The sequence below is a fragment of the Klebsiella sp. A-Nf5 genome (assembly GCF_002810545.1).
Taxonomy (GTDB): domain Bacteria; phylum Pseudomonadota; class Gammaproteobacteria; order Enterobacterales; family Enterobacteriaceae; genus Klebsiella; species Klebsiella variicola.
On record NZ_PIOG01000131.1, the window covers coordinates 115344 to 173014 of the forward strand.

Sequence of the window (57671 nt, forward strand, 5' to 3'; positions counted from 1 at the left end):
CGATGGAGATGAAAACGCCAGCGGTGATCGCCAGATAAAAGGTCTTCATCGGATGCTTCGTTGCTTTATAGACACCTGCTTCTTCGGCGACTTTCGCCATCGCGGCAGGGAGCAAAAGATCAAAAGGGTTGTCAGCTTTCACACTAACTCTCTCTTTATATAAGTTGGCGGTGAGATACTAACAAAGCATTATAGAAGGGAAATTGATATAGATCATATCTCACCGGAACTATATGCCTTTTTAGTGTGTGGTTTTTGTCTATTTGATGTTTAACTATTTGAATTTTTTATGGAAAATAAATTTTAAAATTTATAACTTATGTTGAATTTTTTCGTTTTCGCCCCAGTTTTTGAGTTAATTAAAATGGAGTATTTTATTTAAAATTAACAATTGGTAAATGATATAAGTTCGATATTTACTATTAATTAACTTTGCAACTACAAACTATAGTGGATACCTCGCCAGGTTTAAATAACGGAGCCGCATCGGGCTCCGTTGTTGGCAAGCATGTTGGCGCAATGAGGGCTTATTTTGCCCAGAATGCCGCTTTCGCCCGCTGCAGCTTTTCATACGCTTTCAGCAGCGACTGATGAGCCGGGAAGGCTTGCAGATCGCTGTCGACAGCCTGAAGGCCATAGAACGGGGCTTCCCCGCTCAGCGCAGCGCTGGCGGCCTCGACCGCATCAGTGCCGTACATACGGAGGAAGGCGTTCAGATACTGTAGCGGCTGACGATCCTCTTCCTGGCTCAGCAGCAGCAGGGTCTGCAGGCAACGATAGTAGTTTGCGCGCTCAGGGCTGAAGATAGAGGCATTGAATTCCATGGTCCATTCGGTCCAGATCAGCGCCTGTTCCAGATCGCCGCCAGCCAGGGCCAGCATCGCTTTCAGCTCGCCGATGCGCAGGGTATACCAGCCGTTGTCTTTCCCGGTGGCAAGGCCCAGCAGTTCGCGAACGCGGGTGAAATCATCCAGGCCTTCGTCATCCATTTGTTCGATGAGCGCCAGATAATCTTCTTTTTCCCACTCGCTGCCCGGCAGAGACAGAATGGTGTCCCGCAGATGGGCGCCCATGCTGTTGTTTGCCAGCCACAGGTCTTCTGCCGGATAAATATCCGACATTCCCGGAACGATGATACGGCAGGCGTAAACGCCCAGATGCTCGTAGTCGGCAATGTACACTTCTTTATCTTCGGCCTTGAAGATGGCCATCAGGGTGGCGAACTCTTCTTCGGTGGTACCGGAGAAACTCCAGTCAACGAACGGATAGTCGGCATCCTGCTTGAACATATCCCAGGAGATCAGACCGCTGGAGTCGATGAAGTGGGTTTCGAGGTTAGCGTGCTCGGCGACTTCTTCGTCATCAAAGGTCGGCGGTGTAAAGACGTCGAGGTCTTTCAGGCTGCGGCCCTGCAGCAGTTCTGTGACGGTACGCTCCAGCGCCACGCCGAAGTCCGGGTGGGCGCCAAAGGAGGCGAAGCAGGTGCCGTTAGCCGGGTTAAACAGCACGACGCAGATAACCGGGTATTTGCCGCCCAGTGATCCATCGTAGGCAAAAATCGGGAAACCTTCGGCTTCAAGTTTAGCGATCGACTCCACGACGCCAGGATAGCGCGCCATGACTTCCGCCGGGATCTCCGGCAGGCTGATGCTCTCTGCGATGATGCGGTTTTTGATGTGACGCTCAAAGACTTCGGACAAACCCTGCACGCGCGCTTCATTCGGGGTGTTACCCGCTGACATACCGTTGGATACGTACAAGTTACCAACGATATTCATCGGAATATAGACGGTTTCGCCGTCGGACTGGCGGGTAAAGGGCAGGCCGCACACGCCGCGCTCATCGTTCCCCGACTGCAGATCCACCAGCATACCGGCGGTCAGTTGATCGTCAGGATCGTAGAACGCGCGCAGGCGGGCATCCAGCAGACCTTCCGGTACTTCATCGTCTTCGGTCAGTGGGAACCATTTTTCGTTCGGGTAATGAACAAATGGGCCGTTAGCGATGGTGTCGCCTAACCAGAAGTCGGCGAAGAAATAGTTGGTGGACAGACGTTCGAAATATTCGCCCAGCGCGGAGGCCAGGGCTGCCTTTTTGGTGGCGCCTTTACCATTGGTAAAGCACAGCGCGCATTCTTTATCGCGAATGTGAACGGACCACACGTGCGGCACCGGGTTCAGCCACGAGGCCTCTTCGATATCAAATCCGAGGTCGAGCAATTTCTGCTGGAAGCGAGCGATGGAATCTTCCAGGGCGGCATCTTTGCCGGGAATAAACGTTTGGGTCATGGCGATCACTTTTGTCGTACGGAAAGCGCGCAATGATACGGCTTTTATCTGACAGGTGCTATCTCCATCATCTGGCTATGCTTAGAGGCAACTTATGACCCACAGGGAGATGATAGATGAAAGCCTTTGACTGGCAGCGGATGGCGCTCGATAAAGTGCCGGTGGAGTTTCTTGCCGAGGTGGCGCTGCGTTGCCTCTACACCTTCGTTCTGGTCTTTATTTTCCTCAAAATCACCGGACGGCGCGGCGTGCGGCAGATGTCACTATTTGAGGTGTTGATAATTCTGACCCTCGGCTCGGCGGCAGGGGACGTGGCGTTTTATGACGATGTACCGCTACTGCCGGTGTTGGTGGTCTTCATCACCCTGGCGCTGTTGTATCGCGGTATCATGTGGCTGATGGGGCACAGCGAAAAGCTGGAGGATCTGCTGGAAGGCAAACCTATTGTGGTGGTCGAGGAGGGGCAGCTGGCATGGGAGAAGCTGCATGCGGAAAACATGACCGAATTCGAATTTTTCATGGAGCTGCGGGTCAACAGCGTCGAGCAGCTTGGCCAGGTCCGGCTGGCGATCCTCGAAACCAACGGGCAGATCAGCGTGTTTTATTATCCCGATGAAGAGGTCAGAGCGGGGTTGTCTATCCTGCCAACACACTGTACCGCGCGTTACACCACCATTCCGCAGGAGGGGATCTATGCCTGCGTACGCTGCAGCATCGTAATGGCGATGCAGGCGGGAGAAAAGCGAATATGTCCGCGCTGCGCAAATGCAGAATGGTCGAAGGCCAGCCGGGCGAAACGGCTCACCTGACAGCAAATATGTCGGTTTTATTACGTCAAGCCGATAGATTCTGTTGTGTGACGGAGGCCGCGTTTTACCGTTGGCGAGTTTTAGCCATTGCGGACCGTGTCACTGAATGATAAAACCGATAGCCACAGGAATAACTTATGCCCGCGGCGGTTCGCTGGCAAAACAACATAGCAACGTGGTGAGGGGAAATGGCTCAGGTCTATAACTTTAGTTCGGGCCCGGCAATGCTGCCGGCGGAAGTACTCAAACTGGCTCAGCAAGAACTGTGCGACTGGCACGGTCTGGGTACGTCGGTCATGGAGATCAGTCACCGTGGTAAGGAGTTTATCCAGGTGGCAGAAGAGGCAGAACAGGACTTCCGCTCCCTGCTGAATATCCCTTCCAACTATAAAGTTTTGTTCTGCCACGGCGGCGGCCGCGGCCAGTTCGCGGGGATCCCGCTGAACATCCTCGGCGATAAAAACGTCGCTGACTATGTGGACGCCGGCTACTGGGCAGCCAGCGCGGTCAAAGAGGCGAAGAAATACTGCAAGCCGAACGTTATCGACGCGAAAATCACCGTCGATGGCAAGCGGGCTGTTACGCCGATGAGCGAGTGGCAGCTGACGCCGGGCGCGGCCTATCTGCATTACTGCCCAAACGAAACCATTGACGGTATCGCGATTGATGATACGCCGAACTTTGGCGACGACGTCATCGTCGCGGCCGATTTCTCCTCCACCATTCTGTCCCGTGAAATTGACGTCAACCGCTACGGTGTGATTTATGCCGGCGCGCAGAAAAATATTGGCCCGGCAGGGCTGACGCTGGTCATCGTGCGTGAAGACCTGCTGGGCAAAGCCAGCGTGGCCTGTCCGTCGATCCTCGACTACACCGTGTTAAGCGAGAACGACTCAATGTTTAACACGCCGCCGACGTTCGCCTGGTATCTGGCTGGTCTGGTGTTTAAGTGGCTGAAACAGCAGGGCGGCGTCGCTGCGATGGATAAAATCAACCAGCAGAAAGCCGAACTGCTGTATGGCGTGATCGATAACAGCGGGTTCTACCGTAACGATGTGGCGCAAGCCAACCGTTCACGCATGAACGTGCCGTTCCAGCTGGCGGACAGCGCGCTGGACAAACTGTTCCTCGAAGAGTCGTTTGCCGCCGGGTTGCACGCGCTGAAGGGCCACCGCGTGGTGGGCGGCATGCGTGCCTCCATCTACAACGCGATGCCGCTGGACGGCGTGAAGGCGTTAACCGACTTTATGCTGGACTTCGAACGCCGCCACGGTTAATCGCCTGTTTCTTTCTTCCTCCCCGCGGCCAGTCTGCGGGGTTTTTATTCTGTTTGTTTGAGAGTGAAGTTTGATGGAATCCCTGACGTTACAACCCATCGCTCGCGTAGAGGGCACCGTGAACCTGCCAGGTTCGAAAAGCGTCTCCAACCGCGCGCTGCTGCTGGCCGCCCTGGCCCGCGGCACGACGGTGCTGACCAACCTGCTGGACAGCGACGATGTGCGCCATATGCTGAATGCCCTGAGTGCGCTGGGAGTTCATTACACCCTGTCTGCTGACCGCACCCGCTGCGAAGTGACTGGCAACGGTGGTCCGCTGCGCTCTACTGCGGCGCTGGAACTGTTCCTCGGCAACGCCGGTACCGCGATGCGCCCACTGGCTGCGGCCCTGTGCCTTGGCAGCAACGATATTGTGCTGACCGGCGAGCCGCGGATGAAAGAGCGCCCGATCGGCCATCTGGTGGATGCCCTGCGTCAGGGCGGAGCTCAGATCGACTATCTTGAGCAGGAAAATTATCCACCGCTGCGCCTGCGCGGCGGTTTTCAGGGGGGCAATGTCGAGGTTGACGGCAGCGTCTCCAGTCAGTTCCTGACCGCGCTGCTGATGACCGCGCCGCTGGCACCGCAGGATACCGTGATCGCCATTAAGGGCGATCTGGTGTCGAAACCCTACATCGACATTACACTGCACCTGATGAAAACCTTCGGCGTTGAGGTGGACAATCAGTCTTATCAGCGTTTTGTGGTGCGCGGCAAGCAACAGTATCAGTCACCAGGGGATTACCTGGTGGAAGGCGATGCTTCCTCGGCCTCGTATTTCCTCGCCGCTGGCGCCATTAAGGGCGGCACGGTAAAAGTCACCGGTATCGGCCGCGGCAGCGTACAGGGCGATATTCGTTTCGCCGACGTACTGGAAAAAATGGGCGCCACCGTGACCTGGGGCGACGATTTCATCGCCTGCACCCACGGCGAGCTCAAGGCTATCGATATGGATATGAACCATATCCCGGACGCGGCGATGACCATCGCCACCGCCGCGCTGTTCGCGCAAGGGACCACTACGCTGCGTAATATCTACAACTGGCGTGTCAAAGAGACGGACCGTCTGTTCGCCATGGCGACCGAGTTGCGTAAAGTGGGCGCCGAGGTGGAAGAGGGGGAAGATTATATTCGCATCACCCCGCCGGCGAAGTTGAAGTATGCTGAAATCGGCACCTATAACGACCACCGGATGGCGATGTGCTTCTCGCTGGTGGCGCTGTCTGATACGCCGGTGACCATCCTTGATCCCAAATGTACGGCCAAAACGTTCCCGGACTATTTTGAGCAATTGGCGCGGATCAGTACCCTCGCCTGAGTAAAACTTTGTCATCCCGCGGGCTGATGTCCTGTCAGCCCGCTATAATTGCGCAAAACTTCTGCTTTTCATTTCCTGTAGTCCGTAATTTACAAGCAATGCTCACTTTCCGGCGTATTGATGCGTATAATGCGCGGCGTTTATATTCCATGCGCCTTGCTGAAGGAGAAAAAGATGACGGCGAATATTCCGGTAATCACCATTGATGGGCCTGGCGGTGCGGGTAAAGGTACGTTGTGCAAGGCAATGGCGGAAGCGCTGGGCTGGCATCTGTTAGATTCAGGCGCGATCTACCGCGTTCTGGCGCTGGCGGCGCTGCATCATCATGTTGACGTAGAGTCCGAAGAGGCGCTGGTGCCCCTGGCGGCCCATCTTGACGTGCGCTTTATTTCTACTGACGGCACCCTGGAAGTGGTGCTGGAAGGGGAAGATGTCAGCGGCGAAATTCGCACTCAGGAGGTCGCCAATGCCGCCTCGAAAGTGGCCGCTTTCCCACGCGTTCGCGAAGCGCTGCTGCGCCGCCAGCGTGCTTTCCGTGAACTGCCCGGGCTCATCGCCGACGGGCGCGATATGGGCACGGTGGTTTTCCCGGACGCACCGGTCAAAATTTTCCTTGATGCCTCTGCCGATGAACGGGCGCATCGCCGTATGCGGCAGTTGCAGGAAAAGGGCTTTGATGTTAACTTTGAACGTCTTTTGTCCGAGATAAAAGAGCGTGACGATCGCGACCGAAATCGTGCCGTGGCGCCGCTTGTCCCGGCTGCCGATGCATTAGTTCTCGATTCAACAGAACTAAACATTGAGCAAGTGATTGAAAAAGCGCTACAATATGCGCGCGAAAAATTGGCCGTTGCGTAAGCCTTAGTCGGTAACGCGCCGAAGCCTCCGAATTATAGCAGTACCCCGCGGCAATGGATGGTCAGCGGGTATGTGAAACAACCCCATCCGGCACGGAGCCAGGTGGACGTTAATATTAACCTGAAGATTAAACATGACTGAATCTTTTGCTCAACTGTTTGAAGAATCCTTAAAAGAAATCGAAACCCGCCCGGGTTCCATCGTTCGTGGTGTTGTTGTTGCTATCGACAAAGACGTAGTACTGGTTGACGCCGGTCTGAAATCTGAGTCCGCCATCCCGGCTGAGCAGTTCAAAAACGCCCAGGGCGAGCTGGAAATCCAGGTTGGTGACGAAGTTGACGTTGCTCTGGATGCAGTAGAAGACGGCTTCGGTGAAACTCTGCTGTCCCGTGAGAAAGCTAAACGTCACGAAGCTTGGATCACGCTGGAAAAAGCTTACGAAGACGCTGAAACTGTTACCGGTGTTATCAACGGCAAAGTTAAAGGTGGCTTCACTGTTGAGCTGAACGGTATTCGTGCGTTCCTGCCGGGTTCCCTGGTAGACGTTCGTCCGGTGCGCGACACGCTGCACCTGGAAGGCAAAGAGCTTGAGTTCAAAGTCATCAAGCTGGACCAGAAGCGTAACAACGTTGTTGTTTCTCGTCGTGCCGTTATCGAATCCGAAAACAGCGCAGAGCGCGATCAGCTGCTGGAAAACCTGCAGGAAGGCATGGAAGTCAAAGGTATCGTTAAGAACCTCACTGACTACGGTGCATTCGTTGATCTGGGCGGCGTTGACGGCCTGCTGCACATCACCGATATGGCCTGGAAACGCGTTAAGCATCCGAGCGAAATCGTAAACGTTGGCGACGAAATCACTGTTAAAGTGCTGAAGTTCGACCGCGAGCGTACCCGTGTATCCCTGGGCCTGAAACAGCTGGGCGAAGATCCGTGGGTAGCTATCGCTAAACGTTATCCGGAAGGTACCAAACTGACCGGTCGCGTGACCAACCTGACCGACTACGGCTGCTTCGTTGAAATCGAAGAAGGCGTTGAAGGCCTGGTTCACGTTTCCGAAATGGATTGGACCAACAAAAACATCCACCCGTCCAAAGTTGTTAACGTTGGCGACGTAGTGGAAGTGATGGTTCTGGATATCGACGAAGAGCGTCGTCGTATCTCCCTGGGTCTGAAGCAGTGCAAATCTAACCCATGGCAGCAGTTCGCGGAAACCCACAACAAGGGCGACCGTGTTGAAGGTAAAATCAAGTCTATCACTGACTTCGGTATCTTCATCGGCCTGGACGGCGGCATCGACGGCCTGGTTCACCTGTCTGACATCTCCTGGAACGTTGCAGGCGAAGAAGCAGTTCGTGAATACAAGAAAGGCGACGAAATCGCAGCAGTTGTTCTGCAGGTTGACGCAGAGCGTGAGCGTATCTCCCTGGGCGTGAAACAGCTCGCGGAAGATCCGTTCAACAACTACGTTGCTCTGAACAAGAAAGGCGCTATCGTTGTTGGTAAAGTGACTGCAGTTGACGCTAAAGGCGCAACCGTAGAACTGGCTGACGGCGTAGAAGGTTACCTGCGTGCTTCTGAAGCATCCCGTGACCGCGTTGAAGACGCAACTCTGGTTCTGAGCGTTGGCGACGAAGTTGAAGCGAAATTCACCGGCGTGGATCGTAAGAACCGCGTAGTGAGCCTGTCTGTACGTGCGAAAGACGAAGCGGATGAAAAAGACGCTATCGCTACCGTGAACAAGCAGGAAGACGCGAACTTCTCCAACAACGCCATGGCTGAAGCGTTCAAAGCAGCGAAAGGCGAGTAATCTTTGTCATTCAGGTAATAACAACCTGAATAGTGACGAGTTTACTTGACAGATTGCAGGATTCGTCCTGTAATCAAGCACAAAGGGCGGCTACGGCCGCCCTTGTTTAAGCTGTTAGCTAATTTTTGCCTTGAAGGAAACCGGAGGAATAATGACCAAGTCAGAATTGATTGAAAGACTTGCCAGCCAGCAATCTCACATTCCGGCGAAAGCGGTGGAAGATGCTGTTAAAGAAATGCTGGAACATATGGCCTCAACGCTTGCTCAAGGTGAGCGCATTGAAATCCGCGGTTTCGGCAGCTTCTCTCTGCACTATCGAGCACCTCGCACCGGACGTAACCCGAAAACTGGTGATAAAGTCGAACTGGAAGGTAAGTACGTTCCGCACTTTAAGCCCGGGAAAGAATTACGTGACCGCGCCAATATTTATGAAGAGTAAGTTGCACGACGTGCAACCTGCCTGACGATAAAAAAAGCACCTTCGGGTGCTTTTTTTGTGCCCGCGATTTACCTCCTCCTTCGCAAAAAAACTGTGCCTGACTGCAACAGATGTGAATGTCTGGAACGCGCTGCGCAAGCCTGAATTCGGCGGCAGGACGCCCCCGTTGCTTTGCGTAACACTGCCTGCTCACAGGGAGGTGTTTATGCGTCTACCATGGCTTGCCGGATGCGCCATCATCGGTATGCTGCCGCTACTCTGGTTACCCGCCTTGCCGGGTCCGCGTATTTTGGCAGGCGCGTGCTTCATGGCGTTGCTGTTGACCCGCCTGCATGGAACGGCCATGGCCTGTGTGGCGATGACGCTTCTGCTGATGGTCTGGGGAGTATTGAGCGGACATCAGGCGCTGTGGCCTGCGCAGCACCTATCCGGCGCCACCCGGCAGGCGGAAGTGATCCTCAGCGAGACGGATGGCCAGGCCCTGCATCGTGGTCAGATTGTGCGGCTGGCGGGTCACTACCTGTTTCCTCCGGTCGGCGTGACGCTGTACGGGGAACTTGCACCTGCACCCGCCTGTGCGGGTCAGCACTGGCTGATGACGCTGCGCCTGCGCCCGGTACACGGGCAGCTCAATGATGGGGGCTTCGACAGCCAGCGTTATGCGCTGGCGCAGCACCGGCCGCTGAGCGGGGGAATTGTCGCAGCTTCCGCGCTGGATCCCCGCTGCAGCCTGCGCGCCCGCTATCTGGCGTCGCTGACCCGACGGCTGCAGACTTATCCCTGGCATCCGGTGATGCTGGGACTGGGGATGGGGGAGCGGCTGGCCCTGCCGACGGCGATTAAAGTCCTGATGCAGAACACGGGCACCTCTCATCTGATGGCCATCTCCGGTCTCCATATTGCCCTCGCAGCTTCCCTTATCGTGCTCATGCTGCGCGGCGTGCAGTATATTCTCCCGGGCCGCTGGATCGGCTGGCGGTTGCCGCTGCTGGCCGGGCTGGCCGGCGCCGTCGGTTACGGCTGGCTGACCGGCATGCAGCCGCCGGCGCTGCGGACTTGCGTAGGGTTGGGCGTGTGCTGCGCCTTACGCTTGTCGGGGCAGCGCTGGACGGCGTGGCAGGTGTGGCTCTGCTGTCTGGGGGCGATACTCGTTGCCGACCCGCTGGCGGTGCTGTCGCAAAGCTTGTGGCTATCCGCCTTCGCCGTGGCGGGGCTGATCTTCTGGTTTCAGTGGGTACCGCTTCCTGTCGGCCGCTGGCGCTGGCCGTGGAAAGCACTGTTCGCCCTCGTTCATTTGCAGGCTGGCGTGACGCTGCTGCTGGCGCCGCTCCAGCTCCTGCTTTTCCATGGAGTTAGCCTGACGTCCATGGCCGCCAATTTGCTGGCGGTACCCCTGGTGACCCTGCTGGCGGTGCCGCTTATTCTCGGCGCGATGCTGCTGCATCTCACGGGTCCGGGGATGGTGGAGTCGCTGCTCTGGCTGGCGGCCGATCGCGTGCTGGCGCTGCTGTTCTGGGGATTACGACATTTACCGGACGGCTGGCTGCCTCTTGACGCCCGCTGGCTCTGGTTCAGTAGCCTGCCGTGGCTGCTGGTGATGGGCTGGCGTTTTCAGAGCTGGCGGCATTTCCCGGCCCTGTGTCTGAGTGTACTGCTTTTGCTGATGCGGCCCTTCTGGAGGCAAATTCCCGCAGACGAATGGCGGGTGACGATGCTGGATGTCGGGCAGGGGCTGGCGATGGTGATCGAGCGTCACGGCAAGGCGCTCCTGTATGATACCGGGCCTGCATGGCCGCAGGGCGACAGCGGTCAGCAGGTGATTATCCCGTGGCTGCGCTGGCATCATCTGCAGCTGCAGGGCATTGTGCTAAGCCACGAACATCTCGATCATCGCGGCGGCCTTGATTCAGTGCTGCAGGCATGGCCGCAGGCGTGGGTGCGCAGCCCTTTACGCTGGGCGCGTCATCTGCCGTGTCATCGCGGCGAGCGCTGGCAATGGCAGGGACTCAATTTCCAGGCCCTGTGGCCGCTGCCGGGCAGCACGGCAAAGGGTAATAATCACTCCTGCGTGGTGAAGGTGGATGATGGTCGCTCCAGCATCCTGCTCACCGGCGATATAGAACGTCAGGCAGAGCAGGCGATGATCAGCCGTTACTGGCAGCATCTGACGTCTACACTTATCCAGGTTCCGCACCACGGTAGCAACACCTCGTCCAGCGAGCTGCTGGTCCGCCGGGTAGATGGCGCGGCCGCGCTGGCTTCTGCTTCGCGCTACAATGCATGGCGGATGCCTTCGCACAAGGTGGTTCAGCGCTACCGCCAGCAGGGGTATCGCTGGTTAGCCACGCCGCAGCAGGGACAGATAACGGTGGTTTTTTCCGCAGAAGGGTGGCAAATCCACAGCTTACGGGATCAAGTTTTACCTCGTTGGTATCATCAGTGGTTTGGCGCGCCCGCCGATAACGGGTAGAATATGCGGCTATTTCAACACAAGCTGGTTTATTGAATGCAGAACGATAAAGATCTCTCCACGTGGCAGACCTTCCGCCGACTTTGGCCGATTATCGCGCCGTTTAAAACCGGGCTAATCGTCGCGGCGGTGGCGTTAGTGCTTAACGCGGGCAGTGACACCTTCATGTTATCGCTTCTTAAACCGTTATTGGATGATGGTTTTGGTAAAACGGATCGCTCAGTGCTGCTATGGATGCCGCTGGTGGTTATCGGGCTGATGGTGCTGCGTGGGATCACCAGCTACATCTCGAGCTATTGTATCTCCTGGGTTTCCGGCAAAGTCGTGATGACCATGCGTCGTCGCCTGTTCGGCCACATGATGGGCATGCCGGTGTCCTTCTTTGACAAACAGTCTACCGGGACGCTGCTGTCGCGCATTACCTATGATTCTGAGCAGGTCGCCTCATCTTCCTCCAGCGCGCTGATCACCGTTGTCCGCGAAGGGGCATCGATTATCGGCCTGTTCGTGATGATGTTCTATTACAGCTGGCAGCTGTCGCTTATCCTGATCGTACTGGCGCCGATTGTGTCGGTAGCAATCCGCGTGGTCTCCAAGCGTTTTCGCAATATCAGTAAGAATATGCAGAACACAATGGGGCAGGTCACCACCAGCGCTGAGCAGATGCTGAAAGGGCACAAAGAGGTGCTGATGTTTGGTGGCCAGGAAGTGGAAACCAAACGTTTTGATAAGGTCAGCAATAAAATGCGCCTGCAGGGGATGAAGATGGTGTCAGCCTCGTCTATCTCTGACCCGATCATTCAGCTTATCGCATCGCTGGCGCTGGCCTTTGTCCTGTATGCCGCCAGCTTCCCGAGCGTGATGGACACCCTGACCGCCGGGACCATTACCGTGGTCTTCTCCTCGATGATTGCGCTGATGCGCCCGCTGAAGTCGCTGACCAACGTCAATGCCCAGTTCCAGCGTGGGATGGCCGCGTGCCAGACGCTGTTTGCGATCCTCGATTCCGAGCAGGAGAAAGACGAAGGTACGCGGGTCATTGAGCGGGCGAAAGGCAATCTCAAGTTTGAAAACGTCACATTCACCTATCCGGGGCGCGAAGTGGCCGCGCTGCGCAATATCAATCTCGATATCCCGGAAGGGAAAACGGTCGCGCTGGTGGGGCGCTCCGGGTCGGGTAAATCGACCATCGCCAGCCTGATCACCCGCTTCTACGATGTTGACGACGGCCAGATCCTGCTGGATGGTCACGACCTGCGCGAGTACAAGCTGAGCTCGCTGCGCGACCAGGTGGCGCTGGTGTCACAGAACGTGCATCTGTTCAACGATACCGTCGCCAACAACATTGCCTATGCGCGTACCGAAGAGTACAGCCGCGAGCAGATTGAAGAGGCCGCGCGAATGGCCTACGCCATGGATTTCATCAACAAGATGGACAATGGTCTGGATACTATCATCGGCGAGAATGGCGTAATGCTGTCCGGTGGTCAGCGCCAGCGTATTGCTATCGCCCGTGCGCTGCTGCGTAACAGCCCGATTCTGATCCTTGATGAAGCTACCTCGGCGCTGGATACCGAGTCCGAGCGTGCCATTCAGGCGGCGCTGGATGAGCTGCAAAAGAACCGCACCTCGCTGGTTATCGCCCACCGTCTGTCGACCATTGAACAGGCTGATGAAATCGTGGTGGTTGAAGACGGGCGGATTGTGGAGCGCGGAACTCACCACGATCTGCTGGAGCATAAAGGCGTGTACGCCCAGCTGCATAAGATGCAATTCGGCGAATGATCGCGCGCATCTGGTCCGGGGAATCGCCGCTGTGGCGCCTGCTGCTGCCGCTCTCCTGGCTGTATGGCCTGGTGAGCGCGGTGATTCGCCTCAGCTATCAGCTGGGGTGGCAAAAAGCCTGGCGCGCGCCGGTGCCGGTGGTGGTGGTCGGTAATCTCACGGCCGGCGGCAATGGTAAAACCCCGGTGGTGATCTGGCTGGTGGAGCAACTGCAGCAGCGCGGTATTCGCGTGGGGGTGGTCTCTCGCGGCTACGGCGGTAAAGCCGACCGCTACCCGCTGGTATTAACTGACCGGACCAGTACGGCGCAGGCGGGTGATGAGCCGGTGTTAATTCATCAGCGCACTGGCGCGCCGGTGGCGGTTTCTCCGCTGCGCAGCGACGCGGTGAAAGCGCTGCTCAGCGCGCACGATCTGCAGATTATCGTGACCGACGACGGGTTGCAGCACTATAAGCTCGCGCGGGACAGAGAAATTGTCGTCATCGACGGTGTGCGTCGCTTTGGCAACGGCTGGTGGTTGCCTGCCGGGCCGATGCGCGAGCGGGCCTCGCGCTTGCAAAGCGTTGGCGCGGTTATCGTTAACGGCGGTGTGGCGCGTCCGGGGGAGATCCCGATGCAACTGCGTCCCGGAAGGGCGGTTAACCTGCTCACCGGCGAACGTCGCGATGTCTCCACCTTCACGAACGTGGTGGCGATGGCCGGCATCGGCCATCCGCCGCGCTTTTTCGCCACCCTCGAAAGCTGCGGTATCCAGCCGGTCAAAACCGTGGCACTGGCGGACCATCAGGCGTTGAGCCAGTCCGATGTCGCCGCCCTGGCGACCGCCGATCAGACGCTGCTGATGACCGAGAAAGATGCCGTGAAATGTCGCGATTTCGCCGCCGCGAACTGGTGGTATTTACCGGTCGACGCCATAATGGCCGATGAACGTGCACAGCGGTTGCTTGCGGACCTGGCGACGTTGGCGCAACGTTAACCATCGCGCCGGCTTTGCTCGCCGCTGTGCTGGAATTCCTGACGGAGAACCTGCATGTCGGTATTGCAATTTTCGCTTAACGAGGCGCGCCACCTCCATCTCGCGGCGCAGGGGTTGTTAAAAAAGCCCCGGCGTCGCGCTCGCCAGAATGACATCCTTTCCACCATCCAGCAGATGTCGCTGCTGCAAATCGATACCATCAACGTGGTGGCCCGTAGTCCCTACCTGGTGCTGTTCAGCCGCCTCGGCAGCTATCCGCAACACTGGCTGGATGAGTCGTTGCGCAGCGGCGAGCTGATGGAATACTGGGCGCATGAAGCCTGCTTTCTGCCGCGCAGCGATTTCGCCCTGGTGCGCCATCGCATGTTGAATCCCGACAATATGGGCTGGAAATATCATCGAGCGTGGATGCACGAGCATGCCGGGAGTATTGCAGAGCTGCTGGCGCACATCGGGCAAAATGGCCCGGTCCGCTCGGCGGATTTTTCCCACCCACGCAAAGGCGCCAGCGGCTGGTGGGAATGGAAACCGCATAAACGCCATCTGGAAGGGCTGTTTACCGCCGGCGAAGTGATGGTGGTGGAACGGCGCAATTTTCACCGCGTGTATGATTTAACCCAGCGGGTGATGCCTGACTGGGACGACGAACGTGACGCGCTTTCCCGCGACGCGGCTGAAGCCATTATGCTGCGCAACAGCGCCCGCAGCCTCGGTATCTTTCGCCCCCAGTGGCTGGCTGATTACTATCGCTTGCGCCAGCCGTCGCTACCGGGTCTGCTGGCTGCCTGGCAGGAAGAGGGCCTGGTGGTGCCGGTTAACGTGGAAGCACTCGGCGAGATGTGGTTGCATCGCGACGCGCTGGCGCAGCTTGAGTCAGCGCCTGGCGGTAAGCTGATCGCCAGCCATAGCGCCGTGCTTTCTCCTTTTGACCCAGTGGTCTGGGATCGGAAACGCGCTGAGCAACTCTTCAACTTCAGCTATCGCCTGGAGTGCTATACCCCGGCACCGAAGCGGCAGTATGGCTACTTCGTACTGCCCCTGCTGCACCAGGGCAAGCTGGTTGGGCGGATGGACAGTAAAATACATCGCAAAAGCCAGGAGCTGGAGATCTTCTCCCTGTGGCTGGAGGAGGGGGTGAAGATCACCCGTGGCCTTGAGCAGGGGCTGCGCCGGGCGATTAATGACTTCGCGCGCTGGCAATCGGCGGAACGGATCTTGTGCCGGCGCCTGCCGGAAGGGCTGTTTGTCGGTCATGAGCAGGGGTGGGAAATCGACGCCGATTGATCCCGGCGCCGACCTTCCTGTGATATGCTGCTGAGAAATCTATCCGGTCCATCAGGAGGAAACATGGATCACCGTTTACTTGAAATCATCGCCTGCCCGGTCTGTAACGGTAAGCTGTATTACAGTCAGGATAAGCAAGAACTTATTTGCAAACTTGATAGTCTGGCGTTTCCGCTGCGCGATGGTATCCCTGTGCTGCTGGAGACAGAGGCGCGTCCGCTGGCGGTAGAAGAGAGTCACTCATGAGTTTCGTGGTTATTATTCCTGCGCGTTTCGCCTCCACGCGCCTGCCGGGAAAACCACTGCAGGACATTAATGGCAAGCCGATGATTGTTCATGTGCTGGAGCGCGCGCGCGAGTCCGGGGCGGATCGGATCATTGTCGCCACCGATCATCCGGACGTGGCCAGCGCCGTTGAAGCGGCGGGTGGTGAAGTGTGCATGACCCGCGCCGATCACCAGTCCGGCACCGAACGGCTGGCGGAAGTGGTGGAGAAGTGCGCATTCAGCGATGACACTATCATCGTCAATATTCAGGGCGATGAGCCGATGATCCCCCCGGCAATCGTCCGCCAGGTGGCCGAAAATCTGGCGTCCAGCGCCTGCGGAATGGCGACGCTGGCGGTGCCGATCCACGACGCGGAAGAGGCGTTTAATCCGAATGCGGTCAAAGTGGTGATGGATGCCCAGGGCTATGCGCTCTATTTTTCACGCGCCACCATTCCGTGGGATCGCGATCGCTTTGCTCACTCCCGGGACGCTATCGGTGATTCCCTGCTGCGTCACATCGGCATTTATGGCTACCGCGCCGGCTTTATTCGCCGCTATGTCAGCTGGGCGCCGAGCCCGCTGGAGCAGATTGAAATGCTCGAGCAGCTGCGGGTCCTGTGGTATGGCGAGAAAATCCATGTTGCCGTAGCAGCAGAAGTACCAGGCACCGGCGTCGATACCCCGGAAGATCTGGAACGCGTCCGCGCTGAGCTGCGTTAACCCCCTGTCCCCTCCTTACAGGGGGGGATATCCCCGCCGGTTTTTCGCTTTTTTTGCCCCTTTTTGATCTTATTCGATGACAACCCTGGTGCGGGCGCTCATTATGAAACCAGTAGTGTTCATAGGGGTAATCGACAATGGAACAGTTGCGAACCGAACTCAGTCACCTGCTTGGCGAAAAGTTGAGCCGGGTGGAGTGTATCAGTGAAAAAGCCGCTACGGCGCTGTGGTCCCTGTATGATGCGCAGGGAAACCCGATGCCGCTGCTGGCGCGCAGTTTCACCACGCCCGGTGTGGCGCGGCAACTGGCATGGAAGATCTCCACTCTCGCGCGCAGTGGTACAGTGCGCATGCCGGTGGTTTACGGCGTGATGACGCATGAAGAGCATCCCGGGCCGGATGTGCTGCTGCTTGAGCGCTTGCGCGGCGTTCCGGTGGAGGCCCCCACGCGCACACCAGCGCGCTGGGAGCAACTGCAGGAGCAAATCGTCGAGGCGCTGCTCGCCTGGCATCGTCAGGACAGCGGCGGCTGCGTAGGAATGGTCGACAATACCCAGGACAATCTGTGGTCGAACTGGTACCGCCAGCGGGTAGAGATGCTGTGGAGCACCCTGAACCTGTATCAGGATACCGGCCTGACGATGCAGGATAAGCGTATTTTGTTCCGCTCCCGCGAGTGCCTTCCGGAGCTGTTCCGCGATTTCAATGACAATGCCGTGCTGGTACACGGTAATTTCACCTTGCGCAGTATGCTGAAAGACCCACGCAGCGATCAGCTGCTGGCGATGGTGGGCCCGGGGATGATGCTGTGGGCGCCACGCGAGTATGAACTGTTCCGCCTTGCAGAAGGCGGCCAGGCGGAACAGTTGCTGTGGCGCTACCTGCAGCAGGCGCCGGTTTCCGAGGCCTTTGTCTGGCGGCGCTGGCTCTATCTGCTGTGGGATGAGGTGGATAATCTGGTCAATACCGGGCGCTTTGACCGCGCCCGTTTCGACCTCGCGACAAAATCACTCCTGCCCTGGCTCGCCTGAGCCACCTTTCAGCCATTGCCAGACGCGACCGAGGGTTTCATAGCCGACCCGGTCGCTGTGCATCAGCCATACCGGGGAGGGGATGGCTCGCTCCCACGGATTAAGCGGCGAGGTCACCGCTAACTGATTTGCCGGCGCGGGCAAGGGATCCAGACCGGCATGACGAAAGAAAATCATCGCCCGTGGCAGGTGTGACGCCGAAGTGACCAGCAGGAAGGGCGCATCGCCGATGGCGCGCTTCACCGCCTGCGCTTCCTCTTCTGTATCTTTCGGCCGATCGAGCACGATGATATCGCTGCGTGGTACGCCGAGGCTCTCGGCCACTCTCGCCCCAGCTTCTGCCGTGCTGACGGGATTCGATTTCGCTGCCGCGCCGGTGAAGATCATTTTCGACCCGGGATTCGCCTGCCACAGGCGAATGCCCTCCGTCAGGCGCGGCAGGCTGTTATTGATAAGATTAGAGCTTGGCGCCCACTCCGGATTCCAGGTATAGCCGCCGCCCAACACCACCACGTAGCTCACCGGCTGCTCGCCGCGCCAGGTGGGGTAGCTATCTTCAATCGGTTTCAACAGGCTGTCGGCCACGGGCTGCAGGCTCAGCAGCGCCAGCAGCAACCAGCCGAGGCTCACGCATAGCTTTCCGGTACGTTGAAAGCGGCTGAACCATAACAGCGCGATCCCGATCCCGATCAGCAACAGCAGGGCGGGAAGCGGCAACAGCAGACCGCCGACGATCTTTTTTAGCGTGAAAAGCATGCCAGATGGTTCCTTTTTTAACCATATAACCAAAGTTATGTTCGGATCTTATAACAGATCGCTTCATTCTCGGCGTGGGTATGACAAAATAGCGGTTTTGTGTTGGCTTGTGGAGTCGCCCGTGCAGGATCGCAATTTCGATGACATTGCTGAAAAGTTTTCGCGCAATATTTACGGCACCACAAAAGGTCAGCTGCGCCAGGCGATCCTTTGGCAGGATCTGGAACCGCTGCTGGCGCAGCTGGGGCCGGGACCGCTGAGGGTGCTGGATGCCGGCGGCGGCGAAGGGCAAACGGCCATCAAAGTGGCGCAACTGGGCCATCACGTGACGCTGTGCGATCTCTCTGCTGAAATGGTGGCGCGCGCCCGCCAGGCGGCCGTCGATAAAGGTGTGATCGACAACATGCATTTTGTACAATGCGCGGCTCAGGATATTGCGCAGCATTTGGAAAGCCCGGTCGATCTGGTACTGTTTCATGCGGTACTGGAGTGGGTGGCGGAGCCCCAGGAGGTGCTGCGTACGCTGTGGTCGACGCTGCGTCCTGGCGGTGGGCTGTCGTTGATGTTCTACAATGCTAACGGCCTGCTGATGCACAATATGGTGGCCGGTAATTTCGATTACGTACAATTGGGCATGCCAAAAAAGAAAAAACGCACGCTGTCGCCGGATTATCCGCGTGAGCCGCAGCAGGTTTATCACTGGCTGGAAGAGATTGGCTGGCAGATTGTCAGCAAAACCGGCGTGCGGGTGTTTCATGATTATCTGCGTGAAAAACGCCAACAGCATGACAGCTATGCGGCACTGCTGGAGCTGGAAACGCGCTACTGTCGTCAGGAGCCGTATCTCAGCCTGGGCCGTTATATTCATGTCACCGCGCTTAAGAGCCAGGCTCATAGCCGCAGATGCAAGGATAAAGTATGAGTGAATTTTCCCAGACAGTCCCCGAACTGGTTGCCTGGGCCAGGAAAAATGATTTTTCTATCTCGCTGCCGGTCGACAGACTCTCTTTTCTGCTGGCGGTCGCCACGCTGAACGGCGAACGGCTGGAAGGGGAAATGAGCGAGGGAGAACTGGTGGATGCGTTCCGCCACGTCAGTGATGCGTTTGAGCAGACCAGCGAAACCATCAGCCAGCGCGCCAATAATGCGATCAACGATTTGGTGCGCCAGCGTCTGCTGAACCGCTTTACCAGCGAAATTACCGAAGGCAATGCGATCTATCGCCTGACGCCGTTGGGGATCGGGATCACCGATTACTATATCCGTCAGCGTGAATTCTCGACGCTGCGTCTCTCGATGCAACTGTCGATCGTCGCCGGCGAGCTGAAGCGCGCGGCGGATGCCGCAGAAGAGGGCGGGGATGAGTTCCACTGGCATCGCAACGTTTTCGCTCCGCTGAAATATTCCGTGGCGGAAATTTTCGACAGCATCGACCTGACGCAGCGCATTATGGATGAGCAGCAGCAGCTGGTGAAAGACGATATCGCGCAGCTGTTAAATAAAGACTGGCGCGCGGCGATTTCCAGCTGTGAACTGCTGCTGTCGGAAACCTCTGGCACGCTGCGTGAACTGCAGGATACGCTGGATGCGGCGGGGGATAAACTGCAGGCGAATCTGCTGCGCATCCAGGATTCGACCATGGCGCGCGACGATTTGCATTTTGTCGACCGGCTGGTATTCGACCTGCAAAGCAAGCTCGATCGCATCGTCAGCTGGGGTCAACAGGCGATTGACCTGTGGATCGGCTACGACCGCCACGTGCACAAGTTTATCCGTACCGCTATCGATATGGATAAGAACCGCGTCTTCGCCCAGCGTCTGCGCCAGTCGGTACAGACCTATTTTGATGAGCCGTGGGCGCTGACTTACGCCAACGCCGACCGTCTGCTGGATATGCGCGATGAAGAGATGGCGCTGCGCGATGAAGAGGTCACCGGCGAACTGCCGGCGGATCTCGAATTTGAAGAGTTTAACGAAATTCGCGAGCAGCTGGCGGCGCTAATTGAAGCGCAACTGGCGGTCTATAAAGAGAAGGGAATACCGCTGGACCTCGGCCTGGTGGCGCGGGAGTTCCTGGCGCAGTATCCGCGCGGGCGTCACTTCGACGTGGCGCGGATCGTCGTGGATCAGGCGGTACAGCTGGGCGTCGCCCAGGCAGATTTCACCGGACTGCCGGCAAAATGGCAGCCGATTAATGATTACGGAGCCAAGGTACAGGCGCATGTCATTGACAAATATTGAACAAGTGATGCCGGTTAAGCTGGCGCAGGCGTTGGCCAATCCGTTATTTCCGGCGCTGGACAGCGCCCTGCGCGCGGGCCGTCATATCGGTCTCGACGAGCTGGATAATCACGCATTTTTGATGGATTTCCAGGATTATCTGGAAGAGTTTTACGCTCGCTATAACGTCGAGTTGATCCGCGCGCCGGAAGGGTTCTTCTACCTGCGCCCGCGGTCCACCACGCTGATTTCGCGCTCGGTGCTGTCGGAGCTGGATATGATGGTGGGCAAAATTCTTTGCTATCTCTACCTCAGCCCGGAGCGCCTGGCAAACGAAGGGATTTTCACCCAGCAGGAACTCTATGACGAACTGCTGACCCTGGCGGATGAAGCCAAGCTGCTGAAGCTGGTGAACAACCGTTCCACCGGTTCGGATCTGGACCGCCAGAAGCTGCAGGAAAAAATGCGCGCGTCGCTTAACCGCCTGCGCCGCCTGGGGATGGTGTGGTTTATGGGCCATGACAGCAGCAAGTTTCGCATTACCGAATCGGTATTCCGCTTTGGCGCCGATGTGCGCGCCGGCGACGACCCGCGCGAGGCGCAGCGCCGCCTGATCCGCGACGGGGAAGCGATGGCTCTGGAAAATCACCTGCAGCTCAATGATGAGAATGAAGAAAACCAGCCGGATAGCGGGGAGGAAGAGTAATGATTGAACGCGGTAAGTTTCGCTCGCTAACGCTGGTTAACTGGAACGGTTTCTTTGCCCGGACCTTTGATCTTGATGAACTGGTGACCACCCTCTCCGGGGGGAACGGCGCGGGTAAGTCCACGACCATGGCGGCTTTCGTCACGGCGCTGATCCCGGATTTAACCCTGTTGCACTTCCGTAACACCACCGAAGCGGGCGCCACCAGCGGTTCGCGCGATAAAGGCCTGCACGGTAAACTGCGCGCCGGCGTCTGTTACTCGGTGCTCGACGTGATCAACTCGCGCCACCAGCGCGTGGTGGTTGGCGTACGTCTGCAGCAGGTCGCCGGGCGCGACCGTAAAGTCGATATTAAGCCATTTGCCATCCAGGGGCTGCCCACCTCGATCCAACCGACCCAGCTGTTGACCGAGACGCTCAACGATCGTCAGGCGCGCGTGGTAAGCCTCAATGAGCTGAAAGACAAGCTCGAGGCGATGGAAGGGGTTCAGTTCAAGCAGTTCAACTCGATCACCGAATATCACTCGTTGATGTTCGATCTGGGCGTGGTGGCGCGTCGTCTGCGTTCCGCCTCCGATCGTAGCAAATACTACCGCCTGATTGAGGCCTCGCTGTACGGCGGGATCTCCAGCACCATTACCCGCTCGCTGCGCGATTACCTGCTGCCGGAAAACAGTGGCGTGCGTAAAGCGTTCCAGGATATGGAAGCGGCGCTGCGGGAAAACCGCATGACGCTGGAAGCCATTCGCGTTACCCAGTCCGACCGCGATCTGTTTAAACACCTGATCAGCGAAGCCACCAACTACGTGGCGGCGGACTATATGCGTCACGCCAACGAGCGGCGCATTCACCTGGATAAGGCGCTGGAGTATCGTCGCGATCTCTTTACCTCGCGTTCGCAACTGGCGGCCGAGCAGTATAAGCACGTCGAGATGGCGCGTGAGCTGCAGGAGCACAACGGCGCGGAAGGCGATCTGGAAGCCGATTACCAGGCCGCCAGCGATCACCTGAACCTGGTGCAGACCGCTCTGCGTCAGCAGGAAAAAATTGAGCGCTACGAAGCGGATCTCGACGAGCTGCAGATCCGTCTGGAAGAGCAGAATGAAGTGGTGGCGGAAGCCGCCGGCCAGCAGGAAGAGAACGAAGCCCGCGCCGAAGCCGCCGAGCTGGAAGTGGATGAGCTGAAAAACCAGCTCGCCGACTATCAGCAGGCGCTCGACGTCCAGCAGACCCGTGCCATTCAGTATAACCAGGCGCTGCAGGCGCTGGAGCGCGCGAAGGCGCTGTGCCATCTGCCGGATCTGACGCCAGAGAGCGCCGACGAGTGGCTGGAAACCTTCCAGGCGAAAGAGCAGGAAGCGACGGAGAAAATGCTGTCGCTGGAACAGAAAATGAGCGTGGCGCAAACCGCGCACAGCCAGTTCGAACAGGCGTACCAACTGGTGGCGGCGATTAACGGCCCGCTGGCGCGTAATGAAGCCTGGGACGTGGCGCGCGAATTGCTGCGCGACGGCGTTAACCAGCGCCATCAGGCCGAGCAGGCGCAGGGGCTGCGCAGCCGTCTCAACGAGCTGGAGCAGCGTCTGCGCGAGCAGCAGGACGCCGAGCGTCAGCTGGCTGAGTTCTGCAAACGCCAGGGCAAACGCTACGATATCGACGATCTGGAAACGCTGCATCAGGAGCTGGAAGCGCGCATCGCGTCGCTGGCTGACAGCGTCTCTGACGCTCAGGAACAGCGCATGACCCTGCGTCAGGAGCTGGAGCAATTGCAGTCGCGCACCCAGACGCTGATGCGTCGGGCGCCGATCTGGCTGGCGGCGCAGAACAGCCTCAACCAGCTGTGCGAGCAGAGCGGCGAACAGTTTGAGTCCGGCCAGGAGGTCACCGAGTACCTGCAGCAGCTGCTGGAGCGTGAGCGTGAGGCTATCGTTGAACGTGACGAGGTCGGCGCCCGCAAGCGGGCCATCGACGAAGAAATCGAGCGTCTCAGTCAGCCGGGCGGCTCTGAAGATCCGCGTCTGAACGCGCTGGCGGAGCGCTTTGGCGGCGTCCTGTTGTCGGAAATTTATGACGACGTTAGCCTCGAAGATGCGCCGTACTTCTCCGCGCTGTATGGCCCGTCGCGCCATGCGATCGTGGTGCCGGATCTGTCGCAGGTGGCGGAGCAGCTCGAAGGGCTGGAAGATTGTCCGGAAGATCTGTATCTGATCGAAGGCGATCCGCAGTCCTTCGACGACAGCGTATTTAGCGTCGACGAGCTGGAAAAAGCGGTGGTGGTGAAGATTGCCGACCGCCAGTGGCGTTATTCACGTTTCCCAACGCTGCCGCTGTTTGGTCGCGCGGCGCGCGAAAACCGCATCGAAACGCTGCATGCTGAGCGTGAGAGCCTCTCCGAGCGTTTCGCAACCCTGTCGTTCGACGTGCAGAAAACCCAGCGTCTGCACCAGGCTTTCAGCCGCTTCATTGGCAGCCATCTGGCGGTCGCTTTCGAGGACGATCCGGAAGAAGAGATCCGCAAACTGAACAGCCGCCGCGGCGAGCTGGAGCGTGCGCTGAACGCCCATGAGAGCGATAACCAACAGAACCGCGTGCAGTATGAGCAGGCGAAAGAGGGCGTGTCCGCGCTCAACCGCCTGCTGCCGCGCCTGAACCTGCTGGCGGATGATACGCTGGCCGACCGTGTGGACGAGATCCAGGAACGTCTGGACGAAGCGCAGGAGGCGGCGCGCTTTATTCAGCAGCATGGCAATCAGCTGGCGAAGCTGGAGCCGATCGTCTCGGTGTTGCAGAGCGATCCGGAGCAGTTTGAGCAGCTGAAAGAAGATTACGCCTATGCGCAGCAAACCCAGCGCGATGCGCGTCAGCAGGCCTTCGCGCTGGCGGAAGTCGTGCAGCGCCGGGCCCACTTCAGCTACTCCGATTCGGCGGAGATGCTCAGTGGCAACAGCGATCTCAACGAGAAGCTGCGCCAGCGTCTGCAACACGCGGAGTCCGAGCGTAGCCGCGCGCGCGAAGCGATGCGAAGCCATGTTGCGCAGTTGAACCAGTACAACCAGGTGCTGGCGTCGTTGAAGAGCTCGTATGACACCAAAAAAGAGCTGCTCAACGATCTGTATAAAGAGCTGCAGGATATCGGCGTGCGCGCCGACGCCGGGGCGGAAGAGCGTGCGCGTGCGCGTCGTGACGAGCTGCACATGCAGCTGAGCAACAACCGCTCCCGCCGCAATCAGCTGGAGAAAGCGTTGACCTTCTGCGAAGCGGAAATGGACAACCTGACCCGTAAACTGCGCAAGCTGGAGCGTGATTACTGCGAAATGCGTGAGCAGGTCGTCAGCGCCAAGGCGGGCTGGTGTGCGGTGATGCGTCTGGTGAAAGACAACGGCGTGGAACGTCGTCTGCACCGCCGCGAGCTGGCTTATCTCTCTGCCGACGAACTGCGTTCGATGTCGGATAAGGCGCTGGGTGCGCTGCGTCTGGCGGTTTCCGATAACGAGCACCTGCGTGACGTGCTGCGTATTTCGGAAGATCCGAAACGTCCGGAGCGCAAAATCCAGTTTTTCGTCGCCGTCTATCAGCATCTGCGCGAGCGTATCCGTCAGGATATTATTCGTACCGATGACCCGGTGGAAGCGATCGAGCAGATGGAGATCGAGCTCAGTCGTCTGACCGAAGAGCTGACCAACCGCGAACAGAAGCTGGCGATCAGTTCCCGCAGCGTGGCGAACATTATTCGCAAAACCATTCAGCGTGAGCAGAACCGTATCCGGATGCTCAACCAGGGGCTGCAGAGCGTCTCGTTCGGCCAGGTTAACAGCGTGCGTCTGAACGTCAACGTGCGCGAAACCCACTCGACGCTGCTTGATGTACTCTCCGAACAGCATGAGCAGCATCAGGATCTGTTTAACAGTAATCGCCTGACCTTCTCGGAAGCGCTGGCGAAACTGTATCAGCGCCTGAATCCGCAGATTGATATGGGGCAACGTACGCCGCAAACCATCGGCGAGGAGCTGCTCGACTACCGCAACTATCTGGAGATGGAAGTGGAAGTTAACCGTGGCTCCGACGGCTGGCTGCGCGCGGAGTCCGGCGCGCTGTCAACCGGTGAAGCGATCGGTACCGGGATGTCGATTCTGGTGATGGTGGTGCAGAGCTGGGAAGATGAATCCCGTCGTCTGCGCGGCAAGGACATCTCGCCATGTCGTCTGCTGTTCCTCGATGAAGCGGCGCGTCTCGATGCCCGCTCCATCGCCACACTGTTCGAACTGTGCGAACGTCTGGAGATGCAGCTGATTATCGCGGCGCCAGAGAACATCAGTCCGGAAAAAGGCACCACCTATAAACTGGTGCGTAAAGTGTTCAATAATCATGAACATGTGCACGTGGTCGGGTTGCGCGGTTTTGCCGCGCCGGTGCCGGAAGCCCTGCCGGGGACTGCCGACGCCTCCTGAGGCTGCGGCTAAATCCTGGTGCGTAAGCGGTGAAAAGGGCAACGTTAAGTTGCCCTTTTTGCTATCCAGCCTGGTATGCCTGGGTGGTATAATCTTTAAGCTTCTTTACATTAGGTAAGGCAAAAGCCTTTTCGTCTTTATATACTGTGATAAAGCCCACTAATTTGTGGGCGGCAATGTGTGACAACAGGGGGCAAGGGATGTTGCTAAAGAAACGGTATGGTCGTCCATTGTCAGCGCTCAGCCTGAGCCTGGCACTGGCATTTGCTCCGCTGTTCAATGTCCAGGCCGCAGAGCCTGAAGTCGTACCCGGTGATAGCTCCGCTACACCTGGAGAGCTTTCCGTCGCGCTGACGCAAAGCGATGGGCAATCGCCGGCGGTCGCGAAGCTAGCCGGTGAGCAGCCGTTGTCGATGGAGGCCGCGGCGAACAGTCGCGCCCAGATCGAAGCGCTGTTGCCGGCAGGGTACAAACCTGTCTTTATGAATCCGCTGGTATCGCTGTACGCCGCCAGGGATATGAAACCGATGTGGGAAAACCGCGAGGCGGTGCAGGCGTTCCAGCAGCAGCTGGCGGAAATCGCTATCGCCGGTTTTCAGCCGCAGTTTACCACCTGGGTCAGCTTGCTGACCGATCCCGCTGTCAGCGGCATGGCGCGCGATGTGGTGTTGTCGGATGCCATGATGGGCTACCTGCATTTTATCAGTGGTATCCCCACCCAGGGCACTCGCTGGTTGTACGGTTCGACACCGTACAAAATGGCGACCCCACCGCTGTCGGTAATTAACCAGTGGCAGCTGGCGCTGGACAATGGTTCCCTGCCGGCGTTTATCGCCGGCCTGGCACCGCATCATCCACAGTATGAAACCATGCACCAGTCGCTGCTGGCGCTGGTGGCTGATTCTCGCCCGTGGCCGCAGCTAACCGGCAGCGGCTCGCTGCGCCCCGGTGAATGGAGCAATGATATCGGTGCCCTGCGTGAGATCCTCCAGCGTACCGGGATGCTGGAAAATACGGCCGATATCGTTCTGCCCGGCGATGTGGTCAGCCCGTCGGCGAAGAAAAAGAGCAAATCGGCTGCGGCCCGCGGCGTGTACGATCGCCAGCTGGTGGAGGGCGTGAAGCGCTTCCAGGCCATGCAGGGGCTGGGGGCGGATGGCGTCATTGGCCAGTCCACCCGCGACTGGCTCAACGTCTCCTCCGCGCAGCGTGCGGGGGTGCTGGCCCTGAATATTCAGCGTTTACGCCTGCTGCCGGGCAAACTCTCGACCGGCATTATGGTGAATATTCCCGCTTTCTCGCTGGTCTATTACCAGGATGGCAGCCAGGTGCTGGCCTCGCGGGTGATCGTGGGGCGTCCGGACCGCAAAACGCCGATGATGAGCAGCGCGTTGAATAACGTGGTGGTCAATCCGCCGTGGAATGTGCCGCCGACGCTGGCGCGCAAAGATATCCTGCCGAAGGTGCGGAATAACCCAGGCTATCTGGAACAACATGGCTACACCATGATGCGCGGCTGGAACAGTAAAGAGTCGATTGATCCTTACCGGGTCGACTGGTCGACCATCACCGAGAATAATTTACCGTTCCGTTTTCAGCAGGCGCCGGGGGCGCGTAACTCACTGGGCCGCTACAAGTTTAATATGCCGAGTTCGGATGCTATCTATCTGCACGATACGCCAAACCATAATCTGTTCCAGAAAGATGTTCGTGCGCTCAGCTCCGGCTGCGTACGCGTCAATAAGGCCTCGGAGCTGGCCAATATGCTGCTGCAGGATGCGGGCTGGAACGACACGCGTATTTCCGATGCCCTGAAGCAAGGGGACACGCGCTATGTCAATATTCGGCAAAATATACCGGTGAATTTATATTACTTAACGGCTTTTGTGGACGCTGATGGACGTACACAATATCGAACAGATATTTACAATTACGATCTTACCGCGCGATCCAGTGCACAAATTCTGACGAAAGCTGAACAATTAATCAGGTAAATGAAGTAGTTCAATGGATTTTGTTGTCCTAGCACTGGGTAAAAAAGGGCGCTGCTCCTCTGCAGCGCCCGATTTTCCTGGGGTGAGGCTGCCTTGACGTTGGCAATAATGCCCGGTAAGGTGCCTTTCGTGCGCCAGAAGTGCATATACATATAATTCCGCTCAATGCGTAGCGCGGCCAGCGCGAACGCTCTCCTTTGCCGGGCTGTATCACGGTTGTGGCGAGCGATGGCGAGCTGGCGGTTAGCCTCGTGCGATGCGGAAAAAGTATATAACGATTCATTGACTGTAGACCTGATTATCATGGACAAATTTGACGCTAATCGCCGCAGATTGCTGGCGTTGGGTGGTGCTGCGCTGGGTGCTGCCGCCATTCTCCCTGCGCCGGCATTTGCCACCCTCTCGACCCCCCGTCCGCGTATTTTGACGCTGAATAACCTGCATACCGGTGAATCGCTCAAGGCGGAGTTTTTCGATGGCAGAGGCTATATTCAGGATGAATTAGCAAGACTTAATCATTTTTTCCGTGATTACCGCGCGAATAAAATTAAGTCCATCGACCCAAGTCTGTTCGATCATCTTTATCGGTTGCAGGGATTGCTTGGCACCAACAAACCTGTCCAGCTTATTTCTGGTTATCGTTCCCTCGATACCAACGATGAGCTTCGCGCACGAAGCCGTGGTGTAGCGAAACACAGCTATCACACCAAGGGACAGGCAATGGATTTCCATATTGAAGGCATTTCGTTAAGCAATATACGCAAAGCGGCGTTATCTATGCGCGCAGGTGGTGTAGGATATTACCCACGTAGTAACTTTGTGCATATTGATACCGGTCCGGTAAGGCACTGGTAACGAAAGGAGCGTCATGAACTATCGTATTATTCCGGTTACCGCGTTCGCGCAGAACTGTTCTCTTATCTGGTGCGAACAAACCCGGCTGGCAGCACTGGTCGATCCTGGCGGCGATGCTGAACGTATCAAAGCGGTGGTGGCGGAGGCGGGCGTCACGCTGATGCAGATCCTGCTGACGCATGGCCATCTCGATCACGTCGGCGCCGCTGCGGAACTGGCGCAGCATTATGGCGTACCGGTTATTGGTCCGGAAAAAGAAGATGAGTTCTGGCTGGAAGGATTACCGGCGCAAAGCCGGATGTTCGGCCTGGAGGATTGCCAGCCGCTGCGTCCGGATCGCTGGCTCAATGAAGGCGATGTGGTCAATGTAGGGAATGTGGCGCTGCAGGTGTTCCACTGTCCGGGCCATACGCCGGGTCACGTGGTCTTCTTTGATGACGCCTCCCGATTGCTCATTTCCGGGGACGTGATTTTTAAAGGCGGGGTGGGGCGCAGCGATTTTCCACGCGGCGACCATGGACAGCTGATTGCGGCCATTAAAGATAAGCTGTTGCCGCTGGGCGATGACGTGACCTTTATTCCCGGCCATGGTCCACTGTCGACGCTGGGTGAGGAACGCCGTAACAACCCGTTCCTGCAGGATGAGATGCCGGTCTGGTGACAGACATGACGCGAACACATAAAAAAGGCCGCATTCGCGGCCTTTTTCTTTTATCTCGCTTAGCGCACTCTGTCGCTTACAGTACCGCGACGATGGCTTCGCACAGCGGCGCCATATTGTCGGGCGTCATCCCGGCCACGTTGATACGTCCGGAAGCAACCGCATAAATGGCGAACTCTTCGCGCAGACGCAGCACCTGCTCTTTGCTCAGCCCGCTGAACGAGAACATGCCGTTCTGCTTGCTGATAAAGCTGAAGTCGCGACTCGCGCCTTTCTCCTGCAGGGTGTTGACGAACAGCAGGCGCATACGCTGGATGCGCTGGCGCATATCGGTCAGCTCCTGCTCCCAGATCGCTCGCAGCGCATCGTTGCTCAGAATAGTGGCGACCACAGAGGCGCCATGCGCAGGCGGGTTGGAGTAGTTGGCGCGGATCACCGATTTCATCTGACTGAACGCGCGGTCCACGGTCTCCTGATCGGCGGCGACCAGCGTGCAGGCGCCGACGCGCTCGTTGTACAGGCCAAAGTTTTTCGAGTAGGAGCTGGCGACCAGCAACTCTTTGTGCAGCGCAGCAAAGGCGCGCAGCCCTTCAGCATCTTCTTCCAGACCGCGGGCGAAGCCCTGGTAGGCGAAATCAAACAGCGGGAGCCAGCCTTTTTCCACTGACAGCTGCGCCAGTTGCTGCCACTGGTCGAGCGTCGGATCGATACCGGTCGGGTTGTGGCAGCAGCCGTGGAACAGCACCACGTCGCCTGCCTGCGCTTCGTTCAGGCTGGCCAGCAGACCATCAAAGTCCAGCGCATGGTTAGCGGCGTCGTAGTAGGTATATTCGCGCACTTCCAGGCCGGCAGAGTTAAACACGCTTTTATGGTTCGGCCAGCTTGGGTTGCTCACCCAAACGCGTTTTACGTCGGTGTTTTTGGCGAGGAAGTCAGCCGCGACACGCAGAGCGCCAGTACCGCCTGGGGTCTGCGCAGTACGGGCGCGTTTATCAGCGATAATCGCATTGCCTTTACCGAACAGCAGCTCCTGGGTGCAGCGACCAAATTCAGGAATACCATCGATGCCCAAATAGTTTTTAGTCGTTTCATTTTCCAGCAGGTACTGCTCTGCTTTTTTGACGCTGGTCAGAACGGGTGTTTTACCGGTTTCATCCTTGTAAACACCAATTCCGAGGTTAATTTTTTCAGGGCGGTCATCGGCACGAAACAGATCGGCCAGACCTAAAATCGGGTCGGCTGGGGCGGCGGTAATGTTCTCAAACATGACGAGGTTCCATTGTGATTACTGAAGGGAAATCCGCTATCAGGTTAACGGGAGAATAACGAATTGCCAACCGTTTGCGACAAAAAGCGAGAAGGTTTTCGAAAGATACGATCTTTGCCTCATGAATACAGAAAAGCAGGACCGAAGTCCTGCTTTGAAGGCATATCACGAAGGGGTGTACTGCAGATTAGAACTGGTAAACGATACCCACGGCCGCCTGGTCGTCGGTCGCTACGCCAGCCGCTTTGGTGTAATCGTTGTCGCTCAGCTGGTTGAATTTATACGCAGCATAAACGTTCATGTTCTTGTTGAAGTAGTACCAGGTACCCACTTCGATGTATTTAACCAGATCCGCATCGCCGCCGGAGAAGCCAGCACGCGACTGCAGGTCTTTACCTTTGGTCTGCACGTAGCCGATGGACGGACGCAGGCCGAAGTCGAACTGATACTGTACGACAGCTTCAAAGTTCTGAGTTTTGCCAGCGAAGTGGTTATCTTCTTCCGGGGTCATGTTGTAAGTCTGGGAGTACATGACTGCCGCGTAGACGTTGTTGGCGTCATATTTTGCAGAGGTTGCCCAGGCTTCGGCTTTGTCGCCATTGCCGTCAGCTTTCTGATCGACGCTACGGTTGGAGCCGGAGTAGCCTGCAGACAGCGCGATACCGTTGTCGAACGCGTAGGTGGCCGCGGTGCTGAAGCCATCGCCATTCTGTTTACGAATAGCGCGGTCGTGGTCGTTTTTACCCTGGTACTGCAGCGCGAAGCTCAGGCCGTCAACCAGACCGAAGAAGTCAGAGTTACGGTAGGTTGCCACGCCGTTGGTACGGCCGGTCATGTAGTTGTCAGTATAGTTCCAGCCGTCGCCGCCCCATTCAACCAGCATATCGGTTGCTGCTTCGACGTCGTAGATTGCGCCGTAGTTACGGCCGTAGTCGAATGAACCGTATTCGCCCGCTTTCAGACCCGCGAACGCCAGACGTGTTTTCGTCGGCTGGGAACCTTCAACGTTGGACGCATCCATGTTGTATTCCCACTGGCCGTAACCGGTCAGCTGATCGTTGATCTGAGTTTCGCCTTTCAGGCCGATACGGGCATAGGTGGTATCGTCGCTGCTGGTGTTACCATTGGTGGTCCAGACGTGCTCGCCGACCATTTTCCCGTAGAAGTCCAGTTTGTTGCCGTTTTTGTTATAGATTTCTGCAGCGTTGGCTGCACCGGCTACCAGCAGGGCAGGGATCACCACTGCCAGAATATTGCGCTTCATCATTATTTATTACCCTCATTAATATTTTTTATATGAACACGTGCCACTGCCGTCAATAAGTTCTGTCAATAAAAACTTACAGAACCATTGATGAGAGTTTGGTGTCTGAAGGCATCTTTCCATCCGCGACAACGTTTCGCTAGCCGGAAAATGCTACTAATATCTCATATGAGTAACAAAACGAAAAATCATGTAACTAAATGTGTGTTTTAGGGAACTTTGTGAACTTAATCAAAATTCCGTTCCACCTGATAAGGCAAAACGCCATTGCTTATCTATCTATATGAATTATTTATGATTAATTTGGATAAGCGGTAATTCGTTCATTTTGTGTGTTGAATCCGCCTTCTTTTTATTCAGCTTCTGTCTTTGCAAGACGTGCGGTGAGTGGTTAAAAAATGAGCAGATTTATCAGCGGTTTTGCGTTCTTATGAACATAAAGTGCGATCTGCGTCACTGGTATGCACCGAAACAGTGCGTAACATAAATGTGATTTCCAGGCCTTGATGTTTAAGTTTGTTGAATTTTGCTAACAGTAATTGACATAAAAAAAGGCCAGCTTGCGCTGGCCTCTGAGGTTTATAACCGAAAAATTTAGAATGTCGCGTTGCGCGGGGTTCGCGGGAACGGAATGACATCGCGGACGTTCTGCACGCCGGTTACGTAGGCAATCAGACGTTCGAAGCCCAGACCAAAGCCGGAGTGTGGCACGGTGCCGTAGCGGCGCAGGTCGCGATACCACCAGTAGTCTTCTTTGTTGAGCCCCATCTCTGCCATACGTGCGTCCAGCACGTCGAGACGTTCTTCACGCTGGGAACCACCGATGATCTCACCGATGCCCGGCGCCAGGACATCCATTGCCGCGACGGTTTTACCGTCTTCGTTAAGGCGCATGTAGAACGCCTTAATGTCTTTCGGGTAGTTTTTCACCACGACCGGTGCTTTGAAGTGCTCTTCGGCCAGATAACGTTCGTGCTCGGAGGAGAGATCCACGCCCCAGTAAACCGGGTTCTCAAACTGCTTGCCGCAGTTTTCCAGAATAGTGACGGCATCGGTGTAATCCACCTGGGCAAAGTCAGCGGAGACGAAACGCTGCAGACGGTCGATAGCGTCTTTGTCTACGCGCTCGGCGAAGAACTGCATATCATCCGCACGCTCTTCCAGTACTGCCTTGAAGACGTACTTGAGCATCGCTTCTGCCAGACCTGCAACATCATTCAGGTTGGCGAAGGCGACTTCCGGCTCCAGCATCCAGAACTCCGCCAGGTGACGGCTGGTGTTGGAGTTTTCGGCACGGAAGGTCGGGCCGAAGGTGTAAATTTTCGACAGCGCACAGGCGTAGGTCTCGCCGTTCAGCTGGCCGGATACGGTCAGGAACGACTCCTTACCGAAGAAGTCTTTATCGAAGTCGACTTTGCCCTGGTCGTTACGCGGCAGGTTTTCCAGATCCAGCGTCGACACGCGGAACATTTCGCCGGCGCCTTCGGTATCGGAAGCGGTGATCAGCGGGGTGGAAACCCAGAAGAAGCCCTGTTCGTCGAAGAAACGGTGCAGCGCCTGCGCCAGGGTATGACGCACGCGAGCTACCGCACCAATCAGGTTGGTGCGCGGACGCAGGTGCGCCACTTCACGCAGATACTCGATGCTGTGGCGCTTGGCCGCCATCGGGTAGGTGTCCGGGTCTTCCACCCAGCCGGTCACTTCCACGCTGGTCGCCTGGATCTCAAAGCTTTGACCCTGACCCTGGGAAGCCACGACTTTACCGGTGACAATCACCGAGCAACCGGTGGTCAGACGCAGCACTTCCTGATTGTAATTGGGCAGAGAATTATTAATAACGGCCTGTACAGGATCAAAGCAGGAACCGTCATAGACGGCGAGGAATGAAAAGCCAGCTTTAGAATCTCGGCGGGTACGCACCCATCCGCGGACCGTGACTTCGCTGTCAACGGCAACGCGGCCCTGGAGTACGTCGGCTACAGGCACAACGCTCATAATAGTCTCTCTTTGTAGTCCAATAAAAAATTCTGTTTCCCCCTTCAGCGGGGGGATATCTATGTTACCTGTCATCTTCCATCAGACAAGCAGAATTCGCACATGGGAGGGAGGATTTCGGAAATAAATTAGCCGCGGGGCCGTTCTTTACCTTCCGTTTACCTCTTTTACGCGAATTATTCGATAATGACCGTCATTTCCTGCTTCGCGTTTTGCATCGATACGATGGTGCGGAAGGATTTGATATTCCCCGAGGCAAAGAAGAGCTCACGGGTCAGGGCTTCGTATTCCGCCATATCGCGGACGTTGATCACCAACAGAAAATCGAAGTCGCCGGTGACGTAATAAACCTGCTGCACCTGCGGGCAACTGACAAACCGCTGTTTATCCTCTTCAAGTAGGTCAAGGCGTTCATTCTCGATCGTAACCTGCACCATGATAGTGGTTGGACGGCCCACTTTACTGGCATCAACCACGCTCACGCTGCCTTTAATGATGCCAGCTTCTTCCAGCGTGGCAATTCGCCGGTTGACCGCCGAGGCGGAAAGACTGACGCGATCGGCGATTTCCCGCTGCGACAGGCGATTGTTGCGCTGTAGCAGGGTGAGAATTTTTTTATCCCAACTATCCAGTTTCATTATCTTTGTCGCCCTAAATACCTGTGATCGGCCTCACGCATGCAACTTTGTTGCGTGAAAGAGGTGAATCAGAGTGAAAATTGCGAAGTTATGGGCAATTTTGCGCCATTTAACCATCGGCGGCAGTGTACCATCTCAGACAGTGGTAAAGCGTGAAATCGCTACAGAAAACCACTGACGTTATTTCTATAGCCTAAATAATTCGAGTTGCAGAAAGCCAACACACATGCAACTTGAAGTATGACGGGTATACATCGATTTATTCGACCATCTCTTTATTGGCCGCGCGGATCCCTGCGCCCTTTATTTGGCCGGGCTGGTCGTTGATTAATTCATCGTCGTACGACGATATGGATAAAAGGTTTATTTATGACGGACACGATTAAATATCAACTCAACGCCCGGCATCTGCCGTATGAACAGGGGGCGGACCTCAGTCTGCTCAATGAAAGCGTTGGCGACGAAGTGCTGGCATTCCATCAAAAATTCCCCGCCTATCGGGTAACGCCGCTGCGCAAGTTGGATTATTTAAGCCAGCGTCTCGGGCTGGGATCGTTGCATATAAAGGATGAAGCGCAGCGTTTCGGCCTTAACGCCTTTAAAGGATTAGGCGGTTCTTATGCGATGGGAAAATATCTCGCTGAACAGCTTGGGCGCGATATTAATACTTTGAGCTTTAGCGATCTTAATTCACCAGAAATTAAAGCCCGTATTAAAGATATTGTGTTTGTCACCGCCACCGATGGCAACCACGGCCGCGGCGTGGCGTGGGCGGCGGAGCAGCTTGGGCTACGGGCGGTTGTTTATATGCCTAAAGGTTCCTCGCCGGTCCGCGCACAGAATATTCGCCAGCATGGCGCTGAGTGCACAATAACCGAACTCAATTATGACGATACCGTCCGTCTGGCGGATAAAACCGCCAAAGAGCAGGGGTGGGTACTGCTGCAGGACACCGCCTGGCAGGGCTATGAACAGATCCCTACCTGGATCATGCAAGGTTATATGACGCTCGCCGTTGAAACCTGGCAGCAGTTGGCGCAAAGCGGCGCCAGGATGCCTACGCATCTGCTTTTACAAGCCGGCGTCGGCTCTTTTGCCGGCAGCATTATGGGGTATTTCGTTGAGAAGATGCAGCAGAATGCGCCGACGATAGTGATCCTTGAACCGCATAAAGCGAACTGCCTGTACCGTTCGGCAACCATCAATGACGGGCAACCGCACAGCGTCGGCGGCGACATGGCGACGTTAATGGCCGGCCTTGCTTGCGGCGAACCCAATATCACCAGTTGGCCGATGCTGCGTGACCATGCCCGTTGTTTTATCTCTGCCGATGATTGTCTTGCCGCTAACGGCATGCGCCTGCTGGCCGCGCCGCGGCCAGGTACCGATGAACCCTTTATCTCCGGCGAATCCGGCGCCATCGGCGCGGGAGTGCTTTATGCGCTGATGACCCAGCCGGAATACCGCGAACTTGCCGAAGCGCTGCGGCTGAATGCTGATGCGCAGGTCCTGTTAATCAGCACTGAAGGAGATACGTCCCCGGATGTCTATGAAGACATCGTCTGGTTTGGCCGTAATGGCTAATCGCCATCGGCAATAACAAGAGGGTCATCTTACCTACCCTACGAGCCCTCGGTATGACATGCGTTCTGACTAATAACGAAAACATACGCGGATTCGCGTAATGCATAGAGAGAACCTGACCGATGAATACTGAAAATGCTGTGACAGAAAGAGGATGTTGCGATGCCGCAAAGTGGCATAGCGAAGATACCGTGTGGGTGCTTGGCCTGTTCGGCACGGCAATTGGCGCCGGGGTGTTGTTTCTGCCGATTAACGCCGGAATTGGCGGTTTTTGGCCGCTGCTTATCGTTTTTGCTCTCGCTTTTCCCATTACTTATCTGGCGCATCGCGGGCTGGCACGATTTATTTATTCTTCCAACACGCCGGAAAGCACGATCACCGATGTCATTGGCGAGCATTTTGGCGCGCTAGCGGGGAAGGTGTTTACCGTTATCTATTTCTTCGCTGTGTACACCATTTTGATTATGTATGCGGTAGCCATTACGAATACTGCGCAAAGTTTTATCAGCCATCAACTGGGGCTGGCGGAGCCGCCGCGGGCAGTGGTGTCGATTGTGCTGATCCTCGGGCTGATGTTTATTGTCCGCCTCGGGCAGCGTTTGATTATGCGCGTGATGAGCACCCTGGTTTATCCCTTCATTATTTCACTTATTTTTATGGCGCTGTTTTTGATCCCGCACTGGAACGGCGCGATTTTGCACACCGTGAGCTTCAGCGCAATGGGCGATGGGCGCGGCATTTTACTGACGCTGTGGATGACTTTTCCGGTGCTGGTTATGTCGTTTAACCACTATCCGATCGTCTCGCCGATGGTCGTACGCCAGAAGCAGCGCTACGGACTCGCGCTTGCCGAGCGCAAATGCGCGCAGATCCAGCGCTATGGCATCCTCTTAATGACCGTGGTGGTGCTATTTTTCGTTCTCAGCTGCGTGTTGAGCCTGTCACCACAGCAGTTAGCGGAAGCAAAAGCGCAGAATTTGTCGATCCTGTCGTACCTTGCCAACCAGTTTGAGACGCCGATTATTGCCTGGCTATCGCCAATCATTGCGTTTGTCGCGATTACGAAATCGTTTCTTGGCCACTATATCGGCGCTTATGAATCGCTGCGCGATCTGATTATCGAGGCCGCCGCCGCGCGGGGGAAAAAACCGACTATCCGCGCAGTTGACGCCGTTATTCTGGTTTTTATGGTCCTCACCTGCTGGTTCGCCGCCTATAAGAACCCAAGCATCCTCGGTATTATCGAGTGCATCAGCGGCCCGACCGGGGCTGCGATTCTACTGCTGTTGCCGATGTATGCCATTCATAAGTTACCGGTGCTGGCGCCGTATCGCGGCAAAGCCAGCAACGTTTTCGTCACCCTGATTGGGTTAATTACCGTATCCGCCATTTTTTACGGCATGTTCCAGTAACCCCGAACAATAGCGAGATGTTTTATGAGTCATGATCTACAGATAAACGGCCAGCGGCTGATCGATTCCCTGTTTGCGCTTGGTGAATGCGGCGCGTTGGAAGGCGGCGGCGTCTGCCGCCTTGCGGCGACCGCGGAAGATAAAGCCGGTAGGGACTTTGTTGTTGCCCGGATGAACGCGCTGGGGCTGACTATCTATATCGATGCTATCGGCAACGTTACCGGTGTTTATCGCGGAGAAGAGGCGCTACCGATGGTGATGATGGGGTCGCATATCGACACCGTGGGTACTGGCGGCCTGTACGATGGCAACTACGGCGTGATGGCCGGTCTCGAGGTGATTGCCACCCTTCAGGATGCCGGGATTCGTCCGCGGCGTCCGTTAGCCGTAACCTTCTTTACTAATGAGGAGGGGGTGCGCTTCCAGCCCGATATGATGGGAAGCGTGGTGTTTGCCGGGGAGTATCCACTGGCGCAGGCCCTGGCGGCAAAAGACCACAATGGCATTACTCTTGACGAGGCGCTGCGGGAGATTGGCTATAAAGGCGAACATCAGCCGGGCAATCTGCCGGTAGATAGCTACGTCGAACTACATATCGAACAGGGACCTATCCTCGATAAGGAACGGATTGATATCGGCGTCGTCACCGGCGTGCAGGGTATTTCATGGCAAGAATTTACGCTAACAGGCGTGTCGAATCACGCCGGTACGACACCGATGTCCATGCGCCGCGATGCCGGCCTGGCGGCGGCGAAAATCGCCGTTTTTGCCCGTGAACTGGCGATGAGCCTCGGCGGCAATCAGGTGTCTACCGTCGGGCATATCAGCGTTAAACCCAACCTGATTAACGTCATTCCAAATCACGTCGTGATGTCGGTGGATTTACGCAATACCGATAACGCTATCTTAATTGAAGCGGAACGGCGCTTAGCCGAGTTTGTCGCCACAACGGCGCAGGAAGAGGGGGTGGAGATAGCCAGCCGTTCACTGGTGCGTTTTAACCCGGTCATTTTTGCCGATGAAATCGTCAATGCCGTTGAAGCGGAGGCGAAACGTCAAGCCCTCAGTTATCGGCGCCTGCCGAGCGGCGCCGGCCACGACGCGCAATTTATGGCTTCGGTATGCCCCGCAGGGATGATTTTTGTCCCCTGTGTTGACGGCATTAGCCACAACGTCAATGAACATAGCGAAGCCAAAGATCTCATCGCCGGCGCCAATGTGCTGCTGCAGGTGGTATTACAGCGCGCGCAGCGTGCGGCATAATTTTTACAGGAGTGAAGAATGAATCAACAACAGCTAAAGCAGCAGCTTATTGCCTGGCGCCATCACCTGCATGCCAATCCGGAAAGCGCCTTTGAAGAAGTCAAAACCTCGCAGTTTATCGCCGAGAAACTCGAAGCGATGGGCATTGAGGTTCATCGTAATATAGGTAAAACCGGGCTGGTGGGCGTGTTGAAATGTGGCGACGGTAACGGTGTTATCGCCATCCGCGCCGATATCGATGCTATTCAATTGAACGAACAGGGTGAACGGCCTTACCGCTCCACGACCGCCGAACGGATGCACGGCTGCGGGCATGATGGCCATACCTGCATTGCGCTGGGCGCGGCGCAGTTGCTATTGCAGCGGCAAAACTTTAACGGCACCGTCTGTTTTGTTTTTCAACCTGCGGAAGAACCCGGTTATGGCGCCAATGCGATGATGACGGACGGCGTTATCGAGCGTTTCGGCATCGAGGAGATTTACGGCCTGCACAATATGCCGGGTATGAAGGCCGGGACCATCGCCACCCGTGTCGGCGGTATTATGGCCAGCGAAGATAACTTTATTATCCGTATTAAGGGGCAGGGGGCGCATGCCGCCCGGCCGCATATGGCGAAGGATCCGCTGGTGATTGCGGCAGAAATTATTCTGGCGCTGCAGACCATCGTTTCACGCAATATCGACCCGAACGTGCCGGCGGTGATCTCCTGTACGGAGCTTCATACTGACGGTATCCGCAATGCGATCCCCACGCATGTGGAAATTAAAGGGGATACCCGCAGCTACTCGGCTGACGTACAGGCGCTGCTGGAAGCGCGCATGCGGACCATCAGCGAAGCGATTTGCGCGATGCACGGCGCGCAGTGCGAGTTTAGCTATACCCATGAATTCGCCCCGACGGTGAACTGGCAGCAATGCGTTGATGTCGCGGTCAATGCGGCGGTGAACGTCGTGGGGGCGGAAAATGTCGACGGCAACGTCGCGCAGATGATGATTTCGGAGGACTTCGGCGCCTTCCTGCAGGAGATCCCCGGCTGCTTCATCTTTTTAGGTAACGGCGATGCGTCTGATACTCAGGGCAATACGCCGTTGCATAACGCTTGCTACGACTTTAATGATGAAATTTTACTGACCGGCGCGGAGTATTTTGCCGAGGTGATCAGGACAAGATTACCGCAGTAGAGATGTTAGTCGGCCCGGCAGCGTAACGCCGCCGGGCCGTTTTTTTAACTCGCCTTTTTAATCGGCGGCAGGTCGAACGCCTCGCGCAGGGCGCGGACGAACGCCTTATCGTGGCAGATGGTTTTCCCCGGGCTGTCGGAGAGTTTCGCCACTGGCTTGCCGTTACATTCCACCAGCTTAATCACGATATTGAGCGGTTTAACCTGCGGCAGATCGCAGGTTAAACGGGTGCCGATACCAAAGCTCAATTTCACCCGCGAAGCGAAGTGGCGATACAGGTCGACGGCTTTCGCCAGATCGAGGTTATCGGAGAAGACCAGCACTTTGCTCAGCGGATCGATGCCCAGCTTTTGATAATGGGCGATGGCTTTTTCACCCCATTCCACCGGGTCGCCGGAGTCATGGCGCAAACCCTGATAGCGGGTAGCGAATTCCGGACCAAAATCGCGCAGGAACGCATCCATGGTGATGCAGTCGGTCAGCGCAATACCAAGCTGGTCGGGATATTCTTCCAGCCAGGCGGCAAGGGCCGCCCGCTGGCTGCTGGCGAGGTTCGGGCTGATCTGCTGGTGGGCCTGGAACCATTCATGCGCCTGGGTGCCCATCGGGGTTAAATGTAAACGACGAGCCAGATCGTAATTGCTGGTGCCGACAAACCACGGCTCCTGCTGCAGACGTTGCACAATGGCCTCTTGCACTTCGCGTGAAAAACGACGGCGGGTACCGAAGTCCATCAGGCGGAAGGCGCGCATATCGAGGCCAGCGGTCATGCTGGCGAAGTCGCCTAGTTTATGTTCCAGCGTGTTCAGTGCCTGAGCGACGCCCGTCTCGGGTGAACGATAGCGATGGACCAGCTCGCTTATCACCGCCAGCAGCGGGACTTCCCACATGATGGCTTCACGCCACGGGCCGGTAAGGCGAATGTTCAGCTTGCCGTTGTCATTGCTGACCGTGACCTGGCGCGGGTCATAGCGAAAATCGCGCAGCCAGTCGAGATAATCCTGGCGGAAAAAGGGAAGGGTGGACAGCCAGTGATATTCATCGTCCCGCAGCCTCAGGTCGCGCATGGACTCCACCTGCTCGCGGATCGCGTCGGCATAAATGCCGAGCAGGTCGTCTCCGCGGCAGCGAAACTCCGCCGCCACATGCACATCGCCGTAGCGATGGAAGACAGCCTGCTGCATGTGCAGCTTGTAGGCATCCGTATCAAGCAGCGAGTGCAGTACAGGAGAAGTGAATTGTGTCATGGTGCGCAGTAGCATCCTCTCACTGGAGCGTTCCATCCAAACCAACGCGAAAAAAGGAGGCGGAGTATACCTTTATTACCCGACTCTGTCCCGCGATGGCGAGCGATGGCGACGCTGACGGTCATTTGCGAGGCCTAGTTTAATATATTGAACATGGATCACACCACAAGCTTTGCGTCGGGTCGAGGGCATTTCGTGCCGCACGTGTTAACAAAATGTAGCGGTTTTCGTGTTTCACATTGAAAAGATGAAGATTCTGCATAGCGCGATTGACACAACGGGAATAGACTGGGACGACACTTTACCCAAGATGCGAAAGGTTTTTTATGACACAACAGCCCCAAGCCAAATACCGCCACGACTATCGTGCGCCGGAGTATCTGATTAGCGATATCGATTTGACCTTTGACCTGGATGCCGCAAAAACCGTCGTTACGGCCGAGAGCAAGGTCTCCCGCCACGCGGCTGCGTCTGATGTGCCATTGCGCCTGGACGGTGAAGATCTGACCCTGATCGCGCTGCAAGTGAACGGCCAGCCGTGGAGTGACTATAAAGAAGAAAACAATCAGCTGGTGATCGGCGGCCTGCCGGAGCATTTCACCCTGACCATCGTCAATGAGATCAGCCCGGCGGCGAACACCGCGCTGGAAGGCCTGTATCAGTCAGGCGAAGCGCTGTGTACGCAGTGCGAAGCAGAAGGTTTCCGCCATATTACCTGGTATCTGGACCGCCCGGACGTGCTGGCGCGGTTTACCACCAAAATCATCGCCGACAAAGCGAAATACCCGTTCCTGCTCTCCAACGGCAACCGCATGGCGCAGGGAGAGCTGGAGAATGGCCGCCACTGGGTACAGTGGCAGGATCCGTTCCCGAAACCGTGCTACCTGTTTGCGCTGGTGGCCGGTGATTTTGACGTCCTGCGTGACACCTTTACCACCCGCTCCGGTCGTGAAGTGGCGCTGGAGCTGTACGTCGATCGCGGCAATCTCGACCGCGCGCCGTGGGCAATGACCTCGCTGAAAAATTCCATGAAATGGGATGAGGAGCGCTTTGGCCTCGAGTACGACCTCGACATCTATATGATTGTCGCCGTCGACTTCTTTAATATGGGCGCGATGGAGAACAAAGGCCTCAACGTCTTTAACTCCAAATATGTCCTGGCCCGTACCGATACCGCCACCGATAAAGACTATCTTGATATCGAGCGGGTGATTGGTCATGAGTATTTCCATAACTGGACCGGCAACCGCGTCACCTGCCGCGACTGGTTCCAGCTCAGTCTGAAAGAAGGGCTAACCGTGTTCCGCGATCAGGAGTTCAGCTCCGACCTCGGCTCACGGGCGGTTAACCGCATCAACAATGTGCGCACCATGCGCGGGTTGCAGTTTGCTGAAGACGCCAGCCCGATGGCGCACCCGATCCGCCCGGATATGGTTATCGAGATGAATAACTTCTACACCCTGACGGTTTATGAAAAGGGTGCCGAAGTGATCCGCATGCTGCATACTCTGCTGGGTGAAGAAAACTTCCAGAAAGGGATGCAGCTGTACTTTGAACGCCATGACGGCAGCGCGGCAACCTGCGATGATTTCGTCCAGGCGATGGAGGATGCCTCGAACGTCGATCTGTCACACTTCCGCCGCTGGTACAGCCAGTCTGGTACGCCAATCGTCACCGTACATGACGACTACAACCCGGAAACCGAGCAATACACGCTGACCATCAGCCAGCGTACGCCGCCGACCGCCGAGCAGGCCGAAAAGCAGCCGTTGCATATCCCGTTTGCCATTGAGCTGTACGATAACGAAGGCAAAGTGATCCCCCTGCAGAAGGGCGGCCATCCGGTACACCCGGTGCTCAATGTGACTCAGGCCGAGCAGACTTTCGTCTTCGATAACGTCTATTTCCAGCCAGTGCCGGCGCTGCTGTGCGAATTTTCAGCACCAGTGAAACTGGAATATAAGTGGAGCGATCAGCAGCTCACCTTCCTGATGCGTCATGCGCGGAATGATTTCTCGCGCTGGGATGCGGCGCAGAGCCTGCTCGCGACCTACATCAAGCTGAACGTCAACCGTCATCAGCAGGGACAGCCGCTGTCGCTGCCGGTGCATGTGGCGGACGCCTTCCGCGCCATCCTGCTGGACGAGAAGATTGACCCGGCGCTGGCCGCCGAGATCTTAACCCTGCCGTCGGCTAACGAAATCGCCGAGATGTTCGCCATTATCGATCCGATCGCCATCGCCACCGTACGCGAAGCGCTTACCCGCACCCTGGCGAATGAGCTGGCGGACGAGTTCCTCGCAGTTTATAACGCCAATAAGCTCGACAGCTACCGGGTGGAGCACGCCGATATCGGTCAGCGTGCCCTGCGTAATACCTGCCTGCGCTATCTGGCGTTTGCGGAACCGACGCTGGGCGATAAGCTGGTGGCGGCGCAGTATCACCAGGCGGATAACATGACCGATGCGCTGGCCGCGCTGTCGGCGGCGGTTGCGGCTGAACTGCCGTGCCGCGATGCGCTGATGCAGGAGTACGATGACAAATGGCATCAGGACGGTCTGGTGATGGATAAGTGGTTTATCCTGCAGTCCACCAGCCCGGCGGCCAATGTGGTGGAAACAGTGCGTGGTCTGCTGAATCACCGTTCGTTCAGCATCAGCAACCCGAACCGCGTGCGGTCGTTAATCGGCGCTTTCGCCAGCAGCAACCCGGCGGCGTTCCATGCTGAAGACGGTAGCGGCTACCAGTTCCTGGTGGAGATGCTGACCGAGCTTAACCAGCGCAACCCGCAGGTGGCGTCGCGTCTGATTGAGCCGTTGATTCGTCTGAAGCGTTATGATGAGAAACGCCAGGCGCTGATGCGCGCCGCGCTGGAGCAGTTGAAGGGGCTGGAGAATCTCTCCGGCGATCTGTTCGAGAAAATCAGTAAGGCGCTGGCGTAACGGCCGCAAAATCCCCGGTTGCGCTCTCGCTTACCGGGGCTACCGCGCTGTGCGATTTGGTAGCCCGGCCGAGCGAAGCGCGGGCCGGGGACGTTAGTTAGCCATGACTAAACAAACGCGGTGCGCTCTCGCTCTTGCCGCGTTTCATCACCCGATCCAGCACCTCTGCCTCCAGCTCGGCCAGCTTCGCCGACCCGGTGCGCCGCGGTCGTGGAATATCCACGTTCAAATCGAGGCCAATTTTCTTCTCTTCAATTAACAGTACCCGGTCGGCCATGGCCACCGCTTCACTGACGTCGTGCGTGACCAGCAGGACCGTAAAACCATGCTCCTGCCACAGGGAGACGATCAGCTCCTGCATCTCCAGACGGGTGAGGGCATCCAGCGCCCCCAGCGGCTCGTCCAGCAGCAGCAGGCGCGGGCGATGGATCAGCGCGCGGGCCAGCGCAACGCGCTGCTTTTGCCCACCTGACAGCGCCGCCGGCCACTCCTGCGCGCGGTTCTCGAGTCCGACGCTGGCCAATGCCTGTAGGGCGGCGTCGCGCCAGGCGCCTTTTAACCCCAGCCCCACGTTATCAATCACTGTTTTCCACGGCAGCAGGCGCGCATCCTGAAACATCATCCGGGTGTCGTCCTGGATTGCCGCCAGGGGCGTCGCGCCCGCCAGCAGCTCGCCGGCGTTCGGTTTTTCCAGACCCGCCAGCAGGCGCAGCAGGGTACTCTTGCCGCCGCCGCTGCGTCCCACCACCGCCACAAACTGGCCGCTGGGAATATGCAGATCCAGCTCGTTAAGAATAGTGTTATCGCCATAGCGTTTCGTCACCCCGTTCAGCAGCAACGGGATACCTGGGTTCAGACGGGCAGTGTTCATGCGTTAGCCTCCTGAAGATGATACGCCGGGTTCCAGCGCAGCCAGAGCCGTTCCAGCAGCTGGGCGCAGACGTCGGCCAGTTTGCCAAGGATGGCGTAAAGAATGATGGCGACCACCACCACGTCGGTTTGCAGAAATTCACGCGCATTCATCGCCAGATAACCGATGCCGGCATTCGCCGAAATGGTTTCGGCGACAATAAGCGTCAGCCACATCAGGCCAAGAGCGAAACGCACGCCGACCATAATTGAGGGCAGGGCGCCGGGTAAAATCACGTGACGGAACAGCGCGAAGCCGGATAAACCATAGCTGCGCGCCATCTCCACCAGCCCACGGTCGATATTACGGATCCCGTGCCAGGTGTTGATATAGATCGGGAACAGGGTGCCCAGCGACACAAGGAAGATCTTGGCGGTCTCGTCGATGCCGAACCACAAAATCACCAGCGGGATCAGCGCCAGATGCGGCACATTGCGCAGCATCTGGATCGAGGTGTCCAGCAGACGCTCGCCCCAGCGTGACAGGCCGCTGATCAGGCCGAGTACCAGTCCGATGGAGCCGCCGATGGCGAAGCCGACCAGCGCCCGCCACGAGCTGATGGCCAGATGCTGCCACAGCTCACCGCTGGCCGAGAGCGTCAAGAACGCTTTCAATACCCCCTCCGGCGAGGGCAGCACCCGCGTCGAGAGCCAGCCGACGGACGAGGCCAACTGCCAGACAATGACCGTTCCTACCGGCAGCAGCCAGGGGGCGAGGCGTAACAACAGGGGATGGGTTGATTTTGCCATCAGTGCCTCCTCAGCTTTGCGCCACTTTACGCGGGATAAACTCGTTGGCGACCGCTTCCCCCTGCAGGCGCAGGTTTTGCGGCTGCGGGATAGACGGCACGGCGACGTCGAGCAAGGGGAACAACAGCTCGCCGACCCGATACGCCTCTTCCAGATGCGGATAGCCGGAGAAGATAAAGCTATCGATCCCCAGCGCAGCGTATTCATTGATTCGTTCGGCAACGGTGGCGGCATCGCCCACCAGCGCAGTACCGGCGCCGCCGCGCGCTAAACCGACACCGGCCCACAGGTTAGGGCTGATCTCGAGCTGATCGCGTCGACCGTTATGCAGCGCCGCCATTCGCTGTTGACCGACCGAGTCGGTTCTGGCGAAGGCTGCCTGGGCGCGGGCGATAGTTTCATCATCAAGGTGGGAGATAAGGCTGTCCGCGGCCTGCCAGGCTTCCTCGTTGGTTTCCCGCACGATCACGTGCAGACGGATGCCAAAACGCACCCGGCGCCCATGCCGGGCCGCTTTCTCCCGGACCTGAGCAATCTTCTCTGCCACCTGTTTCGGTGGTTCACCCCAGGTGAGATAGAGATCGACCTGCTCGGCGGCCAGATCCTGCGCCACCTCAGACGAACCGCCGAAATAGAGCGGTGGACGGGGCTGCTGGAGCGGCGGGAACAGCAGTTTGGCATCGCGAACGCGCTGATGCTTGCCGTTAAAGGTGACGGTTTCTCCCTCCATCAGCTTGCGCCAGATGTGGGTAAATTCAGCCGAGGCCTCATAGCGCTCGGTGTGGTCGAGGAAGACGCCGTCGCCGGCCAGCTCGGCGGGATCGCTGCCGGTGACCAGATTGAACAGCGCCCGGCCGTTTGACAGTCGGTCCAGGGTCGCCGCCTGGCGGGCGGCTACCGTCGGCGACACCACGCTAGGCCTGAGGGCGACAAGAAATTTCAGCCGCTGCGTCACCGGGATCATCGAGGCCGCAACCAGCCAGGCATCTTCACATGAGCGTCCGGTCGGGATCAGCACGCCGGTGAACCCCAGCCGATCCGCCGTCTGCGCGATTTGCTGCAGATAGCCGTAATCGACCGGACGGGCGCCCTCTTCGGTGCCCAGATAACGACCATCACCATGGGTCGGTAAAAACCAGAACATATTCAGACTCATGATTTCGCTCCTTGTGCGGCGGCGGGCTGCCAGATACGGGCCCGGATATCAACTTTTTTCGGCACCAGCTTGTTCTCGTAGAACAGGTCGGCCGTCTGCTGCTGGCGAGCGGCGGTTTCGGCGCTCACCGGGGTCACTGAGGTGGGGGGACGATGGTCCAGATAGCTGGCGATCACCGCTTCCGGTAATCCCATCGTTTTCGCCAGCAGCGTAATGCTTTGCGCGCGCTGACTATGGGTCAGGGCATCGGCCTGAGTAAAGGTGTCGAGTACGCCTTCAATGAAAGCACCATTGCGTTCAGCGTAGGGCCGGGAAGCAAGATAGAACGATCCCGTCTGTTTCAGATCGGTTCCGTCAGTCAGCACCCGGGCGCCGCCCTGCAGCAGCGCGGCGGAGTAGTACGGATCCCAGATGGCCCAGGCGTCGACATTGCCCTGCTGGAAGGCGGCACGCGCATCGGCTGGGGCAAGGTAAACCGGCTGAATATCGCTAAATTTCAGGCCCGCCAGCTGCAGGGCGCGCAGCAGCAGATTGTGGGAGCTGGAGCCTTTCTGGAAAGCGACCTTTTTCCCTTTTAATTCGGCAACGTTGTGAATGGGACTGCCTTGCGCTACCAGGATGACTTCCGCTTTGGGCTTGGGCGGCTCCGAACCGATATAGACCAGATCGGCGCCCGCCGCCTGAGCAAAGATAGGCGGAATGTCGCCAGTGCTGCCGATATCGATGCTGCCGACGTTCAGCGCCTCCAGCATCTGGGGGCCGGCCGGGAATTCAATCCACGAGATATGGGTGCCCGGATAGCGCTGCTCAAGCAGTTGATGGCTCTTCGCCAGCACCATGCTGACGCTGCCTTTCTGATAACCAATGCGCAGGGCATCGGGCGCCGCCGGGGCGGCGTGGCTCAGCGCAGAGAACAGCAGCAGTCCGCCGAGGGTCAGCGCGCGGAGAGGATTAAACATGTTCCACCCCACGCAGAGACGTTAACGACGGGGCGCGGCTGCTGGGACGATGCAGCGCCTGCCAGAAGGTCTCCAGGGACTCATCCAGGCGCCGCTGCAGGTTAGGGGTGAACTGCGGCTTATGCTGGTAATCCGTGACCTGGCTGTCATCGGCGAAGACGCCATGGAGGATCTCCTGGGCCTTCAGGGCATTCAGGACGGGTTTCAGAGCGTAGTCCACCGCCAGCATGTGGGCGATGGTGCCGCCAGTGGCCAGCGGTAGCACGATTTTGCCCTCCAGGGCCCGCTCAGGAAGCAGATCGAGCAGGGTTTTCAGGGCGCCGGAAAACGAAGCTTTATACACTGGCGTGGCGATAATCAGGCCGTCGGCCCCCGCCAGTTGCTCATTGAGCGTTTGTAGCGCCGGGTTGTCAAAGCGAGCGTACAGGAGGTCTTCCGGGGCAAAGTTCTGCAGATGCCAGTGGCAGACTTCGATATCGGCGGCGGTGAGCGTCTCTCTGGCATATTCCAGCAGGGCGCTGGAACGGGAAGGGTAACGCGGGCTGCCCGCAAGCGTAATGACGCGCATCTCTCTCTCCTTATAACTAAATGTTTGCATTTATCTATAATTGATAACATTTGCAGTGAGTGTGACAGAGCACCATTATTTCCCTAAATGATTTATCCACCGTTAGATAGCCGAAAAGCGCATAACGGCGCGGGGAGAGGTAATCGTTTGCGCTGATGGGTGATTTTTTGTCGCAGGTCAATTCCCTTTCAGCTGCGGATCGCACATAATACGCCCCCGGTTTGCACACCGGGAATCCAGGAGAGTTCATGTACTACCCCTTCGTTCGTAAAGCCCTTTTTCAGCTCGATCCTGAGCGCGCTCATGAAGTTACCTTTCAACAATTACGCCGTGTCACCGGGACGCCGCTGGAAATGCTGGTTCGCCAGAAGGTACCGGCCAGGCCCGTTACCTGTATGGGGCTGACCTTTAAAAATCCGCTGGGTCTGGCGGCCGGGCTGGATAAAAATGGGGAATGCATTGACGCGCTGGGCGCGATGGGTTTTGGTTCGATTGAGATCGGCACCGTCACTCCGCGTCCGCAGCCGGGCAACGATAAACCGAGGATCTTCCGTCTGGTGGATGCCGAGGGGTTGATCAACCGCATGGGCTTTAATAACCATGGCGTCGATAACTTGGTTGAGAACGTGAAAAAGGCGCATTTTGACGGCGTGCTGGGCATCAATATCGGCAAAAATAAAGATACGCCGGTGGAGCACGGGAAAGATGATTACCTGATTTGTATGGAAAAAGTCTATCCTTACGCCGGGTATATCGCCATTAATATCTCCTCACCCAATACCCCGGGGCTGCGCACGCTGCAATACGGCGAAGCGCTCGATGATTTACTCTCCGGTATTAAAAATAAGCAGCTTGAGCTGCAGCAAAAGCATCAAAAATATGTTCCGGTCGCCGTTAAGATCGCACCGGATCTTTTACCAGAGGAATTGATCCAGGTTGCCGATAGCCTCGTGCGTCATAATATTGACGGGGTGATTGCAACCAATACCACCCTCGATCGTTCTCTGGTTCAGGGAATGAAACATTGCGATGAGACCGGCGGGCTTAGCGGTCGTCCATTACAATTAAAGAGCACCGAAATTATCCGTATGCTCTCCGCTGAGCTGAATGGTCGTTTGCCTATCATCGGCGTGGGCGGTATTGATTCGGTGATTGCTGCGCGGGAAAAGATGGCCGCCGGAGCATCGCTGGTGCAGATTTATTCCGGATTTATTTTTAAAGGTCCGCCGCTGATTAAAGAAATTGTTACCCACATCTAATCTTTTCCTCCGCTGAATCCCACCCAGGGCTTTATTTCCGGCCCTGGTTGTTTTATATTCCCTCACTGTTGCTTATTTAAACATTTTAGACTTTTCTTAATTTTAGAAAATATTCTGCGGCAAGTCGCAACAACTTTGCAGAGGCGTATGAAAGGGGACAGGGGGAAAAATGCGCATTAAACCTGACGATAACTGGCGTTGGTATTACGATGAAGAGCACGACCGTATGATGCTCGATTTGGCCAATGGCATGTTATTTCGCTCGCGCTTCGCCCGGCGAATGCTGACCCCGGATGCCTTTGCGCCGTCGGGATTCTGCGTCGATGACGCCGCGCTCTATTTCTCCTTTGAAGAAAAATGCCGCGATCTCGGGCTATCGAAAGAACAGCGGGCAGAATTAGTCCTCAACGCGCTCACTGCCATCCGTTTTCTCAAACCGCAGATGCCGAAAAGCTGGCACTTTACCGCCCACACTCATCACTGGCAACCCAGCAGCGGCGACGCCGCCTGCGTCTGGCTGAGCGATACCGGCGAGCAGGTGAATTTGCTGGTGGTAGAGCCGGGAGATAACGCCGCGCTTTGTCTGCTGGCCCAGCCGGGTCTCACCCTTGCCGGGCGCGTGATGCAGTTAGGCGACGTCATTAAAATCATGAACGACAGGCTGCAGCCGGCGCAGAGCGCGGTCAGCTACAGCCTGGGACAGGCGGTTTAAGGCGCCAGGCGCAGCGCCGTTTTTGGTACGCAGCTGCAGGCGAGAATGGTGCCATCCCCGGCGACCGCATTTTTCTTTAACGCGCTGACTTCACCCTCTTCCAGGCGAATGCGGCAGCTGCCGCAGATCCCCGCCCGACACGAATAGGGTACGCGAATGCCCTGTTGCTCCAGTTGCTCAAGCAGCACCTGCTGGTTATTCCCGGTAAACTGTTGACCCTGCCATACGATGGCAACCGTAGCCTGCTGCTGCGCTTCCGGGGCTGGAGTATCGTCGCTCTCGCCTGCGCCGTAGGCTTTCGCCGGGCCGCGGGCGAGGATTTCGACTTCATCACCTACCCGGATCACCCCGCTGTTGCGGGCAATCAGGTTCTGGCCAAAATCGACATCGCCATTGTCCAGCGCAGTACGAAAACGTTTTAAGGTTTCCAGCGGCTCCCCGGTGGGATGCTTCTGTCCGCGCGCCGGACTGACGGTGGTAAAAATGCAGCGGCTACAGGGCTTGGCGACGTCAAACACCACCTCGCCGACGCGGATCACTTTCCAGCTATCTTCATCCCAGGCCGCCGCGCCGGTGACCACGAGATTAGGACGAAACTGTTCTATGCTTACGCTGGCAGGACACCGTTGCTGCAGATCGCGCAGCGAGGCCTCGTTAGCCAGCAGGTACGGGTAGCCGTCGGCGAAGGAGAGCGGTACCGCATCGTGGCGCTTCACCCGGCGGGTTAACTGCGGCCCCAGCCAGCGCAGCTGGACATCGCGCTTGAAAAAGCCGCTGAGCCACTGGTTAACGGCAGCGGGGGCGATGAGGGCGGTGAAATGGTTGCCCCAGACTTCGGTCGGCTCGGCCTGCGGGGCGAAATCGCTAAAACGCACCACGGCGCTGCTGCCGTCCGGTGCGGTCAGGTGAAGGCCATCATGAAGCGGCGCCGGAATAAATTTCACCATTTGCGGAAACTGGCGGGCGGTAATAAAGGTCCCGTCGGTTTCGGTGACCATAAACAGGCGATCGAAGGCCAGGCCGCTGATATCAGCAAAGGCATGGGTCAGGCCCATGCCGCGCATGGATTTAACGGGATGAATAAAAAGTCGCGAGAGCGTTACCATACGCTGCCTCCGGGTTCCAAAAATAAGCCTATAACTTTATGACATAGGGCACATATTGGCTATAATGCGCACCAATTTTCTTTAAGTAAAAGTGACGATATGAATTCTCTGTTTGCCAGTACGGCTCGTGGGCTGGAAGAGCTGTTAAAAACTGAACTGGAAGGACTTGGCGCGACGGACTGCCAGGTCGTCCAGGGCGGGGTCCATTTTCAGGGGGATACGCGCCTGCTGTATCAAAGCCTGATGTGGAGCCGGCTGGCTTCGCGCATCATGCTGCCACTGGGTGAGTGCAGCGTGTATAGCGATCTGGATCTCTATCTGGGGGTTCAATCGATTCCGTGGACGGAGATCTTTACCACTGACGCGACCTTCGCGGTGCATTTTAGCGGCCTCAATGACGAGATCCGCAACAGTCAGTATGGCGCATTAAAAGTCAAAGACGCTATCGTCGACAGCTTCACGCGTAAAAACCTGCCGCGCCCGAATGTCGATCGTGAAAATCCCGATCTGCGGATCAATGTCTGGCTGAACAAAGAGACGGCGCATATCTCTCTGGATCTGAGCGGGGAAGGGTTGCATCTGCGCGGCTACCGCGATGGTACCGGTATGGCGCCGATCAAAGAAAACCTCGCGGCGGCGATCGTCATGCGCTCTGGTTGGGCTCCGGGTACGCCGCTGCTCGATCCGATGTGCGGCTCCGGTACCTTGCTGATTGAAGCGGCGATGCTGGCGACCGATCGCGCGCCGGGTCTGCACCGCGGCCACTGGGGCTTTGGCGGCTGGGCACAGCACGATGACGCCATCTGGAAAGAGGTGAAGGCAGAAGCGCAAACCCGCGCCCGCCAGGGGCTGGCGGCCTATGGGTCGCGCTTCTATGGATCTGACGTCGACGAGCGTGTCATTGAGCGCGCGCGCCGCAACGCCCGCCGGGCTGGCATCGGCGAACTGATCGATTTTGCAGTAAAAGACGTCGCCCAACTGAATAACTCGCTGCCGAAAGGCCCGTACGGTACGGTGATCAGTAACCCGCCGTATGGTGAGCGCCTGGAAAGCGAACCGGCGCTGATCGCCCTGCACAGCCTGCTGGGCCGGATCATGAAAAGTCAGTTTGGCGGCTGGAACCTGTCGGTGTTCAGCGCCTCGCCGGAACTGCTGAGCTGCCTGCAGCTGCGTGCCGATAAACAGTTCAAAGCCAAGAACGGCCCGCTGGACTGCGTACAGAAGAACTATCACCTGGCGGAGAGCGAAGGCGGCAAGCCGGCGATGCTGGCGGAAGATTTTGCCAACCGTCTGCGTAAGAATCTGAAGAAATTTGAAAAGTGGGCCCGTCAGGAAGGCATTGAATGCTATCGCCTGTACGATGCCGATCTGCCGGAATATAACGTGGCGATCGATCGCTACGGTGACTGGGTGGTGGTGCAGGAGTATGCGCCGCCGAAAACCGTCGATGCGCACAAAGCGCGCCAGCGTCTGTTTGATATTATCGCGGCGACCATCGCCGTGCTGGAAATTGCCCCCAACAAGCTGGTGCTGAAGACCCGCGAGCGGCAAAAGGGCAAAAACCAGTATCAGAAGATGGCGGAGAAGGGCGACTTTATCGAGGTGCAGGAGTACAACGCGCGCCTGTGGGTTAACCTCACCGACTACCTGGATACCGGTCTGTTCCTCGACCACCGTATCGCCCGTCGCATGCTGGGCCAGATGAGCAAAGGTAAGGATTTCCTCAACCTGTTCTCCTATACCGGCAGCGCCAGCGTCCACGCCGGCCTCGGCGGGGCGCGCTCTACGACCACGGTGGATATGTCGCGTACCTATCTGGAATGGGCGGAACGCAACCTGCGTCTCAATGGCCTGACCGGTCGTGCGCATCGCCTGATGCAGGCTGACGTGCTGGGCTGGCTGCGGGAAAGCACCGAGCAGTTCGATCTGATCTTTATCGATCCGCCGACTTTCTCTAACTCCAAACGGATGGAAGATGCTTTTGACGTGCAGCGCGATCATATTCGTCTGATGACCGATCTAAAACGTCTGCTGCGTAAAGGCGGCACCATTATGTTCTCGAATAACAAACGCGGTTTCCGTATGGATCATGACGGGCTGGCGGCGCTTGGCCTGAAGGCGCAAGAGATTTCGCAAAAAACGCTGTCGCAGGATTTTGCCCGCAACCGTCAGATCCACAACTGCTGGCTGATTACTGCAGCCTGAAAGGAATAAAGAATGTCACTGATTAGTATGCACGGCGCCTGGCTTTCATTCAGCGATGCGCCGCTGCTGGATAATGCTGAACTGCATATCGAAGATAACGAACGCGTCTGTCTGGTTGGGCGCAATGGCGCCGGTAAATCGACCCTGATGAAGATCCTCAACCGTGAACAGGGGCTGGATGACGGGCGCATTATTTATGAACAGGATCTGATCGTCGCGCGTCTGCAGCAGGATCCGCCGCGCAACGTTGCCGGTACGGTGTACGATTTCGTCGCCGAAGGGATCGCCGAACAGGCCGCTTACCTGAAGGCCTACCATGACGTGTCGCATCAGGTGATGACCGACCCGAGCGACAAAAATTTAAATGAACTGGCCCGTCTGCAGGAACAGCTGGATAACCTGGGGCTGTGGCAGCTGGATAGCCGCATCAATGAAGTGATCGAGCAGCTTGGTCTTAACGCCGACGCACAGCTGGCTTCGCTTTCCGGCGGCTGGCTGCGTAAAGCGGCGCTGGGCCGCGCGCTGGTCAGCGGGCCGCGCGTGCTGTTGCTGGATGAACCGACGAACCACCTCGATATCGAAACTATCGACTGGCTGGAAGGGTTCCTGAAAAGCTTTAAAGGCACCATTATCTTTATTTCGCATGACCGCTCCTTTATTCGCAATATGGCGACGCGCATCGTCGATCTCGATCGCGGCAAGCTGGTGACCTATCCGGGCAATTACGATCAGTATCTGCTGGATAAAGAAGAGGCTCTGCGGGTTGAAGATCTGCAGAATGCCGAATTTGACCGCAAGCTGGCACAGGAAGAAGTATGGATCCGTCAGGGGATCAAAGCGCGCCGCACCCGTAACGAAGGTCGCGTTCGCGCCCTGAAGGCGATGCGTCGCGAGCGCGGCGAGCGCCGGGAAGTGATGGGCAGTGCGAAGATGCAGGTTGAAGAGGCTTCGCGCTCCGGCAAAATCGTTTTCGAAATGGAGAACGTCAACTATCAGGTTGACGGCAAAGTGCTGGTGAAAGATTTCTCCGCGCAAATTCAGCGCGGCGATAAGATTGCCCTGATCGGCCCGAACGGCTGTGGCAAAACCACGCTGCTGAAGCTGATGCTTGGCCAGCTGCAGGCCGACAGCGGGCGGATCCACGTCGGCACCAAGCTGGAAGTCGCCTACTTCGACCAGCACCGCGCGGAGCTGGATCCGGACCGGACGGTGATGGATAACCTCGCCGAAGGTAAGCAAGAGGTGATGGTTAACGGTAAGCCGCGGCACGTGCTGGGCTATCTGCAGGATTTCCTGTTCCATCCGAAACGGGCGATGACGCCAGTCCGCGCGCTGTCCGGCGGGGAACGTAACCGCCTGCTGCTGGCGCGACTGTTCCTGAAACCCAGTAACTTATTGATTCTCGATGAACCGACAAACGACCTTGATGTCGAAACGCTGGAGCTGCTGGAAGAGCTCATTGACGGCTATCAGGGTACCGTGATGCTGGTCAGCCACGATCGTCAGTTTGTTGACAATACCGTGACCGAGTGCTGGATCTTCGAGGGCGGCGGCCATATTGGTCAGTACGTTGGCGGTTATCACGACGCCCGCGGTCAGCAGGCCCAGTCGCTGGCGCAGAAGCAGCCGGCAGCGAAAAAAACAATGGAAGTTGCTCAGCCAAAAGCAGAAACTGTCAAACGCGGCGGGAACAAACTAAGCTATAACCTGCAGCGCGAGCTGGAGCAACTGCCGCAGAAGCTGGAAACCCTTGAGGCTGAACTGCAGACGCTGCAGGAGCAGGTAGCCGATCCTGACTTCTTTGGCCAATCGCACGATCGTACGCAGCAGGTGCTGGCGCAGCTGGCCGAAGCGGAGCAGGCGCTGGAAGCCGCCTTTGAACGCTGGGAATATCTCGAAGGATTAAAGAACGGCGCCTGAGCCGAGGAGTTGTCATGTGCGATCACCATCATGCTGCGCGACATATTTTATGTCCCCAATGTGATTTGCTGGTGGCTTTGCCGCAGCTTGAGCATCGCCAGAAAGCCGCCTGCCCGCGCTGCGGTACAACGTTAACCACCACGTGGGACGCGCCTCGCCAGCGTCCCACGGCTTACGCGCTGGTCGCGCTATTTATGCTGTTGCTGGCCAACCTGTTTCCTTTTATCTATATGAAAGTGGGTGGCATCAGCAGCGAAATAGAGCTGCTGGAAATTCCCAACGTGCTATTTACCGAGGATTACGCCAGCCTCGGCACCTTCTTTTTACTCTTTGTGCAACTGGTACCGGCGTTTTGCCTGGTCACCATTTTGTTGCTGGTCAATCGGGTCAGGATGCCCCTCGGCCTGAAGGCATTCCTGGCGCGTATTCTGTTTCACCTCAAGACCTGGGGCATGGCGGAAATCTTTCTTGCCGGCGTGCTGGTCAGCTTTGTCAAACTGATGGCCTACGGCGATATCGGTATCGGCCTAAGCTTTATTCCCTGGTGCATGTTTTGCCTGCTGCAGTTACGTACCTTCCAGTGCGTCGACCGCCGCTGGTTGTGGGATGATATTGCCCCCATGCCGGCGATTACCCAACCGCTGAAAATTGGGGTTGCCGGGATCCGCCAGGGGCTGCGCTCCTGCGCCTGTTGTACGGCGGTGTTACCGGTCGACCAAACGGTCTGTCCGCGCTGTCACAGCAAAGGAACGGCGCGGCGTAAAAATAGCCTACAGTGGACGCTGGCGCTACTGGTGACCTCATTTATTCTCTATCTTCCCGCCAATATTATGCCCATCATGATCACCGATCTGCTGGGCGATAAAATGCCGTCGACCATTATGGCCGGGGTGGTTTTGCTGTGGAGCGAAGGCTCTTATCCGGTGGCGCTGGTGATTTTTATCGCCAGTATTATGGTGCCGACGCTGAAGATGATCGCCATCGCCTGGCTGTGCTGGAATGCCAACGGAAACGGTGCGCGCGATTCGGAACGCATGCATCTGATTTATGAAGTGGTGGAATTTGTTGGCCGCTGGTCAATGATTGACGTTTTTGTCATCGCCGTGCTCTCTGCGCTGGTGCGCATGGGAGGGTTGATGAATATCTATCCCGCCATCGGCGCGGTCATGTTTGCGCTGGTGGTGGTGATGACCATGTTTTCAGCGATGACGTTTGATCCCCGTTTACTGTGGGATCGTGAGCCAGATTCAAGCCATGAGGAAATACAACAACATGGAAAATAAGAGCGGAGAAGCGAAAGTGCAGAAGGTGAAGAACTGGTCACCGGTGTGGATCTTCCCTATCGTCACTGCGCTGATCGGGGCGTGGATCCTGTTTTATCATTACAGCCATCAGGGGCCTGAGGTCACGCTGATCACCACCAACGCGGAAGGCATCGAAGGGGGAAAAACCCGGATCAAGAGCCGCAGCGTGGATGTTGGGGTGGTAGAGAGCGCGACGCTGACTGACGATTTAACCCATGTGGAAATCAAAGCTCGCCTCAATTCCGGGATGCAGAAATTACTGCATAACGATTCCGTCTTCTGGGTGGTGAAACCACAGGTAGGGCGCGAGGGGATCAGTGGTCTCGGGACATTATTGTCCGGGGCCTATATTGAACTGCAGCCGGGGTCGAAAGGTTCGGTGCCGGCGCAGTATCCGCTACTGGATTCTCCGCCGCTGGCCTCGCCGGATGCCAAGGGGATCCGTATTTTGCTGGAAAGCAGCAAAGCGGGCCAGCTTTCGCCAGGCGATCCGGTGCTGTTCCGCGGCTATCGCGTGGGGTCGGTGGAAACCAGCACTTTTGATGCGCAAAAAAGGCATATCACTTATCAGCTGTTCATCAATGCGCCAAACGACCGCCTGGTGACCAGCAACGTTCGCTTCTGGAAGGACAGCGGGATCGCCGTTGATTTGACCGCGGCGGGGATGCGCGTCGAGATGGGCTCGTTGTCGACATTGTTTGGCGGCGGCGTGAGCTTCGATATTCCGGAAGGACTGGATCTCGGCGAGCCGGTGGCGAACAAAACGGAATACCACCTGTTTGACGATCAGAAGAGCATCCAGGATTCGGTCTTTACCGAACATATCGACTATGTCATGTTCTTCAAGGACTCGGTTCGCGGCCTGCAGCCCGGCGCGCCGGTGGAGTTCCGCGGCATCCGTCTGGGAACCGTCGGCAAAGTGCCGTTCTTTATTCCTGGGCTGAAGCAGCGTTTGAACGATGACTATCGCATTCCGGTAGAAGTGCGGGTCGAACCGCAACGTCTGGTCAACCAGCTC

At 57.1% G+C, this 57671-nt stretch carries 45 protein-coding genes (2 of these 45 cut by a window edge); 31 read left to right on the forward strand and 14 right to left on the reverse strand.

The genetic code is table 11. From position 1 onward, the window contains the following. Positions 1–142: the 5' portion of a formate transporter FocA gene (focA, locus tag CWM53_RS13175; protein ID WP_061155184.1), read on the reverse strand. It extends 716 nt beyond the left edge of the window; only the first 142 of its 858 coding nucleotides appear in the window; the start codon lies at positions 140–142; its stop codon lies beyond the left edge, outside the window. Between the two features lie 385 nt (positions 143–527). Next, positions 528–2288, reverse strand: coding sequence for a 30S ribosomal protein S12 methylthiotransferase accessory factor YcaO (ycaO, locus tag CWM53_RS13180; protein WP_061156392.1), 1761 nt, complete (start codon positions 2286–2288; stop codon positions 528–530). A 116-nt stretch (positions 2289–2404) separates the two neighbouring features. On the opposite strand from ycaO, the gene CWM53_RS13185 reads away from it, so the two are divergent. From CWM53_RS13185 to CWM53_RS13245, 13 genes are all read left to right on the forward strand, one after another. Then, a complete protein-coding gene (locus CWM53_RS13185) occupies positions 2405–3097 on the forward strand; it encodes a DUF421 domain-containing protein (protein WP_061155183.1) in 693 nt (230 codons plus the stop codon). A 188-nt stretch (positions 3098–3285) separates the two neighbouring features. Next, on the forward strand, positions 3286–4374 hold the full coding sequence (gene serC / locus CWM53_RS13190) for a 3-phosphoserine/phosphohydroxythreonine transaminase (protein ID WP_074386419.1): 1089 nt from the start codon (positions 3286–3288) through the stop codon (positions 4372–4374). A 73-nt stretch (positions 4375–4447) separates the two neighbouring features. Then, on the forward strand, positions 4448–5731 hold the full coding sequence (gene aroA, locus CWM53_RS13195) for a 3-phosphoshikimate 1-carboxyvinyltransferase (protein ID WP_074386418.1): 1284 nt from the start codon (positions 4448–4450) through the stop codon (positions 5729–5731). 174 nt (positions 5732–5905) lie between these two features. Then, positions 5906–6589 carry a (d)CMP kinase gene (cmk, locus tag CWM53_RS13200; protein WP_012542319.1) on the forward strand — a complete coding sequence of 228 codons (684 nt, stop codon included), beginning with the start codon at positions 5906–5908 and terminating at the stop codon, positions 6587–6589. 133 nt (positions 6590–6722) lie between these two features. Continuing rightward, positions 6723–8396 (forward strand): 30S ribosomal protein S1, encoded by a 1674-nt coding sequence (gene rpsA, locus CWM53_RS13205; protein WP_061155180.1) that lies wholly within the window; start codon positions 6723–6725, stop codon positions 8394–8396. A 151-nt stretch (positions 8397–8547) separates the two neighbouring features. Beyond that, positions 8548–8835 (forward strand): integration host factor subunit beta, encoded by a 288-nt coding sequence (gene ihfB / locus CWM53_RS13210; RefSeq protein WP_004100704.1) that lies wholly within the window; start codon positions 8548–8550, stop codon positions 8833–8835. A 205-nt stretch (positions 8836–9040) separates the two neighbouring features. Beyond that, positions 9041–11305, forward strand: a complete 2265-nt coding sequence (locus CWM53_RS13215) for a ComEC family protein (RefSeq protein ID WP_074386417.1) — start codon at positions 9041–9043, stop codon at positions 11303–11305. A 36-nt stretch (positions 11306–11341) separates the two neighbouring features. Beyond that, a complete protein-coding gene (gene msbA / locus CWM53_RS13220) occupies positions 11342–13090 on the forward strand; it encodes a lipid A ABC transporter ATP-binding protein/permease MsbA (RefSeq protein WP_061155178.1) in 1749 nt (582 codons plus the stop codon). Continuing rightward, positions 13087–14067, forward strand: coding sequence for a tetraacyldisaccharide 4'-kinase (lpxK, locus tag CWM53_RS13225; RefSeq protein WP_100729790.1), 981 nt, complete (start codon positions 13087–13089; stop codon positions 14065–14067). Before msbA ends, lpxK begins: the two co-directional genes overlap by 4 nt. Positions 14068–14121: 54 nt before the next feature. Further along, a complete protein-coding gene (locus tag CWM53_RS13230) occupies positions 14122–15351 on the forward strand; it encodes a winged helix-turn-helix domain-containing protein (protein ID WP_074386415.1) in 1230 nt (409 codons plus the stop codon). A 63-nt stretch (positions 15352–15414) separates the two neighbouring features. Continuing rightward, positions 15415–15597 (forward strand): protein YcaR, encoded by a 183-nt coding sequence (gene ycaR, locus CWM53_RS13235; protein ID WP_004201390.1) that lies wholly within the window; start codon positions 15415–15417, stop codon positions 15595–15597. After that, the gene (gene kdsB, locus CWM53_RS13240; protein WP_100631478.1) at positions 15594–16340 is read left to right on the forward strand and encodes a 3-deoxy-manno-octulosonate cytidylyltransferase; all 747 of its coding nucleotides are present in this window, start codon (positions 15594–15596) and stop codon (positions 16338–16340) included. Before ycaR ends, kdsB begins: the two co-directional genes overlap by 4 nt. Positions 16341–16477: 137 nt before the next feature. After that, positions 16478–17371: a YcbJ family phosphotransferase gene (locus tag CWM53_RS13245; RefSeq protein WP_074386413.1), complete on the forward strand. Its 894-nt coding sequence runs from the start codon at positions 16478–16480 to the stop codon at positions 17369–17371. Here CWM53_RS13245 and elyC read toward each other — a convergent pair. Continuing rightward, positions 17348–18127 carry an envelope biogenesis factor ElyC gene (gene elyC, locus CWM53_RS13250; RefSeq protein ID WP_100729789.1) on the reverse strand — a complete coding sequence of 260 codons (780 nt, stop codon included), beginning with the start codon at positions 18125–18127 and terminating at the stop codon, positions 17348–17350. The two genes, CWM53_RS13245 and elyC, sit on opposite strands and share 24 nt — an antisense overlap. A 121-nt stretch (positions 18128–18248) precedes the next feature. On the opposite strand from elyC, the gene cmoM reads away from it, so the two are divergent. From cmoM to CWM53_RS13290, 7 genes are all read left to right on the forward strand, one after another. Next, positions 18249–19049 (forward strand): tRNA uridine 5-oxyacetic acid(34) methyltransferase CmoM, encoded by an 801-nt coding sequence (gene cmoM / locus CWM53_RS13255; RefSeq protein WP_016160569.1) that lies wholly within the window; start codon positions 18249–18251, stop codon positions 19047–19049. After that, the gene (gene mukF, locus CWM53_RS13260; protein WP_008805866.1) at positions 19046–20368 is read left to right on the forward strand and encodes a chromosome partition protein MukF; all 1323 of its coding nucleotides are present in this window, start codon (positions 19046–19048) and stop codon (positions 20366–20368) included. The genes cmoM and mukF overlap by 4 nt, the downstream gene beginning before the upstream one ends. After that, complete coding sequence (mukE, locus tag CWM53_RS13265) at positions 20349–21053, forward strand: chromosome partition protein MukE (protein ID WP_074386412.1); 705 nt, start codon at positions 20349–20351, stop codon at positions 21051–21053. The genes mukF and mukE overlap by 20 nt, the downstream gene beginning before the upstream one ends. After that, positions 21053–25501, forward strand: coding sequence for a chromosome partition protein MukB (gene mukB, locus CWM53_RS13270; protein WP_100729788.1), 4449 nt, complete (start codon positions 21053–21055; stop codon positions 25499–25501). The genes mukE and mukB overlap by 1 nt, the downstream gene beginning before the upstream one ends. A gap of 200 nt (positions 25502–25701) precedes the next feature. Further along, complete coding sequence (gene ldtD / locus CWM53_RS13275) at positions 25702–27495, forward strand: L,D-transpeptidase (protein WP_074386410.1); 1794 nt, start codon at positions 25702–25704, stop codon at positions 27493–27495. A 303-nt stretch (positions 27496–27798) separates the two neighbouring features. Continuing rightward, the gene (locus CWM53_RS13285; RefSeq protein ID WP_061156391.1) at positions 27799–28350 is read left to right on the forward strand and encodes a YcbK family protein; all 552 of its coding nucleotides are present in this window, start codon (positions 27799–27801) and stop codon (positions 28348–28350) included. Between the two features lie 13 nt (positions 28351–28363). Beyond that, on the forward strand, positions 28364–29011 hold the full coding sequence (locus tag CWM53_RS13290) for an MBL fold metallo-hydrolase (RefSeq protein WP_061155170.1): 648 nt from the start codon (positions 28364–28366) through the stop codon (positions 29009–29011). Between the two features lie 76 nt (positions 29012–29087). Here CWM53_RS13290 and CWM53_RS13295 read toward each other — a convergent pair whose 3' ends face one another. From CWM53_RS13295 to CWM53_RS13310, 4 genes are all read right to left on the reverse strand, one after another. Then, on the reverse strand, positions 29088–30278 hold the full coding sequence (locus CWM53_RS13295; protein WP_061155169.1) for an amino acid aminotransferase: 1191 nt from the start codon (positions 30276–30278) through the stop codon (positions 29088–29090). Between the two features lie 187 nt (positions 30279–30465). Further along, positions 30466–31545, reverse strand: a complete 1080-nt coding sequence (gene ompK35 / locus CWM53_RS13300) for a porin OmpK35 (RefSeq protein WP_061155168.1) — start codon at positions 31543–31545, stop codon at positions 30466–30468. A 591-nt stretch (positions 31546–32136) separates the two neighbouring features. Next, positions 32137–33537, reverse strand: a complete 1401-nt coding sequence (gene asnS / locus CWM53_RS13305) for an asparagine--tRNA ligase (RefSeq protein WP_039103039.1) — start codon at positions 33535–33537, stop codon at positions 32137–32139. Between the two features lie 176 nt (positions 33538–33713). Beyond that, positions 33714–34175, reverse strand: coding sequence for an Lrp/AsnC family transcriptional regulator (locus CWM53_RS13310; RefSeq protein ID WP_074386408.1), 462 nt, complete (start codon positions 34173–34175; stop codon positions 33714–33716). Between the two features lie 369 nt (positions 34176–34544). Between CWM53_RS13310 and dpaL the strand changes: the two genes are divergently transcribed. The 4 genes from dpaL to CWM53_RS13330 all read left to right on the forward strand — a co-directional run bounded on the left by dpaL (position 34545) and on the right by CWM53_RS13330 (position 39616). Next, entirely contained in the window at positions 34545–35759 is a 1215-nt protein-coding gene (dpaL, locus tag CWM53_RS13315) for a diaminopropionate ammonia-lyase (RefSeq protein ID WP_227521710.1), read from the forward strand. 122 nt (positions 35760–35881) lie between these two features. Continuing rightward, on the forward strand, positions 35882–37171 hold the full coding sequence (locus CWM53_RS13320) for an aromatic amino acid transport family protein (protein WP_074386406.1): 1290 nt from the start codon (positions 35882–35884) through the stop codon (positions 37169–37171). A 24-nt stretch (positions 37172–37195) separates the two neighbouring features. Next, the gene (locus tag CWM53_RS13325; protein ID WP_074386405.1) at positions 37196–38434 is read left to right on the forward strand and encodes a Zn-dependent hydrolase; all 1239 of its coding nucleotides are present in this window, start codon (positions 37196–37198) and stop codon (positions 38432–38434) included. An 18-nt stretch (positions 38435–38452) separates the two neighbouring features. Then, entirely contained in the window at positions 38453–39616 is a 1164-nt protein-coding gene (locus CWM53_RS13330; RefSeq protein ID WP_100631484.1) for a M20 aminoacylase family protein, read from the forward strand. Between the two features lie 44 nt (positions 39617–39660). Here the strand turns inward: CWM53_RS13330 and pncB are convergent, their stop codons facing one another. Then, the gene (gene pncB, locus CWM53_RS13335) at positions 39661–40863 is read right to left on the reverse strand and encodes a nicotinate phosphoribosyltransferase (RefSeq protein ID WP_100729787.1); all 1203 of its coding nucleotides are present in this window, start codon (positions 40861–40863) and stop codon (positions 39661–39663) included. A 326-nt stretch (positions 40864–41189) separates the two neighbouring features. Between pncB and pepN the strand changes: the two genes are divergently transcribed. Further along, a complete protein-coding gene (pepN, locus tag CWM53_RS13340) occupies positions 41190–43805 on the forward strand; it encodes an aminopeptidase N (protein ID WP_061155167.1) in 2616 nt (871 codons plus the stop codon). Between the two features lie 97 nt (positions 43806–43902). On the opposite strand, the gene ssuB is transcribed toward pepN, so the two are convergent. From ssuB to ssuE, 5 genes are read right to left on the reverse strand one after another with little or no spacing between them, the layout of a single operon-like run. Then, positions 43903–44676 carry an aliphatic sulfonates ABC transporter ATP-binding protein gene (gene ssuB / locus CWM53_RS13345; RefSeq protein ID WP_074386401.1) on the reverse strand — a complete coding sequence of 258 codons (774 nt, stop codon included), beginning with the start codon at positions 44674–44676 and terminating at the stop codon, positions 43903–43905. Beyond that, a complete protein-coding gene (ssuC, locus tag CWM53_RS13350) occupies positions 44673–45464 on the reverse strand; it encodes an aliphatic sulfonate ABC transporter permease SsuC (RefSeq protein WP_100729786.1) in 792 nt (263 codons plus the stop codon). Before ssuC ends, ssuB begins: the two co-directional genes overlap by 4 nt. Before the next feature lie 10 nt (positions 45465–45474). Continuing rightward, complete coding sequence (gene ssuD, locus CWM53_RS13355) at positions 45475–46620, reverse strand: FMNH2-dependent alkanesulfonate monooxygenase (protein ID WP_061155165.1); 1146 nt, start codon at positions 46618–46620, stop codon at positions 45475–45477. Then, positions 46617–47579, reverse strand: coding sequence for a sulfonate ABC transporter substrate-binding protein (locus CWM53_RS13360; protein WP_074386400.1), 963 nt, complete (start codon positions 47577–47579; stop codon positions 46617–46619). Before CWM53_RS13360 ends, ssuD begins: the two co-directional genes overlap by 4 nt. Then, positions 47572–48147, reverse strand: coding sequence for an NADPH-dependent FMN reductase (gene ssuE / locus CWM53_RS13365; RefSeq protein WP_008805880.1), 576 nt, complete (start codon positions 48145–48147; stop codon positions 47572–47574). The genes CWM53_RS13360 and ssuE overlap by 8 nt, the downstream gene beginning before the upstream one ends. 248 nt (positions 48148–48395) lie before the next feature. Between ssuE and pyrD the strand changes: the two genes are divergently transcribed. Together pyrD and zapC are read left to right on the forward strand one after the other, a co-directional pair. Continuing rightward, complete coding sequence (pyrD, locus tag CWM53_RS13370; RefSeq protein ID WP_074386399.1) at positions 48396–49406, forward strand: quinone-dependent dihydroorotate dehydrogenase; 1011 nt, start codon at positions 48396–48398, stop codon at positions 49404–49406. Positions 49407–49575: 169 nt separating this feature from the next. After that, positions 49576–50118 (forward strand): cell division protein ZapC, encoded by a 543-nt coding sequence (gene zapC, locus CWM53_RS13375; protein ID WP_061155162.1) that lies wholly within the window; start codon positions 49576–49578, stop codon positions 50116–50118. Here the strand turns inward: zapC and CWM53_RS13380 are convergent. Next, complete coding sequence (locus CWM53_RS13380; protein WP_100729785.1) at positions 50115–51224, reverse strand: YcbX family protein; 1110 nt, start codon at positions 51222–51224, stop codon at positions 50115–50117. The genes zapC and CWM53_RS13380 overlap by 4 nt on opposite strands. Positions 51225–51323: 99 nt before the next feature. Between CWM53_RS13380 and rlmKL the strand changes: the two genes are divergently transcribed. The 4 genes in view from rlmKL to pqiB are tightly spaced (at most 14 nt apart) and all read left to right on the forward strand, a layout consistent with a single transcriptional unit that may run on beyond the window. Beyond that, positions 51324–53429 (forward strand): bifunctional 23S rRNA (guanine(2069)-N(7))-methyltransferase RlmK/23S rRNA (guanine(2445)-N(2))-methyltransferase RlmL, encoded by a 2106-nt coding sequence (gene rlmKL / locus CWM53_RS13385; protein WP_100729784.1) that lies wholly within the window; start codon positions 51324–51326, stop codon positions 53427–53429. 12 nt (positions 53430–53441) lie between these two features. Then, positions 53442–55349, forward strand: coding sequence for an ABC transporter ATP-binding protein (locus CWM53_RS13390; RefSeq protein ID WP_061155159.1), 1908 nt, complete (start codon positions 53442–53444; stop codon positions 55347–55349). A gap of 14 nt (positions 55350–55363) precedes the next feature. Beyond that, a complete protein-coding gene (gene pqiA / locus CWM53_RS13395; protein ID WP_074386396.1) occupies positions 55364–56632 on the forward strand; it encodes a membrane integrity-associated transporter subunit PqiA in 1269 nt (422 codons plus the stop codon). Next, on the forward strand, positions 56622–57671 hold the 5' portion of the coding sequence (pqiB, locus tag CWM53_RS13400) for an intermembrane transport protein PqiB (protein ID WP_074386395.1). The gene runs 588 nt beyond the window's last position; 1050 of the gene's 1638 nt are visible here — the first part of the coding sequence; the start codon lies at positions 56622–56624; its stop codon lies beyond the right edge, outside the window. The genes pqiA and pqiB overlap by 11 nt, the downstream gene beginning before the upstream one ends.

Coding starts and splice junctions, on each gene's coding strand:
- ycaO (WP_061156392.1), bottom strand. CDS start 2,288: ATGACCCAAACGTTTATTCCCGGCAAAGATGCCGCCCTGGAAGATTCC.
- CWM53_RS13185 (WP_061155183.1), top strand. CDS start 2,405: ATGAAAGCCTTTGACTGGCAGCGGATGGCGCTCGATAAAGTGCCGGTG.
- serC (WP_074386419.1), top strand. CDS start 3,286: ATGGCTCAGGTCTATAACTTTAGTTCGGGCCCGGCAATGCTGCCGGCG.
- aroA (WP_074386418.1), top strand. CDS start 4,448: ATGGAATCCCTGACGTTACAACCCATCGCTCGCGTAGAGGGCACCGTG.
- cmk (WP_012542319.1), top strand. CDS start 5,906: ATGACGGCGAATATTCCGGTAATCACCATTGATGGGCCTGGCGGTGCG.
- rpsA (WP_061155180.1), top strand. CDS start 6,723: ATGACTGAATCTTTTGCTCAACTGTTTGAAGAATCCTTAAAAGAAATC.
- ihfB (WP_004100704.1), top strand. CDS start 8,548: ATGACCAAGTCAGAATTGATTGAAAGACTTGCCAGCCAGCAATCTCAC.
- CWM53_RS13215 (WP_074386417.1), top strand. CDS start 9,041: ATGCGTCTACCATGGCTTGCCGGATGCGCCATCATCGGTATGCTGCCG.
- msbA (WP_061155178.1), top strand. CDS start 11,342: ATGCAGAACGATAAAGATCTCTCCACGTGGCAGACCTTCCGCCGACTT.
- lpxK (WP_100729790.1), top strand. CDS start 13,087: ATGATCGCGCGCATCTGGTCCGGGGAATCGCCGCTGTGGCGCCTGCTG.
- CWM53_RS13230 (WP_074386415.1), top strand. CDS start 14,122: ATGTCGGTATTGCAATTTTCGCTTAACGAGGCGCGCCACCTCCATCTC.
- ycaR (WP_004201390.1), top strand. CDS start 15,415: ATGGATCACCGTTTACTTGAAATCATCGCCTGCCCGGTCTGTAACGGT.
- kdsB (WP_100631478.1), top strand. CDS start 15,594: ATGAGTTTCGTGGTTATTATTCCTGCGCGTTTCGCCTCCACGCGCCTG.
- CWM53_RS13245 (WP_074386413.1), top strand. CDS start 16,478: ATGGAACAGTTGCGAACCGAACTCAGTCACCTGCTTGGCGAAAAGTTG.
- elyC (WP_100729789.1), bottom strand. CDS start 18,127: ATGCTTTTCACGCTAAAAAAGATCGTCGGCGGTCTGCTGTTGCCGCTT.
- mukF (WP_008805866.1), top strand. CDS start 19,046: ATGAGTGAATTTTCCCAGACAGTCCCCGAACTGGTTGCCTGGGCCAGG.
- mukE (WP_074386412.1), top strand. CDS start 20,349: ATGTCATTGACAAATATTGAACAAGTGATGCCGGTTAAGCTGGCGCAG.
- mukB (WP_100729788.1), top strand. CDS start 21,053: ATGATTGAACGCGGTAAGTTTCGCTCGCTAACGCTGGTTAACTGGAAC.
- ldtD (WP_074386410.1), top strand. CDS start 25,702: ATGTTGCTAAAGAAACGGTATGGTCGTCCATTGTCAGCGCTCAGCCTG.
- CWM53_RS13285 (WP_061156391.1), top strand. CDS start 27,799: ATGGACAAATTTGACGCTAATCGCCGCAGATTGCTGGCGTTGGGTGGT.
- CWM53_RS13290 (WP_061155170.1), top strand. CDS start 28,364: ATGAACTATCGTATTATTCCGGTTACCGCGTTCGCGCAGAACTGTTCT.
- CWM53_RS13295 (WP_061155169.1), bottom strand. CDS start 30,278: ATGTTTGAGAACATTACCGCCGCCCCAGCCGACCCGATTTTAGGTCTG.
- ompK35 (WP_061155168.1), bottom strand. CDS start 31,545: ATGATGAAGCGCAATATTCTGGCAGTGGTGATCCCTGCCCTGCTGGTA.
- asnS (WP_039103039.1), bottom strand. CDS start 33,537: ATGAGCGTTGTGCCTGTAGCCGACGTACTCCAGGGCCGCGTTGCCGTT.
- CWM53_RS13310 (WP_074386408.1), bottom strand. CDS start 34,175: ATGAAACTGGATAGTTGGGATAAAAAAATTCTCACCCTGCTACAGCGC.
- dpaL (WP_227521710.1), top strand. CDS start 34,545: ATGACGGACACGATTAAATATCAACTCAACGCCCGGCATCTGCCGTAT.
- CWM53_RS13320 (WP_074386406.1), top strand. CDS start 35,882: ATGAATACTGAAAATGCTGTGACAGAAAGAGGATGTTGCGATGCCGCA.
- CWM53_RS13325 (WP_074386405.1), top strand. CDS start 37,196: ATGAGTCATGATCTACAGATAAACGGCCAGCGGCTGATCGATTCCCTG.
- CWM53_RS13330 (WP_100631484.1), top strand. CDS start 38,453: ATGAATCAACAACAGCTAAAGCAGCAGCTTATTGCCTGGCGCCATCAC.
- pncB (WP_100729787.1), bottom strand. CDS start 40,863: ATGACACAATTCACTTCTCCTGTACTGCACTCGCTGCTTGATACGGAT.
- pepN (WP_061155167.1), top strand. CDS start 41,190: ATGACACAACAGCCCCAAGCCAAATACCGCCACGACTATCGTGCGCCG.
- ssuB (WP_074386401.1), bottom strand. CDS start 44,676: ATGAACACTGCCCGTCTGAACCCAGGTATCCCGTTGCTGCTGAACGGG.
- ssuC (WP_100729786.1), bottom strand. CDS start 45,464: ATGGCAAAATCAACCCATCCCCTGTTGTTACGCCTCGCCCCCTGGCTG.
- ssuD (WP_061155165.1), bottom strand. CDS start 46,620: ATGAGTCTGAATATGTTCTGGTTTTTACCGACCCATGGTGATGGTCGT.
- CWM53_RS13360 (WP_074386400.1), bottom strand. CDS start 47,579: ATGTTTAATCCTCTCCGCGCGCTGACCCTCGGCGGACTGCTGCTGTTC.
- ssuE (WP_008805880.1), bottom strand. CDS start 48,147: ATGCGCGTCATTACGCTTGCGGGCAGCCCGCGTTACCCTTCCCGTTCC.
- pyrD (WP_074386399.1), top strand. CDS start 48,396: ATGTACTACCCCTTCGTTCGTAAAGCCCTTTTTCAGCTCGATCCTGAG.
- zapC (WP_061155162.1), top strand. CDS start 49,576: ATGCGCATTAAACCTGACGATAACTGGCGTTGGTATTACGATGAAGAG.
- CWM53_RS13380 (WP_100729785.1), bottom strand. CDS start 51,224: ATGGTAACGCTCTCGCGACTTTTTATTCATCCCGTTAAATCCATGCGC.
- rlmKL (WP_100729784.1), top strand. CDS start 51,324: ATGAATTCTCTGTTTGCCAGTACGGCTCGTGGGCTGGAAGAGCTGTTA.
- CWM53_RS13390 (WP_061155159.1), top strand. CDS start 53,442: ATGTCACTGATTAGTATGCACGGCGCCTGGCTTTCATTCAGCGATGCG.
- pqiA (WP_074386396.1), top strand. CDS start 55,364: ATGTGCGATCACCATCATGCTGCGCGACATATTTTATGTCCCCAATGT.